Origin of the sequence: Brevibacillus migulae, from assembly GCF_004521915.1 — a bacterium.
GTDB classification, from domain to species: Bacteria; Bacillota; Bacilli; order Brevibacillales; family Brevibacillaceae; genus Brevibacillus_F; species Brevibacillus_F migulae.
Window position 1 is genome coordinate 113,977 of record NZ_SDKD01000001.1, and the last position, 57,671, is coordinate 171,647.

Below are 57,671 nucleotides of genomic sequence, written 5' to 3' on the forward strand. Positions count from 1 at the left end.
GTATTTTGATGTGGGCAACGTGCTCCAGTTCGGATATCCGGAGCAATGGATCCGCATTCTGGGCAAGCGGATTCGCAAGGTGCACGTCAAAGATTTTCGGACGAATGTGGGCAACATCACGGGCTTTGTGCCCTTGCTGGCGGGTGACGTGAATTGGCGGGAGGTCCGTACGGCATTGGCGGAAATCGGATACCAAGACACCGTCACAGCCGAAATCAGCCCGTACGCGGCATCGCCCGTACAATTGGCCTATGACACCGCTGCTCATCTTGCAGTCATTCTTGATCAGGAAACGGCGGAGTAACGCTGCTAAAAAGGAGAGAACGCCCATGAAGGTACGGGTTGGTTTTGTCGGAGCAGGTGGCATCGCCAAGGTCCACATGAAGCTTTTGGCGGAAAATGAGAACGTGCGATTAACGGCAGTCACGGATGTGGCGAGCTCTGCGGCAGATCATGCTGCCAGCCTATATGGGATGAAGCCGTATGCGGATTACCGTGAAATGCTGGAGCAAGAATCCATCGATGCGTTGTTCATCTGCGTCCCCCCATTTGCCCATGGCCAGCTTGAGCTGGACGCCTTGGAGCGAGGGATCCATCTGTTTGTCGAGAAGCCTGTCGGATTGGACATGGATACGGTTAATCGCATCGCCGAAAAGATCAGTGAATCGCAGGTTATCACAAGCACGGGATACTGCTTGCGGTATCAAGAGGGGATTGCACAAGCGAAGGAATATTTGCAAGACAAAACGATCGCGATGGTGCGTGGACATTATCTCACCAGATTTGTGGAGACGCCCTGGTGGAGAGAGCAAGAAAAATCCGGGGGCCAATTGGTGGAACAGGCGACCCATACGCTGGATCTCATCCGATATCTCGCAGGCGACATTCGCAACGTGTATGCCCATATGGCGCTGCGCGTGTTCCACGATGTACCGGGACTCGATATTCCGGACGTAGGCTCGATCAATCTGCTGATGGAATCCGGCGCGGTTGGTCATCTTGATACCAGCTTTACACAACTGGATCACCGCACAGGCATTGAAATACTTGGGCGCGACTTTCGGGTAGAGATTTCCGGCGGGACGGTGGCGATCGTGGAGAAAGAGCGGACGATCATCTACAAGAGCACCACAGACATGTACAAGGCGCAGGATGATGCTTTTATTCAGGCCGTGCTGACGGGGAATCGCGGTCTGGTCCTTGCTCCTTATGAGGAGGCGGCCAAGACATTGCAAGTCACATTGGCAGCGAATGAATCCGCCCTTTCAGACCGGGTGGTGCACGTATAATTGGCTGGCAGGCATCGGGGAATCCGATGCCTTCTTTTTTTGCTTTTTGCTCAGCAGACGTCTTACGCAATAGTAATTTTTGGGAAATTTATGATGAAATCCAGCTCGCATTCCCGGGAATGTTCCTGAGGGTAACTAAGGATGATTTCCCAAAAAATAGGGTGTGGATTCCATTGTGACGGGAATGGTGGGTTTGATAAAGTTTGAAGCGTGAAGAGGAGGTGATACATATGAAAATCGAAATCCGTGAAGTAGAAAACCTTACCCCAACAGCTATCCACCTGGATCCAGATCCAGAGGCAGCTTACCAGGCGTAAGATTCTACAACTGCCAGGAGGCCGCACTGTGATGGTGCGGCCTTTCTCCGTCGATATGCTCCGCCAAAGACTTGGCGTAGCCAAGTTTTTTCTAAATGGTGACGAAAAGGAGGGTGTAATTACAGTGAGACCAAAACTAAAACCGTATTTTAAGCATGTAACGTCTTCCGAGAACGGGATCATCCGTGTCAAAATGGAGCGAACCAGCTTGGAAATCAACGATCCCGAAGGAAAAGTGATGGCATTCATCGATTACCTGGATGGTGAACGTACGCTTGAGGAGATCGCCCAGAAATGCCAGATGTCCACAGAGGACGCTTGGAATGGCGTGCAAATGCTCAACCAATACAACATGCTGGAAGCGTTGGATCAGGAGCCCATGGGGTTGACCGAACGCGAACAGCTTCGCTATAAAAACAATCTCACGTACTTTTCCCATTATGAGACGCTTGAGGAAAGCAAGTACGTGTTCCAGCAGAGATTGAAGAACTCCAAGGTGGCAGTCCTGGGGCTAGGCTCCGGAAGCGTGATTGCGGCTTGGCTCGCCTCCATGGGAGTCGGAAAAATCATAGGCGTTGATTTTGACCGCGTGGAACTGAATAATCTGAATCGGCAATTCTTTTACACGGAAGATGACGTCGGGGAGTTGAAAACGCAGGCGACAAAACGCCGCTTGGAAAAGCTGAACAGCGACATCCAGGTAGAGGTGCATGAGAAAGAAATCGACAGTGCGGCTTTCTTGATCGATATTTTGGATGGTGTTGATTTCGTGGTGAACGCGATCGATTCTCCGCCGGTCCAGGGTACGCGCTTTGTGAATGCGGCCTGCCTCCATCATCGCATCCCGGCCATCCATATCGCGATCGGGAATACCATCGGCTTCTTTTACCGGGTGACGCCCTTCGTCAATGGTTGTACAGATTGCCGGTTGCTCGAGACGATTCGCAATGACGCTTCTGCATTGGATCGGATGCGCCGAAGGGTCGATGGCACATTGCCAAAAGTGGACTTTGGCAATCCGGGATTCGCTCCCAATGTGGCCACTTTGACTGCGCTGGTAGCCTCCGAGGTATGCAAGCAACTGACAGGTTACCACAAAGGCCAGCAGCAAGCGTTTACGATATGGGATGTGCACAGTTTCCAGCTGCACGGAAAGGATTTCCCCCGTCTGCCTGAGTGTCCGTCCTGCGGTTCAGCGCGCGCTCAGCAATCCGTCGAACCTTGCAGCCTGGCGGAAATCGTCGATATCGTAGAAGGAATGCATGCGCGATGAGGGAAGAGGCAGCGATCGCTTTACACGAAGCGTCAAAGGTGGATCTTAGTCACCTGTCGATACAGCCAGAGGGAGACGAGTACACGATCGGTGACCCGACGATCCAAAGGTTCATTCGCGTTCCGGAAGCGGCGACATTCGTACTTGCACTCGCGAATGGGAGCCGGACGTTGACAGAAATCAAAGAGCAGATTCATCGGGAAAAGGGTTTGGATCTTGATGTACTGGACTTTGTCCAAACGCTGCACAGGCTTCGACTTGTCTACAGCATCGATGGCAAGGTGATGGGAGAACCTCGACAAAATCGGGAACAAGCGAAAATGAGGCGAGTCGGAGGGTGGCTGTTTAATCGATATACGGCTTGGCTGTATGCATTCAATGCCTGCCTTGCCTGTTACATGATGTTCGCAAATCCAGAAATGTTCCCCCACTACCGGGACATGTTTGTTTTCCAGCAAATTGGGCTTAATTCTCTCTATGTTTGTGTAATCGCTTGCCTCTTTGTCGCCTTGCATGAGTTTGCGCATTTTCTCGCAGCGAGCAGTGCAGGAGTAAGATCCACGTTTCGCCTGAATATGCGATTTATCTTTTTGGTTGCCGAAACGGATATGACGGGTTTATGGGGGCAACCGCGGAGCAAACGGTATCTTCCCTATTTGGCAGGTATGGCATGGGATTCCACTTGGATCGTGGGCATGTTGTTCATCCAAAGCAACGTCCCGGTCGATTCACTCCTGCATGCTACCGCGAAGCTGGTCACACTGCTGCTCGTATTAGGCACCTTGTCGCAATTCATGTTTTTTCTTCGTACAGATATGTACTTCGTCATCGGGAATCTGACCCATTCTGCCGATTTGGCACAAAGCGGGAGGCTGTTTCTCAAAAAAATCTGGAAAAGGAAAGAGGAAACATTGGCTGCGCAATGGAATCGGCTGCCGGAAACGGAGAAAAAGGCTGGACGCGTGTTTGGTTTTTTCTACGCCATTGGAATTGTATGTGTGACTTATTTATTCCTCTTTTTCACGATTCCCGGACTTTTCACCTCTCTTTCATGGGCGATTCGGGAAGTGTCGCAGTATCGGATCGACCAGATGCTGTTTTGGGATGGCGCGATTATCTTGGGACTTTTCGTCGTACGTATGCTGCTGAAACTGATTGGTGCGAGAAATGCTTTCAAAGATTGGCTGCAAAAAAGAGCGCAGCAGCAAGGGCAAGGATAGGGCTGTCACCGGTGAATCTGCAAGATTCCCACCGGATGGCAGCCGTTTTTTTTTTTTTTTTGTTCCCCAGATCCTGTGAATTTGAATATGCGCCTAATTATCGAGCTAATCTTTTCTTGAATCTCGCTATTAGCTTCACGAAATTTTTGATGATCAATTCCATGATTAATATATCTTTTCAAGTGAAGTAACAACTGTCCCATATCTCTTGCTATCTCAAGCAAATCCGCTTCAGTTTGTTGTATCTTGTCTATTTGGATATTTGTCTTAATTAGCAACTTTTCAGATATCATGCCAAGTTTAAAAGTAATAAATCCACCAATTATTACCCCAAAAACACAAATTACCCCTGAGACAATCCCACCAACAACTTCTTTTACCATCTGAACTCATCCCTTTGTTTAATTTTTACGAAAAAGAGTTGCCCTTGTTTCAAAATTCCACATTTATCAGAGAAAATTATGGAATACAAGAAAATCCCAACTGGTTTCCGAGGCGGTAATTACGGGGGATATAAATGGAAAACAAGCAAACAGTGCCTATCGAGCAGGGGGCGAGGTGCGCAGCATGCAGCCGTTTGGACCTCACTCTCGTTATTTCGGGTCCGGATCAACTCCCCTGTTCGCCGGGAGCCTTTACTTGTGCAGAATCCGTTTCAACCTTACACACGGCATGCGAACGCAAACAACTTTGTTGTCGTGGACATTTGCCCAAACCACCTGTGGCATTTATGGCTCTTCGGTAAAGACAACGGTCCCTCCGTCGCATGTTTCTTGGAATAGTTTTTCATGGCATCAACTCAAATAGAAAAGCCACCCAGCTGTTGGCCGGATGGCTTGTTTCTCTTTTGATTAATTCGCTTGACTCAAGTATAACCGAAATCGTGAAAATCCGTGTAAAACGTACGGTTGTGTAAAGTTCTGTAAAGAAGTGTCAATCTACCGTGCAAACCCGGATCGTACTATTGAAAAAGTTAACCATGCAACCATTAAAGCAATAGCGAAAACCTTTCCACTCGAAACTTCATCGTTATTCTTAATTTGCTTTAGCAATGAAACAACTTGATAAACAAGGATGAAAGCAATAATTGGACTTCCATATACCATTAAGAATATCATCAGCATCCCTCCCGATTGATTCGCAATTCAATATTACCCAAAAAATACAAAAAAAACAATTTACAACCATTTACCATTTTTATACAATAAGAACCATTAATAGGAAAGGTAGTGGTTATATTGAAGAAAATACTTTCTTTGTTATTGCTCAGTAGCTTAATTCTCGTTTCGGCAAATACATCGGTGGTTAGCGCAAAAAAATCAGTAAAGGTTCAGGAATTTGAAGATTCTTTGGATTTAAGTAAAGAGGAAAAAGAGCGGTTAATGAATTTGGGATTTACTGAAGAACAGATTAAGTACATGACTGAAGATGAATATGAACATTTGAAGGGGCAAAAAGGTAAGGTAATTGAAACCGAAACCATCTATTTACAACTTGAACCTGGTAAGAAGCCGAAAAAAGTCTCGGAAGATGAAGCATTAAAGGGGGTTAAAGAATACAAAGAAAAGAAAGAAAAAGAAAAGAAAGAAAAAGAGAAGAAAGGCAAGAAATCCAAAGGAGAAGTCTCTGCAAAAGTAATAACCAGCGATACAGAGGAAACTAGTTGGATGAAGGTCAAGCTATACGTAACACAACGTGAAGATGAAGTTGGTGAGAGAACAGGTTCATACAAATTTAAATATGACTGGGAATGGTTAGTCGAACCTAATTTTGAATTAACAGATGCAATTGCAATAACGCATCCGGAATTCATAGATAACATAGTTGGTTCTGAATATAACAGTTACCGAGCCGTTTATAGTGCTGCCGGCACCCGTAAATCTGTTACATTTACTTCAAGAAGTGCTGATAAAAAAAATAGTAACGGTATGGCTTTTAAGGTTGATTTGATCACTAGTTACAATTCCTTTGATGTTTATGAGCATGAAGGATACATGTATTATGATGGAGAGTTGAACAATTGGAACTATAGTTCTGCAACAGCTTATGGTCACTACACCCATGTTGAAGGTGACATTTTGGGGATGACCTTAAACTTAGTTAATGGCAATCTCAGTGTTAGTGGTGTATTGAAAACAACCGAAATGACTGATGTAGGTGTGAACTTTAAAACTCATGATTAAAAGCAGCCGATTGGCTGCTTTTTTATGCAACTTGTTCCCCGTACATCGCCCAAGCCATCTTAACAATCACGTTACGCTTAATCTCATAATAACGCTGGCGTGACCCCCCAATCTCCTTGGCGATCATGTTGTTTTTCTCGCCATCCAACAGAGCTTCCAGCACCAATCGTTCTTGTTCATCTGTAATTGTCTCTGCAGCTGCATGGATTCGCTCGATTGTCTCCTGGAGGTTCTGAAGCCTCTTCCACTTCCGTTCGCGCCGGGCCACTTCGGCATGCGTTTTATCTCCAGTGACACCCTTTGCCTTCGGCTGGACAGCTTCGATTCCGTACTGTGCGACCATGCCTTCCCCGGCGTCGCGCATATATCGTTCAATGCGAATGATTTCAATCTGCATGTAGTTGTAGTCCCGAATCTCTTCCTCTGTCCGTTGCAGGATCTCCAGCGCTGGCTCCAGATCTGTGAAAGCCAGCTGGTTCCCGTGTTCTTTCAACCCTTGATTATCGACCAGGTACTTATCCCAAGACGGGCAGCTCTCGACGTGGCCGACGTGCATCTGGTGAAAGCTGCAGGTTGCGGATTTGCCGAAGTTGGTCGCAGGGCAATTCTCACAAACCTTTTCAATTAAATGTTCACGATCCAATCTGCCCCCCCTCAAAGGAAATGATATAATGATTTTGTGATGTGATATTACCGATCCCCTTGAGGGGGCTTTTTTTATATCGTCTCTTTCACGATGCTCCAAATGTCTTCGTGAACCATATTAGGATCATTCAGGCCGTTCACAAAGTTACTGCTGTAAAGAATCTTGTAGCAATCCCGGACTTTTCGAAGGAATTTCAGATCGGATTCATATTTGTCGTTGGCTCCAAACTTACCCTTCCGATCGACGCTAACCTCTGCCGGAATATCGATCAATATCTCCAAATGAGGCTGCAACGTGTGTTGGAACAAATTACCGAGCCATCTGAGATCAATGCCTTTCGCGTGCGCATAAGCCATATGGCTTCCGGTATATCGATCGAGGATCAGGAACTGGATGCCCTCGGTCTCGAGTTTTTTGAACCAGCGGGCTGTGCCTGCTTGTCCGCTGCCATAATCAATTCAATCGTGTGCTGATCCGCTTCCCATTCACCCCTCAACCATCTCTGGACCAGCTCACCGGTTGAAGTGTCGTACCGGTGAAACTCTGACGTGACAACCTTATAACTTCATTTCTCAAGCGTTCAGCGAGAAGTGCTGTTTGTGTATGCTTTCCAGCTTTATCGAGCCATTCCAAGACAATTATCTTCAAGCGCTATCCCCCACCTTCGAATTCTGCATAGTGAACATGTCATGTACTCGTCATCCCGGCCCCCACCGCACCGTATGCAAAGACCGTTTTCTCTCCAGATCTTGATTCTCGGCACTGTGTTCAACATCACCATCTTTTCCTTCGCTGCACATGGTTGGCACCGCGTTTTCCCGTTTGCTACATTTATCCCGCATTTAGTGCAAAGTCCTTGTTCTTTTCGCTTGGCGTTGATACCGTTTTGAATCCGCCTACGCTGTTGTCGGCACGGTTCGCAGTATATATGTGTCCGATTCCTACGACCCCTATCTGCTTTCTTGCCGCACTGCGGGGAACCATTCATCAAGGATCACCCCATTTTTCTCTTTATCCATTGAGTTAAATCCATATTTTTGAAAACTGATTACCTTTCTGTTCGTATGATAAGGCAATACGAATATGGAAGGTGAACAACATGTCAGGACTTCTTATCGCTGCATTAGGAATTGGGATCTTTTTGCTATTCGGTTATTTCATGACCAAGTGGGAAAGAGTCGTTTTTCCAGGTAATCAAGAAAAGACTGGTCAAAAACCTAAAGATTCTAATTGACGGTTTATCATAAGTATTGTTTTGATAGGCATTGACTTAACATAAGACGCGAACTGCCGAAGCTAGGTAGTACATGGTATAATTTGTCTGCCGGAGGTGAAAAGACATGGAACCAAAACTTGTTCCTTTAAGAATTCCGACAGGCTGGAGTGTAGCACTAAACAAGTTTAGAGAAGTCAACCCAGAGCAATTCAAGCATGAGGATTACGAATTTTGTTGGGAATTTGATGAAGATATTTTGCACCTTAAAAACGAATATCGAAATCGCATCTTGGATCTTGGGTGGTACCCTTCCTTTAATCCTAAAGGCATATACCGTTTATTACTCATAGAGTTGCACGACGACCATGACGAACAAACTGAATCTTGGGAAAAGCCATTAATAATATTTGAATCAAGAGATATTGAGGAAACCCAACGAACAATCGAACATATTTTAATTCAGGTAACCGAGGGGCTTTTATGAGCCCCATTTAACAATACGTGTGTTTTTTCAATTGTAGAATATCATGCAAATGGATCATTGACGGATGAGAGGAAACCGCATATCTTATTATTGACTGAATTAGTCAATCAAAAATATGGGAGGTCGATTGGGATGAAAAATGAACAGAAAATGGGAAATGCGCTGGTGATCGGCGGGGGAATGGCTGGCTTATTGGCGGCAAGAGTGCTGTCCGATTTTTTTGCAGAGGTGCTGATCGTGGAGAAGGATGACTTTCCCGAACAGCCTGCAAACCGTCCCGGCACGCCGCAAGCCTTTCATCCCCATCGGTTCACCTCGCGAGGCAAGTCCATCACTGAGCGACTCTTTCCCGATTACGAAGCTGATTTATTGGCATTGGGCGCCCCCTCTTCCCTGAATAAAACGGCCTATAACATGAATCAATATGGCAGCATGGAAGGGCTCTATCCGCGAAATGACATCAAATTCAGCAGGGCGGTGCTGGAATGGGTGATACGCAAACGTGTACAACGGATGGCGAACGTACGCTTTTTTTCGAAGCATGATGTGATTGGGCTAACCAGGAATGCCGATCAGACTGCGGTCACAGGGGTTCAGGTGCGGGAAGTCGAGGGAAGCGGGTTACAGATCCTTACAGCCGAACTCGTTGTTGATACGAGCGGACGCAATTCCAAGTTGAGCAAATGGCTGACGGACATGGGCTATGAGGTGCCGAAGCCAGACCTGCTCAAAGTAGACCTTGGATACAGCACTCGCCGTTACAAGCTGCCAGACCATCTTTCCCATTTGACAGATCAGTGGGATGTCATCAATATTGCAGGTCAGCCCGCAAATGGGACGTATACCGGGGTATTTTCCTTTATCGAAAACCAGGTCGCAGAGGTATTGCTCTACCGGCCAGGCGGAGTCTACCCTCCTACCAATCCTGACGATTTTGAACAGGAGATTGCCATGCTGCCGACTCCGATGATTGCGGATATTGTGCGGGAGCTGGAACCGATCACCTCTGTACGTGGCTTTCGCGTACCGGAACTGTACCGCCATCACTTTGAACAAATGAAGCGTTGGCCGTCGGGGCTGCTCGTCATGGGCGATGCATTTTGCATCTATGATCCGATCTTTGGGCAAGGAATGACGGTGGCTGCGATCGAAGCGGAGGTGCTGGAGGCCAGCTTGCAAGAGCAGAGCGAAGCGCCGCGGCCTCATTTTGAGCAGCGGGTACTAGAGCGCATGCAGCAGGTGATTGAACCTGCCTGGTGGCTGAATTGCGCGAATGATCTGCAGTGGGATGGGGTGACCTATGAAGCGGATGAACCGCTGCAAGGCATCGAGTTTGGCCAAAAGTACATGGCCTTGTTTCTCAAGCTGGCCACCAGTCAGCGCAATTGGGAACTGTATGGCCTTTACTGGGGTGTCAATACATTGTCGGTGTCACCTGAGAAAATGTTGAACCCGCAAAGGGCAGCGGCTGTGCTGACAGCAACGGAAGAAGGGAGGCAACTGCTTACTGTTCTCTCCGAGCGATGCGAGCTGCCAGTCGAAGAAGCCTTGCAAGCAGCATTGCCTGTGTTTACGGCTGCAACATCTCCTACCGAGAAACGCGGATAGCTGTCTCGCATAGCGCTCGAAGAAACGATCATGGTACACTCGAAGCAAAGGAGTGAGGATGCTGTGGCGCCATTAAATGATGAACAATTGAGTCAGATTCGCGATGAACGCAAAGAACAAATATTGCTGGCGGCGCTTCACGTCTTTTCCCGGCGCGGCATCAGCGGCACGAAAATGAGCATGATCGCTGCGGAAGCGGGCATTAGTCACGGATTGCTCTACCATTACTTCAAGTCAAAAGACGAATTGTTTACAGAGCTCGTCGACATGGCGATGGTCGGAGCGAAGTCGGCCATGACCCAGATTTATGACCTGCCTGGTTCACCACTTGAGAAAATCAGAGCATTGACCCGGGAAATTCTCGATGAAAGCGGAACACCTTTCTTTTTGCTGATCCATCAGGCGCGCACGGCGGATGGGGTGCCTGAAAAAGCCGTACAGCTGATTGAGCAGTACTCCATGGATTCATTCGTCGCTGCCTTGCTTCCCTTGTTTCAAGAGGGACAGCAAGCAGGAGAGATCGTGTCTGGAAATCTTGAGGAGCTAATCGCCTCGTATTTATCCATTCTTTCCGGACTGATGGTCCTGAATGCGCGGGAGGATGAAAATTACCGGCTTCCGGAGATTGATCTGCTGCTGCGGATGATTACGGTGCGATGATGGCATAAAACATGTTTCTTTGCCTACATTTGGGGGCAGGTTAATACGTGTTGGACTCATTGTTCCGTAAAGGAGAATGATCAAAGTGACGCGTAAAGCAACTGCCCCTAAGGCACCTTTGGATAAACAGACGTGGCTCTTGTTGGCCGTGAACGCTCTTTTTATCACGGCCAATGCGCTGTCCGGGACCTTCCTTGGCGTGTATATATGGAAAACGAGCAAAAATTTTGCCGTGCTGGGCTGGTTTACGCTCCTGTCGCACGTTTGCATGGCACTGACTTTCTGGATTGCCGGCTGGTGGCTGAAGCATGGGCATAAAATGATCTGCTTGCGGCTAGGCATTGGCTTGTCAGCCACTTTTTATATACTCGTGCTCCTCTTCGGGAAACAGGCCGTCCATTACATATGGCTGCTTGGCATCGTGCAAGGCATGGCAGTGGGCTTTTTCTGGCTGGCTTTTAACGTGATTTATTTCGAGGTGACCAATGCCAATAACCGGGACCGCTTCAACGGTTTGGCCGGGGTAATCGGCGCTACCGCGGGTATCATCGCACCGTGGTGCTCCGGCTTTGTCATCTCCCGTATGGCAGCAGAACGCGGGTATCGGATCATTTTCATGATTTCCTTGGCGATCTTCGTGACAGGCGTCATCGTCAGCTTCTTTTTACGGAACCGAAAGACCGAGGGGAAGTACGAGTGGCTCCTGCCCTTCCGCATCCTGCACAAGGAGCACACCCCGTGGCGTCCGGTGTTTGGCGCCCTGGCAGCCCAAGGTTTTCGGGAGAGCGTCTTTGGCGTGTTGATTGGCTTGCTCGTCTATATTCAGACCGGAAGCGAAATGCAGCTCGGCAATTATACGCTCATCACCTCGTTTGTCGCCTTCCTCAGCTTTTATGCGGTGGGGAAATGGCTAAAGCCGACATTCCGGGAGCGCGGGATGCTGATCGGGACGCTGGTGATGACTGCGGTGATCATCCCGTTCTTTTTTGGCATGAGCTTTACGACCATGCTGATCTTCGGCATCGGTACCTCCTTGTTTATCCCGCTCTTTTCGATCCCGATGACATCAGCTGTCTTTGACTTGATTGGCAGGAATGAAGAGAGTGCCAGGCAGCGGGTAGAGTATGTGGTTATGCGCGAGCTGGCTCTCAATGTCGGCAGGATTGCCGGGATGGCGATTTTCATTACCACGATTCAGATCAGCAAGGACCCGGTGGTAATCAATATCATGATGCTGATCGTTGGGTGCGCGCCGATTCTCAGCTGGTTTTTCATGCGGGAGAGACTGCGGGTGAGGAAGGCGATTGGCTGAGCCACAAGCCTGTGTTTTATTCAAGCACAGGCTTTTTTGCCGTTGAGAAGACGATATCCGATCTTCATTCCGGATTGAAAGGCGAATAGCTGATGAGCTGCCACTCCGCGGGGCGGTCATTTTTAATTTGGATCACTTCTTCCACTTCAAAGGACACGAGGCGTTCTGCTCCCGGGAATTTGGCCTTTTCGACGGGGTCCCAAATGATTTGCGCTCGCCCTGTTATTTGCAGGGTGTCGGTCGTTTGAAAATCGATAAACAATAGGCCGGATCGCGGGTTGGCATGGATATTCCCCAACGTATTAAACATGGAATTGCCGAAATAATCGGGGAAAACCAAATGAGTCGGGGAATCGACCCGAATGAAGCCGGGGGATCCGCCACGGTGAGAAGCATCTACCTTATCTTCGGCGCTGGCACTTGCGATAAAAAAGGTGTCGGCACACCGAACCCATTCCATCTGGTTCATGGTTAACGCACGTCCTCGTTCCACCAAAGCGGAAGTGCTGCCTCCCAGCTCTTGGGAAAGCGGAACTCTTGCCTGAATATACTTCGGACAGTTGGCGTAGACCTGCTCGGGTGAAATGCGTAGACCTTCGTCCGTCAGCTGTGCCGTCCCGTTCACTCTCATCCGTCGTCGGTTTTTCAGCTCGATGGCCAGCATGCCCACTTCTCGGTGATGCCGCACATTGCGATAGAGAGGGTCGGGGGAATTGTGGCCCGGAGACTGCTGAATCAGTACGGTATGCTCATCAGGCACCTGGATAAAGCCGAGTGGACCGGTTACGAGTGAGCACCATACGCTGCGCTGCTCATCCAGCGAACCGACAATGGCCATCGACTGGTTTTGCAGAAAGCTGGCAGCCACTGCCGGGATCGAGTCACGGATGATTTTCCCGTTCACTTCGGCGGCTCTGGCTTCACCGGCCAACTGCTGTACGGCTAATTCTCCAGAATGGTAGACAGAACTCATGGGGTGTCCTCCTTGTAGAATAGTGGTTTCATAAAAACATAGTCAACTAGGTATTTCCTTTCTCCGCTCATTATAGTTAAAATCATGAAGGAGTCAATGGGCAAAAAAAAAGAACCGGTCATCAAAAGGACCAGTTCACGGTTGGGTCAGTTTTGTATGAGATCTTTAAGAAGAGTCTCGCTGCTTTTTTCCAAAATAAGCGGATAAAGGGTTACTTTTTCCGGTGCCATTGCTTTTACTTCCTCAAAGACTGCCGAAGAGGCATATACATGGTCCGCCTTTTTGATGGCTGCTTCCAAAGCCTTAGGCTGATCGACTCCGACGTGCAAGCTCTCAATCTGCTCAATGCCTGCCTCTTTGACGCGTTGGGCCATCCACTGTCCCCCCTGGTTTCCCAGACAGACGAAGGCGACTTTGCTTCCAGCTTCCAGCCTGGCGATTTGGAGCAGCAGCGCCATGTCGGCGGATGCTCCGATAGTCAGCACTGGGATCTGCTTTGCGGTAAGCAGAGATTTCACTTCAGCTGCATGATTCAAAGTGGTGACGACAGCGTCCGCTTGACTGAGGGCCTCGTTCCGCTTTTGCGGCTGCTGCTCCCAGTCCTCCAAAAAGAACGAGGTGACGTGCGCCTTTGTAATGCGTTCCACTTCCCCTCGATAAAAAGGATGATCGTGGCCGCGGCATTCAATAAAGAGAATGCGGGGCTTCCCGACATTTCCCTGATTGAACAATTGCACGAAAGCACAGCTCGCGGTGACCAGCTCGTACAGGTCAAAGCCCTGCTCGCGGGCTTCTTCCACGGTGCGCTCCAGCAGTTCGAACATTGGCTTTCTTTTTTTCGTTAATTCATCATAGACCGGACCGGCCACAACTTCGGTCCCGCGGCCCCGCTGAATGGAGACAAGCCCTTCATCGCGGAGCTGTGTATAGACAAGGTTCACCGTGTTGCGGTTTACCTTCAGATGGTCAGCGAGTTGGCTGGCTGGAGGAAGCAGCTCACCAGGCTGGATGACACCAATGCCGATTAGCCACTTCAATTGCTCCTTGATTTGTGTATTGATGCAAAACGTAAAATTCGGATCTGTGCGAAGAACGATACCTTTATCCATAGTAACTCGCCTCTTCTAATAGTGATCTAGGTTTCTCAACCATTATACACCGAAAGCTTCGGTTTTACATGGGATTGGCTTCAAATCATTCAAGTGCTGGGAAAAAGGGGATTGACAGTGAGGATGAGAAGTGAGATATTGAACTCACAAATACCTAGATTACTATGTATTTATTAATTTGAAACACTGGAGGGATTTTATTATGTCGAACAAATATCTCATCATTATCCAAGCTGGACAGCAAGATGTAGGAAAAGCGGTGCATGGTTTGCTGTACGGTCAAGAATTGCACGAAGCGGGTTTTACCGTAGAGATTGTGTTTGACGGTGCGGGAACCATGTGGGTGAAAGAATTGGAGAAACCGGATCATCCGTTCCATGCTGTTTTCAAGGACGTCATGAAGACAGGAATTGTCAAAGGGGGATGCCAAGCTTGCGCAGGCTTCTTCGATGTAGCGGAAGAGACACAGGAAGCGGGAGTGTCCTTGATCGGAGAAGCGCAATCCGGTGGTCACCTGCCGTTTGGTCAATATGTAAAAGACGGTTACTTCCCGATCATTTTGTAAGTGCAGGGCATCGAGATGGTTCGCGTTTATCTGGAGAAGATGCGGGGGACTGGCAAAAACCCTTTGAAAGTCGTGCCGCAAACAGCTTTCCTCGGCTTGCTCGGAGGGTTCATCGCCATCGGGATATTGGCCTATTTGACGGAAAAGACCTCCTCGGTTTGGCTGATGGCTCCATTCGGAGCTAGCTGCGTGCTGGCCTTTGGATTATGGGATGCACCTTTGTCTCAGCCGAGAAATATTATCGGGGGGCATCTGGTGTCAACCGCAGTTGGGTTGATCCTGTTTCACATATGGGGGAATGCCGGCTGGGTGATTGCCCTGGGTGTCGGCCTGGCGATTGGTCTGATGCATCTGACTCGCACCACGCATCCTCCTGCTGGTGCCGACCCGATCGTGGTGATTCTGGCCGGAAGCTCTTGGGCGTTTCTGTTGACGCCGGTGCTTATCGGTTCTGCCGTAATTGTGCTGACGGCATTGCTTATCAATAACCTCGACAAGGGGCGGCGGTATCCGACCTTTTGGATCTAAGGCAAATGTGGAAAACGACAAGGTTATCAATGGATGGTCGCTCCTTCGATCATACACGGGTAGCCTTTTTTGCGCTTTCCATGTTCAGACGAGAATTTCACAAAAACACGGTAATAAGTGTGATCTTCATGGTGAAAAAATGGTATTGTACATACAAGGATATTTTCATTTTCATATTCATGAGGGAGGCAACAAGCATGAGTGGCTTCAAAGCTTTATCTGAAGGCGAGCTAAACGCGCTGCATTCGCAATTGCAGGATAAATATGACGCGTACAAACAGCAAAAGCTCTCCCTGGATATGTCCAGAGGAAAGCCTTCGCCGGAGCAGCTGGATTTGTCCATGGGAATGCTGGATGTCGTGAACTCGGCAGACAGTGTGAAGTCTGAGGATGGTACGGATCTGCGAAATTACGGGGGGCTTGATGGAATCCCTGAGGCGAAGCAGTTCTTTGCCGATATGCTGGAGGTATCTCCGAAAGAAATCATTGTTGGCGGAAATGCCAGCCTTTCGATCATGTACGATACGATTGCACGGGCGATGTTTCATGGGGTGTATGGCAGCGAAACACCATGGGGCAAACTTCCCAAAGTGAAATTTTTGGCGCCAAGCCCGGGCTATGACCGCCATTTTGCGATTTGCGAGCACTTTGGGATCGAAATGATCACCATCGACATGCTGGATGACGGACCAGATATGGATGCGGTTGAGCAGCTCGTAGCCGAAGACGAATCCATCAAAGGGATCTGGTGCGTTCCGAAATACAGCAATCCCGACGGCATTACATACTCCGATGAGGTAGTCGACAGACTGGCGAAGATGAATACAAAGGCCAAAGACTTCCGCATTTTCTGGGATAACGCCTATGTGGTTCACCATCTGACGGACAAACCGGACGAGCTGAAAAATATCATGACCGCCTGCAAAGAAGCGGGACATCCGGATCGTGTCTTCATTTTCAGCTCTACTTCCAAAGTCAGCTTTGCAGGAGCAGGTGTAGGCGTGATGGCAGCCAGCGAAGCGAACCTGCAGTTCATCCGGAAGTCGCTTTCCGTACAGACGATTGGTGCGGACAAGATCAATCAGCTGCGCCATGTCCGCTTCTTTAAGGATATGGATACGCTCAAAGCGCATATGGAAAAGCATGCGGCTATCTTGAAGCCAAAATTTGATATCGTCCTGGATATTCTCGAAGCCGAACTGGGCGACAAGCAGATCGCCACCTGGAAGAAGCCGAATGGCGGATATTTCATCAGCTTGAACACCTTGGACGGCTGCGCCAAGGAAGTTGTCAAAATGGCGAAGGAAGCAGGAGTGACCTTGACCGGTGCAGGTGCAACCTTCCCATACGGCGTGGATCCTCGCGATCGCAATATCCGGATTGCGCCTTCTTACCCGCCCATTGCAGAGCTGAAGAAGGCAATCGAAGTTTTATGTGTCTGCGTGCAGCTGGTCAGTGTGAAAAAGCTGCTGGGGGAAAAGGCTGCGAGTCAAGTATAGAAGATGCGTTAAGAGCGGAAACGTACCGAATGTATTTCGGTGCGTTTTTTTTACGGGGATAGGAAAAAATGGAAACATTTCTGGATTCGCTAACGAAATGAAAAAGCGGGTGGAAGGAGGATCGCCATCGGCGAAAGAACTGTTAACCCGTAATTTGGCCTATTCACCGCGGCGTTGGGATATCGATGGTAAACAATTGTCATGAGCACAATCTTCTGGTGGGCTAATGCCAGAAGATTTTTTTATGGAGTGAAAGTAGGGTTTTTCTTTCTGCATCACAGAAAGCGGCGGAAATCAAAATTAGCTGCTGAATTACAAGCCTTTAAAAGATTGCGCTGAAGTCACCAAATAAGTATGGCAGGACATGTACGAACAAGTATATAATTATCTTAACTTGTACGTACAATTATGGAGTAAGGGAGAGGGGAACCTTGCTGGAGCAATTAAAAAGGGAAGTGCTTGAAGCGAATCTTGATTTACCGAAGCATAAAATGGTGACGTTTACATGGGGGAACGTCAGCGGGATCGATCGGGAGCGGGGATTGATCGTGATTAAACCGAGTGGAGTCCCGTATGAGAAGCTGAAGCTCGAGGATCTGGTCGTGTTGGACTTGGACGGCAATAAAGTCGAAGGAGAGCTGAAGCCATCTTCAGACACCCCGACACATCTTTGTCTGTACAAAGCGTTTCCGCACATTGGCGGGATCGTGCATACGCATTCGCCTTGGGCGACAGCGTGGGCGCAGGCGGGGAGAGGGATCCCGGCTTGGGGCACGACTCATGCCGACTATTTTTACGGAGAGGTACCGTGCACGCGACCGATGCGAGATGAGGAGATTAACGGAGCCTATGAGTTGAATACGGGGCATGTCATTGTCGAAACCTTCAAGCAGCTGGATCCGATGCAAATGCCTGGGGTGCTGGTGCACAGTCATGCGCCGTTTACCTGGGGAAAAAGCGCCCACGATGCGGTCCACAATGCGGTCGTCCTGGAGGAGGTTGCCAAGATTGCTTCCTGCACATACGCGCTTCGTCCAGGGTTGGAAGCGATCAATCAGACCTTGCTGGATCGCCATTTCTTGAGAAAGCACGGTGCCAATGCCTATTACGGGCAATAAAAAAACGAGAGGCTGTGGCCGTCACGCGTAAGCAAACTGCGAGCGGCACAGCCTCTTTCGATTTTAGTGAAGAATTTTGTGCTTGTCGGAGATTTCGGTTACTCCGGTGTCCATGAAGAGAGGGAGGTTTGTACCGGCGGAGGCTTTTACCAGGCTGTCGATGATCATGCTGCCCCATTCCTTCTCATTTTGCGAAATGACGGTGGTCAGCTGTCCATTCACCATCGCTTCCTGCATTTCCGGGGTCATGCCAAAGGCAATGGCGTATCGGCTCAACCCCTTTGCCTTCCAGACGAGGACTGAGGCAGAGCCGGAGACAAAATCCATAGCCACAAAAGCGTCAAAATGAGGATGCTGATCGATCATGTCCTCCAGCGCGGCAAGCGCCCGGCTGTCCTTTCCTTCGTTGTACCGAACCTCCAGCACTTGCACCTGTGTGTGCTCCTCCAAGTACTTCAGCATTCCGTCGAGACGCTCTTGAACACTCAGCATGCTGCTGAGTCCTGATTCGACCAGGACCATCCCCCTGCCTCCCAGCTGCTTTTCAATGGATGTACCGATCAGTTCGCCAGCCTTGCGATTATCTGTCCCGATGAAGGAGAGGCGATTGCTTTCAGGCGAGTCCGATTCAAAGCAAATGACCGGAATGCCGTTATCCATGGCTTTATTAATGACCGGAGCCAATGCTTTCGGATCGATGGGATCAATCGCAATGCCGTCTACTTTTTGCTTGATCATCGTCTCCATCATCCAGATTTGCTGCTCAATGTTGGCTTCATCAGGGGCCTTGACGATCAAGCGAATCTGCCGAGAGCGGGCGGATGCTTCCGCGACTTGCGTAATCGTCTCATAAAACGGATGGGCCATCGGATAAATGATTCCAAACGTATGGGAGATCTGATCAGCATGCTTGCCTGGCTGAGCCGCAGGGCCGGACGAAGGCGGAAGTCTGACCGGACTTCCGCAAGCGACCGTGACCAAGGAGATCAGTAAGAAGAGAAGGAAAAGCGTGTGTTGGAAATTGGGACGGTGCGGGTACAATTACATTCGCTCTCCTTCCGTTTTGCCGGTGAGTGCTTGGCTGCCCATACGGCGAAATTCCTTCGGGGTCATGCCCGTCATCTTTTTGAACAGGTTAGAAAAATAATGGGCATCGTTGTATCCGACTTGAAACGCGATTTCATAGGATTTCGCCCGGGTGGTCTGCAAAAGCTCCATGGCTTTGCGGATGCGGGTCTGCGTCAAGCATTCGATAAAGGTGTGCCCGGTCTCCTGACTGAATATCTTGCTCAGATGGCTGGGACTCACGCGGACATGCTCCGCTGCATCCTGGAGGGACAATCGGTCGTTGGCATAGTTCTCCTGGATGAATCGTTTTACCTTGTCAATCAGATCCCCGTATTTCCCGGTGGCTTCTGTGCGCCACAGCCAAAAGCGCTCCAGCAGATTCTTCAAATAGTGCTGGCTTTGCTCCGTGCTGTGGATGCTCTGGATCTGTTTTTGCAGCTCCTCTGTAAGCTCTTTTGTTTGGAGAGGTAACCGCAGCGTTTCCTTTGCCATGCGCAAGGTTTCCAGCGTCAATTCGTTCAGCAGGTAATAGCCGTAAAAAGAAGCCGACCAGTTCAAAGTCTTCAGGCCAGCGCAAAACTCTTGAAGAAAGACGTCAGTCTGGGCAGGGGTGCCGATTTTTAAAAACTCAACGAATTTGCTGCGATCGACGATGATCTGGCTTTCCTGTGCGCCGTCAACCGGTTCCCACCATAGCCGACGGTTTTGCGCGGAAAGCTTGCGAATGTTGTTGTCCTCCTCGGCTTCGACAAAAGAGGTGTGGATATTCTGCAACCGTTCCTGAACACGGCCCACTCCTGCTGTCAATGCGCAGGGCAGCTCTTTTTCGAGCGCGGGCAGCAATGACTGCTTCAGCAGAACCAATTTTTCCTGCAGCTGATCAGGTGAGTCACTCTTGAAAATGTAGACGATTTGGGTGCGGCTTCGCTTGAAGGAATAGTGGTCGGCAAGCTGTGACAGCTTCTCGTCAAGCATCACTTCCGCTTTGGCGAAGAGGGACGGCTCTGTTTTCAACGACGGATCCAGGGAACTCATCTCGAAAATAGCGACAGCATAGCAGCGGGCGGTCAGCTGCAATGAGAATGCAGCGGAATAGGAGATGGCATCCGCCGTCGACAGCAAGCCGCTGCATAAATCGCTAAACAGCTTCTCACGCGTGTAATGGCTGCGGTGGCGCTGCCGCTTTTCCTGATCGATTTTATCGCTGACAGAACGCAGCAGCTCGATGAGATCGGAAGCGCTGACAGGTTTGAGGCAATATTCGGTGACACCCAAGCGCAACGCTGTGCGGGCATAGGAAAATTCGTCATGGCCGCTCAAAATGATGATTTTGGTCTCCGGCCAGCGTTCACGCACGATCGCGGATAGCTCCAACCCGTTCATAAACGGCATTTTAATATCGGTGATCAGGATATCGGGCAGCCATTCCTCGAGCAGCGGCAGGGCCATTTCTCCATCAGAGGCGTCTCCGCAATACAAAAAGCCTTCCTTTTTCCAGTCTACACAGTCCCGGATGTTTTCCCGGATAATGATTTCGTCGTCGACCAGCATCACTTTCTTCATGATCACGTGCTACCTCCTATCGCTTTGGAATGCGGATCGTCACGCGGGTCCCGACCTGCTCCTCACTGTCGACCTCCAGGCCATATTGCGGGCCAAAATACAGACGGAGGCGGTGATGAACGTTGGACAGTCCGAAGCCGAAGTCGGTGTCATCGGCGAGGTGGTGGTTCTCCCGCATGATGTCCAGATACGATCGTACCTCTGCCAATCGGGCCTCGCTCATCCCGATGCCGTTATCCTCGACGGTCAATATCAGTGAATCCGCAGTGTCCTCATATCCGCTGATTTGGATCAGGCCTTTGCCGCGTTTGTTTTTGATTCCGTGATACAAAGCATTTTCGACCAGAGGCTGGAGCGTCATTTTCAGGATCGGGTAGGATTGAATGGCATCTGCTACCTCGATGCGGTAATCGAGGATGTCGCGATAGCGCATCTGCTGGATGACCAAATAGCTTTGCACATGCTCCAATTCGGTTTTAATCGAAATCCAGTCGCGGCCTTTATTCAAGCTGATGCGGAAAAACTGGGACAGGGCTTTGACGAGCTGTATGACCGGCTCCTTTTTGCCGGCCTCCGCCATCCAGACAATCGATTCCAAGGTGTTATACAGGAAGTGAGGGTTGATCTGGGCTTGCAGTGTCCGCAGCTCGGCTTTTTGAATCTGTTCTTGCTCCCGGATGCTTTGCTCCAGCAGCGCCTTGATCTTTGCCAGCATGATGTTGAAGCTGATGCCGAGATCCGCGATTTCATCGTTGCCGCTCGGCTTGACCTTTGCTTCGAGGTTGCCGGCTGCGGCCAGTCGCATCTTGTTTTTCAGCAGGCGAATCGGACGCGTTAACCGGGCGGTAATAAAAAAGTACAGGGTGATGGTAAAGATAATGCTGAGCGCCACGCTGAAAATGATCAGCTGGCGGATTTTATTGGCATCCTCCACGATTTCCTGCAGCGGGGCGATACCGATGATTTTCCATCCGGTCGCCTGGGAGGTGGTATAGACGACAAATTGCGGTTTGCCTACGGATGTGTGAACGAAACTGCCATGCTGCGCGCTTTGTTCGATGATGCTCTTGAAGGCTGGAACGGCTTTACTCTGTTGCGCCGTGGGCCGGAAAATCGGGCTGCCATTTTGATCCACTACATAAAAGTAGCCGGTCTTGCCAATCGCGACATTGTCGATAAAATGCTCCACGACGGAATCGTCCAGATCAATCGTCATGAAGCCGATGACCTCATGGGTGATGCGCTGCTTGACAGCGGCGATAATCGTGATCACATTCTGCTGCGGGTAGGAAAAGCCGTCGAGCCGATCCCAGACGGAGGCATCGGTCGGCGGAACATTCAGAATGGCGTCCGGATGATCCATCAAATAGAGAAAATGCGGATTGCGCAGCGGGTTATGCTCCAGCTGGAAGACCCCTTTGCGCTCACTGATCCCTTTTCCATACAAATTGGTCATGGAGATGTTCAGGACGCTGTCGTACTTGTACGTCTGCCGGTACAAATCAAACGTCCGCAAAATTTCTTTCGCATCCCCGTAGGTTTCACTCTGGGAGTACAAAAAGTGCAGGACTTGCGGATTCTTTCCGAGTTCGAGCAATTTTCCCGTATCCTGAAACAAGATATCGACGTTTCGCGCCAACTGATCGGCCACCAGCAGCGTGGCCGCTTTATTGTGTCCGGAAATGGTATTGTAGGACTTTTGATAGGAGACGAGCCCTACCGCGATCAACGGGATCGAGGTCAGGATGACAAACATCGTCAGAAGCTTGGTGCGCAAGCTAGAGGATATCCATTGGAACAGCTTCATGGTCGTGCGCCCTTTCCTTACAGCGTAGGAATCTTCTGTAAACGAAAATATTCTCCTTCAATATAGCAAAAAGTTGCGAAGCGTAGCGAAAGAATTGAAAGCGCATTCAAAAATCTGCAACTTTTGCACAAAAAATTATAAAAACCGGATGGGAAAGTAGCGAAATACATAAAAATTCCAACTTAATCCACAAGGGACTCTGTATGAACCAAAATGTAAGCGCTTTATAATTGGCTACACCAAGAGATATTGGTAAATAAGGGGAGGGAATTCATTGATGAAAAAGGCAGGAAAATGGGGGGCATTGCTTGCGTTGACGGGAATGATGCTGGTAGCGGCAGGCTGTGGCAATTCTGCTAGTCCGGCTGCGAATTCGAGCCAACCGGCAGCGTCGACGCCAGCGCCAGCAGCCAACAACAGCTCGGGCGGTTCCGGGGCGGCAGAGAAAAAAATCACGCTCGGCTTTGCACAGGTAGGGGCAGAAAGCGGCTGGCGGACGGCTAACACCAAATCCGTCCAGGAATCCGCGGCAGCAGCCGGGATTGATCTGAAGTTCTCAGACGCGCAGCAAAAACAGGAAAACCAGATTAAAGCTATCCGCTCGTATATTCAGCAAAAAGTAGATGTGATTGCGTTCTCGCCGGTGGTGGAATCCGGTTGGGATACGGTGCTCAAAGAAGCGAAGGACGCGGGCATTCCCGTCATTTTGACCGACCGCGCTGTCGATTCCAAAGATACGTCGCTGTATGTGACCTTCCTTGGCTCCGACTTTGTGGAGGAAGGACGCAAAGCGGGGCAATGGATGCTTGATCAGTTCAAGGATGCCACGGAGGACGTGAATATCGTCGAGCTCCAGGGAACAACCGGTTCCGCTCCGGCTAACGACCGCAAAGCTGGCTTCCAGGAAGTCATCCAGAGCAATCCGAAGCTGAAAATCATCGCTTCGCAAACAGGCGACTTTACGCGGGCGAAAGGAAAAGAAGTCATGCAAGCCTTTTTGAAGGCGCATAAAGACATCGATGTGCTGTACGCGCACAACGACGACATGGCGCTCGGCGCGATCCAGGCGATTGAAGCAGCAGGTCTGAAACCAGGAGTGGACATCAAAATCATCTCCGTCGATGCTGTGAAGGATGGGATGCAGGCTGCCAGCGAAGGCAAGATCAACTTCATCGTGGAATGCAATCCGCTGCTTGGGCCACAGCTGATGGAGATTGTCAAAAACGTGGTCGATGGCAAGCAAGTGGAGAAGCGGATTGTAACAAAAGAGGGAACGTTTACTTCTGAGCAAGCGAAAGAAGCGCTTCCGACCCGTCAATATTAGACCAGCATTTTCCAGGAAATAAGCCACTCCAATCGGGAGCTAGCAAAGGAGTGGCTTTTTCCTCATGGTCAATTAGAAAGGAGAGCGGATCATGTTGAACGAGCGCCAGCCGATTCTGCAAATGCGCAGGATTCATAAGCATTTTCCCGGAGTCAAAGCGTTAAGCGGTGTCGATTTTCGCCTGTTCCCGGGGGAGGTTCACGCTTTGATGGGGGAAAACGGTGCGGGCAAATCCACACTGATCAAGGTACTGACCGGCGTGTATTCGATTGATGAAGGTCATGTCGAGCTGGAGGGACAAGAGCTGATCGTGCGCAGCCCGCTCGAGGCGCAGGCGGCAGGGATCAGCACGGTATACCAGGAGGTCAACCTGTGCCCCAATCTGAGCGTGGCGGAAAACATTTTTATCGGGCGTGAACCGCGCAGACTGGGCAGGATCCTGTGGAAGGAAATGAATCAAAAGGCAGCGGATTTGCTGCAGGAGCGATTGCAGCTGCATATCGACGTCACACAGCCATTGGACACCTATTCGGTGGCTGTTCAGCAATTGGTGGCAATTGCCAGAGCGCTGAATATTTCCGCCAAAGTGCTCATCCTCGACGAACCGACCTCCAGCCTGGATCGCAACGAGGTAGAGCAGCTTTTTCGGATCATGAACAACCTGAAAAAAGAAGGGCTGTCCATATTATTCGTCACGCATTTCTTGGATCAGGTCTATGAAATTTCGGATCGGATCACCATCCTGCGCAACGGAGAGTTTGTCGGAGAGTACATGGCCCAGGAGCTTCCGCGGATCGAGCTGGTGGCGAAGATGATCGGCAAGGACCTTCGCTTGCTCGAGGAACTGCCCACACTGGCGGAAGGAGAAGGCAGCGCAGCGAAAGAGGTCATGCTCGAAGCATCGGGGCTTGGGAAAAAGGGAGCCATCGAGCCGTTCGATTTGTCCATTCATCGCGGGGAGGTTGTAGGTCTGGCGGGGCTGCTCGGTTCCGGCAGGACTGAGATCGCGCGTTTGCTGTTTGCCGCGGACCGTCCCGATCAAGGCACGCTGCTCGCTGAAGGCGAAGGGGTTGCCACGCCAAGACAGGCTATCACGCAGGGGATTGCGTTTTGTTCGGAAAACCGCAAGACAGAGGGCATTATCGGGGATCTGTCGGTCAGGGAAAACATCATATTGGCATTGCAGGCGACACGCGGCTGGTACCAGACCATCTCCCGCAAGCGGCAGGAAGAGATTGCCGACGAGTACATCCGCATGCTGAACATCCATCCCAATGATCCGGAGCAGCTCATTAAAAATCTGAGCGGAGGCAATCAGCAGAAGGTCCTATTGGCACGCTGGCTGTTGACTGAGCCGAAGCTGCTGATCCTGGATGAACCGACCCGGGGTATCGACATCGGGGCCAAGGCCGAGATTCAGAAGCTGGTGCTGACGTTGTCCCAAAAGGGCATGTCGGTCCTGTTCATCTCCTCCGAGCTCGAGGAAGTGCTTCGCGTCAGCAATCGCGTGGCCGTACTGCGCGACAGGCGCAAGGTGACGGAGATCGCCGACAAAGAGCTGAATCAGCAGAACGTCATGCAAGCGATCGCGGGAGGGTGAGGACATGAATGGCTTGATGAAGCACCATCTATTCTGGCCGCTAGTCGTATTGGCGGCGCTTTTGTTATTCAATTTGCTCTATTCGCCGGATTTCTTTCAGCTGGTGATGAGGGACGGACATCTGTACGGCAGCTTGATCGACATCCTCAACTTTGGCTCGCCGCTTATCTTGGTGGCCATCGGCATGACACTGGTCATCGCGACAAAGGGCATTGATTTGTCCGTCGGTTCGGTGGTCGCCATCTCGGGAGCCATGGCTTGCCTGACGATCAGCGAGGGGGCGGATCAGCAAGCGGGGGGATTGGTGCTGACCGCTGTCGGGATGTCTCTTGGCTTGTCCCTTGTGCTCGGTCTGTGGAACGGCTTTCTTGTAGCAGGAGCCGGAATCCAGCCGATCATTGCCACCTTGATCCTGATGGTGGCGGGGAGGGGAATCGCCCAGCTGATTACGGGCGGACAAATTATTACGGTAACGAGTCCAGCGTATGAGTATATTGGTGCGGGATCGTTGTTTGCCTTGCCTTTTTCCATCTTTATTGTCATAGCGATGTACATCGCAGCGCTGCTTCTGACGAGAAAGACAGCGCTTGGCCTGTTCATCGAGTCGGTAGGCTGCAATCCGAAGGCCAGCCGCCTGGCGGGGATTCGCTCCGGTCTGGTCACCGTCGCAGTATACATGTTTTGCGGCCTGTGTGCCGGGATTGCCGGCCTTATCCTCAGCTCGAATGTGTCCAGTGCCGACGGGAACAACGCAGGTCTCTGGTATGAGCTTGATGCGATTCTCGCTGTGGTGATCGGCGGGACCTCGCTGAATGGCGGACGGTTTTATCTGACCGGAACGTTAGTAGGTGCACTCATCATTCAGACGCTGACGACGACCATTTACATGATCGGCGTATCTCCGGAAATCACGCTGGTGGTCAAAGCGTTTGTCGTCCTGGCTGTCTGCCTGATCCAATCGGAATCGTTCCGCAAAAAGCTGGTGCACCGTTGGAAGACGCGGCGTTATCCGGCTGAACGGGAGGTGACGCGACATGTTTAGCCGCAAATATTTCTCGATTTTGGTTACTTGCGCATTATTTGCTTTGATGTTCGCGGTCGGATCGTATCTGTACACGGGATTTTTCTCGCTGCAGGTTATCTTGAACCTGTTGATCGACAATGCCTTTTTGCTGATTACGGCTGTAGGCATGACGTTTGTGATCATCTCCGGCGGCATTGATTTGTCAGTAGGCTCGGTGATCGCGCTGACGACGATGATTTCCGCGACGCTTGTCCAGGAGCATGGCTGGTCGCCGATGGCTGTGATTCCGCTTGTGCTCCTCATGGGGGCGGCATTTGGCTGGGGAATGGGTGCGATCATTCATTACTTTCAGATCCAGCCGTTTATTGTGACGCTGGCAGGGATGTTTCTGGCACGCGGACTCTGCTATGTCATCAGCATCGATACCATCACGATCGACAATGCCTTCTACACGGCGGTTGCTCAGACCAAGATCGACTTGCCCGGCGGAAGCTATGTGTCCATTAACGTTGTGATTGCCCTGATCGTGGTCGCCCTGGCAGTTTATCTGGCCCATTACACACGTTTTGGCCGAAACGTTTACGCGATCGGGGGAAGTGAGCAATCGGCGCTCCTGATGGGGCTGCCTGTTGCCCAGACAAAAATCGGCGTGTACACGCTGAGCGGATTCTGCTCGGCCCTGGCCGGCGTGGTGTTCACGTTTTACATGCTGTCGGGGTACGGACTGCATGCGGTCGGCATGGAGCTGGATACGATTGCGGCGGTGGTGATCGGCGGCACCTTGCTGACAGGCGGCGTCGGATATGTAATGGGCACCTTTTTTGGCGTATTGATCCAAGGGGTCATCCAAACTATAATTAGCTTCGAAGGAACGCTGAGCTCATGGTGGACAAAGATCGTCATTGGTTTGCTCCTGTTCATGTTCATCCTGCTGCAAAGAGTGCTGAGTACAAGACGTTCCATGCAACCATGACGTTGCATTGCGGAGGGAAAGATGGATACCCACAACGTTCGAAAATGGTTTCTGTGTGTCTATATACCGCTTTTGCTACTCGTATTGACGGGCTGCAGCGAGGCGAGTCCGCCCCCATCCATCTCCACCTTGCAGGCTCAGCCACCTGAAACGACCGTCACTCAGGCACCCGCCGCAGCTGAAGCGGAACCGGGGGAGCCCCATGCGCGGAAAATCGTTCTCGGCTTTTCCCAGCTGGGCTCGGAAAGCGATTGGCGGATTGCGAATACGCGCTCGATTCAGGAAGCGGCACAGGTGGCGGGAATCACGCTGCTGTTTTCCAATGCCGAGCAGTCACAGGAAAAACAATTTGAAGCCATACGCTCGTTCGTCCGGCAAAAGGTAGACGTCATCGCGATTGCCCCGGTGATTCAGTCCGGATGGGAGCCGATTTTAAAAGAAGTGAAGCAGGCGGGGATACCCGTGATCATCATGGATCGGTCCATCGACGTGAAAGACACCTCCTTATATGTCAGCTTCATCGGTTCTGACTTTTATGAAGAAGGAGTCAAAGCCGCGAAATACTTGTTGGATAAAATGCGTGAGACCTCGGGCCCTATCGCGATTGCCGAGCTGCAGGGAACCGTCGGATCGGCCCCATCAGTCGATCGGGGCAAGGGCTTCCGGGAGACGATCAAGGCACGGGAGGATTTGCAGATCGTCTACAGTGCCCCTGCGGATTTTACAGTGGAGAAGGGCAAGGCGGTCATGAAAACCTTTTTGCAAGATCCGGGCAAGCGTCCCCAGGTGCTCTTCGCTCACAATGACGACATGGCCTTGGGCGCGATCGAGGTGATCGAGGAGGCGGGCCTCTCCCCTGGCAAAGATATCATCATCATTTCGGTCGATGGTACGCGCAAGGCATTTGAAAAGATGGTGGAGGGCAAAATTAATTGTGTCGTGGAATGCAACCCTTTGCTGGGACCGTTACTGATGCAAGCCACAAAAGAGATTATGGAGGGGCGGACCTTGCCCAAGCGGATCATGTCGCCGGAGAGTGTGTATACGCAGGTGATGGCGGCAAAAGAAGTGGAAAACCGAAAATATTGAGTGCTAAAAAGCTGTTTATGGTTGATCGATGCGCGATCAATGATGAACAGCTTTTTTCATGGTTGGAACATATTTCGGCTGAAGGGGGGAAACTATTGTAATAAGAAGGTAAGCAGGGGGAAATCATGGTTATTACGGTCATTTGGGGTGCAGCTCTCTTTTTACTCTTATCTTTTGCCGTCACCAAGCGGGGGCTACATCTATTTGAAGGAATCATCATATGGGTGTTTCTCCTTTTTATTGAAAACAACGTATTATGGCTGGTCTGTATGAATGCCAAGCTTATTGAAATGACCAAACAAGAATTGGATTTTGTTGCCCTGGATGCGCTGCGCAGTGTGATCGTTCCGCTGTTGACCATCCTGTTTCTTGAAAAGGTATCGATCCGCGAGAGGAAAAGCGGGCAAGTACGCGATTGGATCGGAATTGTTTTCCTGCTCTTCGGGATTGAATACGCTGCGGATTTTTTGGGCCTGCTTCAGCATATTAGCACATGGCAATGGTGGTGGTCTTTCTCGTGGTGGGCAGCTTTTGTCCTGCTTTCCTATGCCATGCATCGATTAATCAGGCGGATCGCGAAAAAGGATGTGAGAATTTGAAGCTGTATCTGCCCCAGCAATTCGACGGGAATGAATCGTTTTGTCTGATCTTGCTAGGCATCACTGCGGTAATAACCTTTATGCTGCCGCCACGCTTTCCCATGATCGTAGCCACTGCCTTTTTTTCTATCGGGCTTGGAATAGCCATGTATGTGGATTTCCATTTGGGAATCCCCCCCATTGATCTCTATCGGATCAATGATAGGGACCAATATGAGTTGTTTGACCTCATCCTTTTCATCACCTACAGTGCTTATTCGTATATCTATGTTTATTTTTTGGATAAATGGAAGCTGCGAGGGATGTCCATTTCTCTGTATGTATTGGCATGGACTTTTGCGGGAATTGTTTTGGAAGCATTTGCTGTGCACTTTCATGTCTACACGTACAAAGGGTGGAGCCTCGCGTATTCTTTTCTTTTTTACATTGCTGCACTGATGGTAACGCTTTACATTTACTTTCTGATGAAAAGAACTTATCAACAGACCAAACGAGATTCAAGCAAGGACTGGACGTGATGCAACTGCGGACGCGTCTTGATCGTGCGCATACATGATTGAAGTCACTGGATGCCAAGGCATGAAGTGGCTTTTTTGGTGCTTTTCCCGTATTACAGGTATGTAATAAGATAGAAACAGAAGATTGCCGAAGGAGGCGCATGCATGCGCAAAATAGTTGGAGGTATAATTGCCCTTTTCCTGATGATCACGGTTTCGCTGGGGGCACCGGCGTGGTCGGGAGCACAGGCAGCATCGTCAGAAGATTTATATCCTTTCGTCCAGACAGATGGCGCTGGGAACTTGACATGGGGGTATCTCGATGAAACCGGCAACACCGTGATTTCGCCCATCTATCAGTCTGTCGAAAAGTTTGACGAACAAGGCTTGGCGGTTGTGTCCATCAAAGGGAACAGCGAGTATGTATACGGACTGATCAATCGGTCAGGTGCTTACGTCGTGAAACCGGAGTACGACTCGATCCGTCCATACACCAAGAAGCTTTATCTGGCGAGCCAGGGAGAAAATGCGGTCCTGCTCAATTCGCAAGGAAACATCGTCCATCGATTCGCAAACAGTTCCATACATGAACCTGCGGAAGGGCTGGCCGTCTTTTCCCAAAACGATCGCTACGGCTATCTGGATGAAACGGGAAGCATCGTGGTTCAGCCGCAGTACCGATATGCAGAAGCGTTTTCGGAAGGCATCGGTGTCGTGACGCTCACCAATGGAAGCTATGCACTCATTGACAGCAAGGGCAAGCTGATCCGAGAGCTGCCCTTTACAGACGAGGCTATCTCATTGGGGGCCTATCACGAGGGATTGGCTGCTTTCTATGATAAGAAGTCATCGTTATACGGGTATATCGACAAGCAAGGAAAGGTTGTCATCCCGGCCAAGTATCGTTATGCTTCTTCGTTTGAGCATGGGCTCGCCAGCGTCAATGTCGACCCGGAAGGCTATCAGGAGCAGCTTGGTTTGATTACGCCTAAAGGCGAGTATGTCGTAAAGCCAGACTATGCGGTCATCAGCTATGTGAACAATGGTCTGTGGGCGGTTGGCAAAGGCGACGAGGCGATTGACATTCCGCTCCACTATACGGCGAAATACGCGCTCGTCAACCAGCAAGGACAATTTCTCACTGATTTTATCTATGACGAAATCGCCCCTTTTGAGGGACAGTATGCATCTGTGCAGGAGGGACTGCACACCTATTTGATTGATCAGAGTGGAAAAAAGGCAGCGAATCTGCCGGTACTGGACGGCGTTGGAACGATCGCGTTGCAAGGAGAACTGCTTGAGGCCACGATCGATAACCGCCTGCGCTATGTAAAGCGGGATGGAACGAACGTCTGGCAAGAGAAACGCGACAAAGAGCTGCAGCCGGGATTGTTCGTACGCGAGAAAAAAGTAAGGCCGCATCCCAACTATTTGGCGTACTATGCGGTGGTAGAGGGGCTTGCCAATAAACAGGTCGAGCAGTCGATTAACAATCGCCTGACTCATGAAGTGTCATCGGCTGAGTCCTTCCCTGTGGAAGTGAGCGAGTATGATTTTAACGTGGCCAGCTACCAACAGAATCTTCTTGTCATTCACAATAGCGGCTATATTTACCCGCTTGGTGCAGCACATGGGATGCCGTCCTCGGAATATGCGCATATCGATCTGAAAACCGGGCAGTTTTATCAATTAAAGGATCTGTTTAAACCGGGAAGCGGCTATGAGCAGAAGCTGAATGAGCTAATCCTGTCACAAATGCGCAAGGATGCGGAAGAGCTGGGCATTTTTCCGGATGCCGCAGAGCAATTTACCGGGATTCGTGCGGATCAAGATTTCTATATCGAAAACGATGCGTTGAACATTTATTTTTATCCGTATGACATCGGGCCCTATGCGGCAGGTTTTATCACTTTCCAGATTCCATTTACGGATATACAAGAATTGATTGATCAGAACGGAGCATTTTGGAAGGCGTTTCATGAATAGAGCGAATTACGTATGCGATTGCCCGATGGCTGAAACACAGTCATTGGGTTTTTCTTTTGTAGAGGTGGTTGTTATCGATCAGGGAAATTTAAAACAGTCCGACGGGGAAGTCGATTTGTAGCAATTATCCAAGCAAACCAAATTTTGCAAATGTCCAGCATTTGAGATAAAATCAAAATTGGCAAAAATTGGGGGAGGTAACCTATGAACAAACAAATGAGACTTACACTTAGTACCGTTTTGATCACATCCTGCATAGTGCCAATGGGAGCGGCTGCAGCGGATAGTCAATCACCTGCTTCCTCAGCGGTTCAGACACAGCCTAGCAGCAAGCAGTCCCTTCGTATTAATCTGCATTCGGAAGTTCCTACTGTCGATCCTGCTATTACGGAAGATCAATTATCTGCGGCGATCGTACGAGCAACATTTGACGGCCTGATGCGGACAGGAACGGATGGGAAGTTGAAGCAGTCCGTCGCGGAAAAGGTGCAGGTGTCCAGCGACTTGAAGACCTATACCTTTACTTTGCGTAATTCCCAGTGGAGCAACGGAGAACCTGTAACGGCCCATGATTTTGAATATGCCTGGAAGCGCGCACTCGATCCGCGAACCGCATCAAACTATGCCTTTATGCTCTATTATGTGAAAAATGCGGAAAAGGCGAATAAAGGGGAAGCAAAGCTGGATGAAGTCGGGGTAAAAGCGCTCAGCGACAAAGTGCTGCAGGTTACTCTGGAGGGACCCACTCCATTTTTTCTGGAACTGACGACGTTTCCGATCTATTATCCTGTCAATAAAAAAGTGGCTGAGTCCAATCCGAAATGGGCAGCCGAAGCCGATACGCATGTTGGAAACGGTCCTTTTCAACTAAAAGAGTGGAAGCACAAGGAAAGTCTTGTGCTGGAAAAGACTCAAGGATATTGGGACAAGGATGCAGTGAAGCTGGAACGCATAGAAGCCACCATGTATGAGGATGAGAATGAAGAGCTTGCCTTATTTCAAAAAGGGGAGCTTGACTGGGCAGGACAGCCACTGTCCGATCTACCTGAAAATCAGATCTCAACGTTAAAACAGCAAGGCATCTTGCATACACAGCCAATTGCCGGCGTCTATTGGTATAAATTCAACACCGAGCAAGCTCCTTTCCAAAATGTGAAAATCCGCAAAGCATTTGCCTATGCGCTGGATCGAAAAGCACTGCTGAAAGAGACCAGCCGCGAACAAATGCTTCCGGCTTATGGGGTCATCTCACCGTCAATGGCACCAGATGCCAAGTCATACTTGCCCGAAGAAGGGAAAGAGTCCGCCAAGAAACTGCTGGCTGAAGGGATGAAAGAACTTGGCATCACCGAACTTCCTCGCATAACGCTCTATTACAATACCAGTGAAGCCCACAAAGCGATGGCCAAGGCAGTTCAAAAACAGTGGAAAGAAGTGCTAGGGGTACGCGTAAAACTGGAAAACGTCGAATGGAAAGTTTTTCTCGACAAGATGCATAACGGTGATTACCAGGTTGCGCGGATGGGGTGGTTAAGTGATTTCAACGATCCGATTAATACACTGGAATTGTTTCAAACAAAGGAAGCCAGCAACAACGATACCAATTGGGAAAATGCCGAGTACCGCAAGCTGTTGGAGCAATCGTTTCAGGAAAGCAGTCCAGAGAAACGGAAGCAGCTACTGGCTAAAGCAGAGAGCATCCTGATGGACGAGATGCCCGTGATGCCCCTCTACTTTTATACCAGTGCGTACCTGAAAAAGGAAAACGTCAAGGGCGTTGTCATCGACGGTCTGGGCTATGTCGATTGGAAATGGACAAGCAAAGAGTAGTCAATCAAACGCCATCTTTTTTTCATGCTCCAGCAGCCATTCTTTACGCCAAAGCCCCCACGCATATCCATGGAGCGATTCGTCGCTGCCGATCACGCGGTGGCAGGGGATGAAGAGGGCGAAACGGTTTTTGCCGGTGGCGGTGCCGGCTGCGCGGATCGCCCGATCATTGCCGATGGATGCCGCCAATGATCGATACGTGATGGTTTGACCAAAAGGGATATCCGCAATGGCTTGCCATACTCCTTGTTGAAAGGGTGTGCCGGAGAAGGCGAGCGGGATCGCAAACGCCTTTCGCTCTCCGCGAAAATATTCGTCGAGCTGTTGGATGCAAGCGGTGCTCACATGGTCAGGGGGGAGGACAGCGGTGTCGGGCGCTGGAGTCCTCCCCATCTCCTCATCCAGGAAACGAACAGAAGTCACCGCATCTCCTGTACCGCACAGTTCGATCCGCCCAATCGGGGATTCATAATACGCCAACCAATCATTCATACGTGTTCGACTCCATGTTCATGAGGATGCTTTTTCATCTGCCTGTATGCAGAGGGGGAGCATCCGATTTCTTTTTGAAAGACGCTGGAAAAATAAGCGCTGTTGCGAAAGCCGATGCGGAAGGCGATCGCGGTGATGCTTTCATCCGTCTGCCTTAGCATGCTTTTGGCTTTCTCTAAACGCAGCAGGGTAAGATACCTGTTTGGGGAAACCTTTTTGATTCTCGTAAAGCATTTTTGCAAGTAGAAGGGACTGACGAACAGTTTTTCCGCCATCTCCGTCAGGGTAAGTGACTCATGGGCATGTTCATGAATCAGCTGAGTCACGCCTTCTACCAGCTCTTCCTCGGGAGAACGGAAAGCGATTTCTTCCGGCCGACATCGTTTGCAAGGACGAAGGCCCGTTGCTTTTGCTTCGGCAGGGCTGGCAAAGATCCTGACATTTTCCTGTTTGGGTGTTTTGGACTTGCAGGAAGGCTTGCAAAAGATGCCCGTGGTGATCAGCCCATAGTAAAACAATCCATCATACGCAGCATCACAGTCTACAATCGCTTGCCACATTTCTTCATTCATGTGCAGCCCTCCTTCTCCTATCTGTAGTATACTCACTCTTTGCAAACAGCGAAACAGGTTGGGAATGGGAGAGCAAGATTCCAAAAGTCTATTGGATCGGAATGTAGATTTTCATGCGCATGTCGTGGGGGAAGCGGGAACCCAGCACATCGGTCACTTCGAAATCAGGGCCTTCTCTTCTCTCGTAATTCGACTGCGGCAGCCACGTTCCATAGATATACTTCCAGATATTCTGGGTCCCATCTGCTTGCCCGTTGACCGTAAATATGGCGTATTTTCCCGCTGGCAATTCCATCTGGACGAATCCTTCCTCCAATTGCTCAACATGCTGATGCACTTCCTCGCCCACCACAAAAGAAAAGTCACCGTTGTCCTGAAAGTTGCAGCTGATGCCGTACGAGAAAGCCGGCTTTGCCTTATGGGGAATGCGCAGAAAAAACTCGTTGCTTCCAAAATGGTGATAGAAGCCGGGAATTTCTTGAAAGTACTTGTCGTTGTTCAGGTTGGTCTTGTACTCGTAGCCGATGATCAGCAGCTTTTCCAATTCGGCAATAACAGGTTTGTCCATAGTCATCTCTCCTGTCTTCCATGTTTCATGATCCAAGAAATCGATCTTGGACTGGGGATGAATCGTTGCATGGGTCTTGCGGTATTTCGCTGGTGTCAGCCCAAAGCAGCTGGTGAAGGCGCGGGTAAAGGCTTCTTGGGAGCCATACTGAAAAGCCAGGGCGATCTCGAGGATGTTGCCGTCGCTTTCTTTTAACAGCTTCGCAGCCTCCGTGAGTCTTCGTTTGCGGATATATTCGTGGACGGAAAAGCCGGAAATCAGCTGGAACAGCCGCTGAAAGTGGAAAGCGGAAAAGCATGCTTCTGCAGCAATGTCGGTAATGAGCAGCTCCTCCTGCAGATGCGCCTCGATGAACTCAATCGCCTGTTGAATCCGTTTGTAATGGTTCATGGTCGTTGCTTCCTTTTTTTGGCTTATGGTTTCTACTATTCATACTACTCGATTTGGAATCGGTTTTTTTGATTTTCTGTGCGATTTTGGAAAAAAAGGAAAAGAAAAAAGACAACCCCTTACATCAGAGAGCTGTCTCTATGGAATCAATCATGTGGCCCTAGCCCAGATCGAGATGGAAATATTGCGGCTGGGATTGATGAAACGGTGCGGCTTAGTACTGACGAAGCCGAGGCTGTCACCTTCATACAGATGGTATTCGCGGTCATCGAGCAGCACTTTCAATTCGCCTTGGAGAATGTAGCCGCATTCTTCACCTGAATGGGATACCAGCTCCGGCTCGAGTGTTTCGCCGGGCTCAATCTCAACGAGCAGAAACTCGATCTTGCCCTGCTGCAGCGGAGTCAGGACGTGGTATTTGACGTGCGAATCCGGCAGATGGATCACTTTGTGCTGATCTCGCCGAATCACCGGGTCCTCGTCCACGCTTTTGCGGAAGAAATGATTGATCGGCACATCGAGGGCGTTGCAAATCTTCCAGAACGTTCCGACCGTCGGATCGACGAGGCCGCGTTCGATTTGGGAAAGCAGGCTGGTGCTTAGGCCCGTTTTCACCGCCAAGGTTTGCAGCGTCAATTGCTTTTGTTTTCGAATCTCACGGATTTCAGCTCCGTTAAACATGCGGTTCCACCTTCTTCTGATGAAGACTCGGCAGCGAGGAGAGCAAGGTCTTGGTGTAGGCCTGTGCGGGATTGTCGAAAATATCGCTCACGGTCCCCATCTCAACGATTTTTCCCTTGTACATGACAGCCATCCGGTCACACATATAACGGATGACGGACATGTTGTGCGAGATAAACAGATAGGTCAGCTTTCGCTCACGCTTCAGCTCCTTCAACAGATTCAGCACATGCGCCTGGACGGACACATCCAGCGCCGAAGTCGGCTCGTCGAGAATGACGAATGCAGGGTCGGTAATCAAGGCGCGGGCGATGGCGATGCGCTGCCGCTGTCCGCCGCTGAACTCGTGAGGGAAGCGGGACAGATGGTCCGGTTTCAAGCCGACACGGGCGATCAGGGCGTGCAAGCGTTCCTCGGAGCCTTTTTCTTTGCGGGCTTGCGAAGGCAAGGCATGCAGCGGCTCGAGAATAATGTCCTTGACTCTCATCCGCGGATCAAGGGAGGATTGCGGATCCTGAAAGACGATCTGCATGTCGCCCGGCTGGATACGGTTGAACTGCTTGCCGGTCCACAGCGGCTTCCCGTCATAGAGGATCGAGCCTGCAGTCGGATGCTCCAGCCCTGTCACGATTTTCGCCAAAGTACTTTTTCCGGAGCCCGACTCGCCGATCAGCCCGAAGGTTTCTCCCTGCCGGATGGAAAAGCTGGCCTGAGAGACCGCCTGGATCCGTCCGGTTCCGCTGCCGTATTCTTTCTGTACTTCGATTAGCTCAATGATTGGTTTCACACGGATCACCTCACCCAGCATGCGGCATAATGGCTTTCGTTTTGTTGCTGTACCGGCTCCAATCCGGGCCTCTCTTCCTGACAGAGGGGAAGCGCCTGCGCACAGCGTGAGGCAAAGACGCAGCCTGCAGGTCTCCTCCGCAGATCAGGCGATTCGCCAGGGATCGCCAATAGTGGCTCATCAGGATCAGCCAGATCGGGAAGCGCTCCGATCAGCGCGCGGGTATACGGATGTACCGGATGCTGCAGTACTTGGTGTGTTTCACCTTGCTCCACGATTTCTCCTGCATACATCACGATGACGCGTTTGCACATTTGCGCAACGACGCCAAGATCATGGGTGATAAACATGATCGAGGTGCCGCGATTGGCCGACAATTCCTCCATCAGCTTCAAGATTTCATATTGAATCGTGACGTCTAGGGCCGTCGTAGGCTCATCGGCGATCAGCAAATCCGGCGGAGCAGCCATGGCTAAGGCGATGACGACCCGCTGCCGCATGCCGCCGCTCAGCTCAAACGGATATTTGCGGGCGACCAGCTCGGGATCGTGGATATGTACTTCCGCGAGGCTTTTGATGCCGGCCTGATACGCTTCTTTATGGGGAAGCTTGCGGTGACGCTTGATCACCTCTGCCAGCTGATCGCCAATTTTCATGGTCGGATGCAGCGCAGTCATCGGCTCCTGGAACACCATCCCGATTTCCTTTCCCCGCAGCGCCTGTTGTTCTCTTTTATCCATCACCAGCACATCTCGTCCCTTGTACAGGATCGAGCCGCTTGTGATCGAGGCGTTCTTTTCCAGCAGACCCAATATCGTAAGCGCGGTCACGGACTTGCCAGAGCCGGATTCTCCGACGATGCCGACAATCTCGCCTTTTTCGATCGAGAAAGAGATGTTTTGCAATGCTTTCACGTTGCCTTGCATAGAGGCAAATTCAACCGAGAGCTCCTTGATGTCGAGCAGCATGACAACTTTCCCCCTATCTACCGGTTGGCTTTCGGATCGAGAATATCCCGAACCCCGTCGCCGATCAGATTGAATGCGCATGACGCCAAAAAGAGGGCAAAGCCCGGAAACGTCGGATACCACCAGTAATCGAGCAGATGCTTCCAGCCCACGCTGATCATGGCGCCCCATTCCGGCGTCGGAGGCTGTGCCCCGAGTCCGAGGAAGCCCAGCGTGGCCACGAGCAGGATGGCATCCCCGATGTCCAGCGTGACCTGGATAATGACAGGCGATATCGCGTTAGGGATGATGTGGCGGGTGATGATCCGCCATGGTTTGATGCCAAAGGTCACGGCTGCTTTCACATACAGCTTTTCGCGCAGGGACAGGGTTTCCGCACGCGCAAGCCGGACATACACCGGAATTTTGATGATGGCGATCGCCAGCATGGCATTTTGCAAGTTGGGTCCGAGTGTGGCGGCTACGGCCATGGCCAGCACGAGAGAGGGGAAGGCCAGGATCATGTCCATCAGGCGCATGATGATCTGGTCGATCCGTCCGCCGAAATAGCCGGAGATGGAGCCGATGACGGTACCGATCAGGCCAGCGCCCAGGACGACGGCAACCCCTACCCCGAGGGAAAGCCTTGCTCCGTACAGGATGCGGGTAAAAATGTCGCGTCCGACCTCATCCGTGCCAAACCAATGCTCGGCAGAAGGCGGGGCGAAACGATCCTTAATATTGATTTTGGTCGGTTCATAGGAGCTGATCAGCGGTGCGAAAAGGGACAGCAGCAGGATGATGACGAGCACGACAATGCCTGCGAGCATCAGCGGATTTTTCCTGCATGTATACCAAAAGGGGTTGACCGTGCGTGTGACGGTGCTTGTATGAACTTCTGCGGACATGTCTGTTCCCCCTTACTCTTTCATCTCTGGGTTCAACGCGTAGTAGGTCAAATCGACAAGCAGGTTGATCAGGACATAACCGATGGAGATGACAAAGGTAAAGCCCATGATCGCTGGAAAATCGAGAAAAGCGATGGAATCCACCACATATTTGCCCATGCCTGGCCAGCTGAAAATGGTCTCGGTCACAACCGCACCGCCGAGCAGGGAACCGAAAGACAGTCCGACTACCGTAATCGTGGGGATGAGCGCATTGCGCAGGGCGTAGCGGAAAAGCAAGACGGGACCGCTGATGCCGTTGGCCAATGCCGTGCGGATGTACTCCTGACCCAGCACTTCCAGCATGCTCGCCCGCACCTGTCTGGTCACGATTGCCAGCTGGGCGAAAGCGAGGGTAAAGGATGGCAGGAGCAGATGCAGCAGACTGTTTTTGAACGCTGCCCAGTTGCCGGTCAAGAGGCTGTCCAGCAAATAAAGCCCGGTTATCTTCAGCGGGGGAGGAACGGACAGATCAAGCCTGCCGCTGGATGGGAGCCAGTCGAGAAACTTGTAAAAGATCAGGATGCCGACCAGGCCGCTCCAGAACACAGGGGTGGAAACACCCGCGATAGAGAACAGTCTGCCTGCATGATCCCAGGCCGTATCTTTTTTCACCGCGGACAGGATCCCGATGGGGACGCCGAAAAGGATGGCAATCACAAAAGCGAGCAAAGCCAGCTCCAGCGTCGCAGGGAAAAACGTCAATAGATCGTCGCTGACCGGCTGTTGGGTCCGGATTGATGTGCCCAGATCGCCTGCAAAAAGTCCTTGGATGTACGTGAAATATTGGACCCAGACCGGTTGGTCCAGGCCCAATTGACGACGAACTTCTTGCAGTGTTTCCTCCGTTGCGCGCTGTCCTACCATCATCCGCGCGGGATCGCCGGGAATGACATGGGAGAGGAAAAAGGTAAGCATCGTGACTCCCACCAGCACCAGCACGAGCATGGATAGGCGCTTCAAGATGATCTGCTTCATGAGGGAAACACTCCTTTACGTGCCTATTTCGACATTTCAGCCAGGTTGTAAATGCCCTCCAGCATTGGATTGTAGACGAAGCCTTTCACCCGTTTGCTGACCGGGAGCAGGAAATCCTTTTGATACAGATAAATGTAAGGAGCTTCGTCGATCACGATTTTTTGCGCTTCCTGATACAGCTTTTCGCGTTCCGCCTGATCATTGGTCGTAGCTGCCTTGCGCACCAGCTCGTCCACCTTGTCGTTTTTGTAGAAGGCGCGGTTTCCGGCAAGACCGAAGTTGTTGGAATCAAACCAGTAGTTCATGAACATGAACGGATCGCCGAAGTCCGGGCTCCAGACGCCCAGGGCCAGATCGAATTCGCCTTTGTCGATCATCTCACGTGAAGTCGCATTGGCAATCTTGTTCAGTTTCAGCTCAACCCCGATATCGGCGAGGAAGGCTTGCAGCGTGAGCGCCTCGGTTTCCCACCAGGTTCTGGCGTCCGAGTAGAGCAGGGTGAGAGAAAGATTGGAGACGCCTGCCTCAGCCAGGAGCGCTTTTGCCTTTTCTACGTCCTGTGTATATTGGAAAGCCGCTTCGTCATGTCCCCACAGTCCTTTTGGAATCGGGCCGCGCATCTGGGTGGCGTAGCCTTCCTGTACGGAGTCGGTCAGGGCTTTGTAGTCGATTGCGTAGCTCAGCGCCTGACGCACTTTCGGGTTTTGCAAAGCTGGATTGCCTTTGGAGGAGTTAATGTAGACGTAATCCACAAACAGGCTTGGCTGCTGGAGCACTTCCACATTGCTCAGTTCTTTGATCGCTCCTAGCTGTTCGGTCGGGATGCCTTCCGCGATATCGATTTCGCCGGATTCGAGCTGGAGTCGCTGTGCTGTCGCGTCGGGTGTGATCTTGAAGTAGACTTCCTTGAAGGTAGATTTCACAGTGGAGTTGGGGTTCTGGGTGAGTTTGAAGTATTCGCCTTTTTTCCATTCAGCCAGCTGGTAGGGACCGCTTCCCATGGTGTTGTTGGCGAGGAAGTTTTGGCCGAGGTCGCCGTTCTGCTCTTTTTCTTTTACTTTTGGATTGACGATGCTGCCGTAGTTTGCTGCGAGAGTGGAAAGGAAGGGCGGGAAGTTTTTGGCGAGAACGAAGGTGACTGACGTGGGAGAATCGACTTTCACTTCCTTGATCACGCTGTACACGTCGTACGGACCTTTTTTGATTTGCAGGATCCGGTCGAAGGAGAACTTGACCGCTTCGGCCGTAACGGGTGTCCCGTCTGCGAACTTGTTGCCCTCCTGCAGGGTGAACGTCCATTGCATGCCATCCGGGCTGACTTTCCATTCTTTCGCCAGACCGGGCTTCACCTCGGTGCTTGCGCCATCATACTCGACCAGCCGCTGGTAAGCGTGGTACGTTATTTTCCAGGCGCTGTTGTCCATGGTGACGGCCGGGTCGAGCGTACCCTGGTCAGCGGAGATCGAGACAAACAGCGTATCGGCAGGTGTTTCGTTCGCCGTTTTGGCGGGCTCCGTTTTCGGTGCGGCTGGGTCCGCGGGCTTGTCCTGTGTCTGGTTCGTAGGTGAGCTGCAGGCGGATAAAGCCAAGGAGAGAGAAAATAAGAGAGTAAGTAAAGCGAGTAGCCATCTTCGACTCAATCGAATCAACCCCCAAGTATTTAGTAAATTGAATATGTTTTAAATATATTGCAATACTTTGTAATATTCAATCTATTTTTGTCGCAAGGATGTAAATATAGCTCACATTTCCATCCTCTTTATAATGTTGCGATTCCGCCGTAAATAGCAGATGTCCGATTTTTGCGTGCCCACGATATCGTGCCGTACTCAAAGTGCCACCATTCGCGCGGATAATTGGTGAAGCCTGCCTTGTTCATCACATGATAAAGCAGACGTCGGTTGTCACGGATGCGCAGGGTTCGCTCATCATAAGCGGAGAGTTCCTCAAAATAACGAGTAGCAGCGACTTCACTGAAATCATCAAACTCCGTACCCATTTCCAGCCATCCGTCTGGGCCGCTAATCGTCAAGTCGATGGCTGCACCGGTTAGATGCGGCGAGGGGCGTGACAGGTCTCGGGTCGGTCGGGCGACAAATTTGGTTAATTCCCGGTCGAGCTCTTCGCCTTCTTGCCAGCCTTGGGCGAGCAGGGATTCCTTGAAGCGATTGTACAAGGATTGCTGTACCTCGTAGGAACGCCAGCCGTCGAAAACGACGAAAAAGAAACCCTCTGGCAGCATTTCCGCGGCTTGCTGCAACCGATTCGCAACGCCTGAGCGCAGATACGCTTCCTCTGTAGTGCCATCATAATCCTGCAAATAATAGCTGGGGTAAATGAAGATTCGCTCAGAGAATGTCGAGAGAGGAATCAACGGTTCTTCGCATTCCATGATCGGCGGTTGGTGAGACAGCTCGTCCGCGGGTTCTGCAGGGATCGGTGTATGATACATAAGTGCCACCTCCTTTGGTAAATTTGGAAATATCGTAACGCAGTTTGCCTTTTTAGTAAACTGCAATTTATTTTGATTTATTGCAAATGTCACATCATCGTACCTCATTTCGCCTTATGTTACGAACGATGAAATTTACGGAGGATGATGAGTGTGAAGACGTATGATGCAGCCGTAATCGGCGGAGGGCTGGCTGGGCTCATTGCCGCAATCGATTTGGCAAAGGGAGGAGTTTCGACGGTTCTGTTGGAAAAGTCCAGCCGTGTGGGGGGCCGTGCGATGACCAGCAACAAAAACGGTGTCTTCCTCAATCTGGGGGCGCATGCGTTATACCGCACTGGGAAGGCTTTTGCCATCCTGCAGGAGCTTGGCGTCAGAGTGGAGGGAGGAAGGCCGGCTTCGCAAGTCAGTGTGCTTGCTCAGAACAGGCTGCTGCCTCTGCCGACAAGTCCGTGGGGGTTGTTTTCCTCACGTCTTCTGTCCTGGTCGGGAAAACGGCAGCTCATGAAGATGATGATGACGCTAACCAAGCTGGAGCCCGACTCGCTTCCTATCATCCCGATAAAGGAGTGGGTCGAAGGAGAAATCGATGATCCTCTCGTGCGAAAGGTGTTTTATGCGCTTTGCAGAACGGCGACGTATACGGTGGAACCGGAGCATCTGTTGGCCGGACCTGCTCTTTCCCAGATCCAGCGTTCCCTGAAAGGCGGGGTTCTTTACTTGCATGGCGGCTGGCAAACGATCGTGGACCAGTTGAGGGAGAAAGCGGCCGAGGCAGGAGTGCATATCATCAGCAATAAACGTGTGGCGGAGATTCAGCAAGAGAATGGAAGAGTCAAAAGATTGCACTTTGCAGACGGGGAACAGATGGATGTAACCTATGTGATCAGCACAGCACCACCCGCCGAAACGGAGAGGCTTCTCCAGGGAGGAGAGCATACCGTCCTAAAACGGTGGAAGGAAGCAGCTAGGCCATCGATGGCGGCCTGCCTAGATCTCGGCCTTACGAAGCTTTCAGCCCAGGGACCCCATTTCGTTCTCGATCTGGATCGGCCCATCTATTTTTCCAATCACAGCCTCCATGCCCAGTTAAGCGCAAATGGCACGGTAGTCACGCATCTGTTGAAATATAATGGTCCACACGAGAGTGATCCGAAAGAAGATGAACGGATTCTGGAAGAAACGATGAATCTGCTGCATCCCGGCTGGGAAAAGGATGTGGTGGCACGGCAATTTCTTCCCAATATCGCCGTCAGTCATGACTTTCCCCATATCGGGAGGGAAATGGCGAGAGGACCGGAAGTACCCGAGGTGCAAGGATTTTATGTGGCGGGGGACTGGGCTGGCCACGGAGAATTTCTCGCGGACGCATCGGCCGCAAGCGCCAGACGGGCAGCGCAATCGATCCTGAAAAAGTGCAGGCAGGCTGCAGTGATTGGCTGACGAACAGGGCATGACCGACAATAGGCAAGAGGGACCGGTCCAACCGACCAGCCCCTCTAATGTATGATGGTTAAGGCAAGAGCAATTGCCAATACAAGGCCCATGGAATAAAGAGCAGTCCGGCTGCTAGGAGAATGGATGAATCGGCTCGCAGTCGGTCTGCTCCTGTCCCTCTGGATCTCCACCAGGATCGCGCATGCAAGAGAGCAAGCACGCTTGTGATCACTGCAAGCACCTGCAGGATGAGCCAAGGCAGCGGGCGGCCGAAAAGAATCGGAGCGACGTCCTTTGCCCCGGTCATCATGAGAAAGCCAAAGAATCCAAGCATTCCGAGGAGCGTCAAAAGACTCGTGCAAGCGAAGAGAATCGGGAAGAGACGAGCGCTCTTTTGAGCCGATGTATTTCGCTTGCCAGTCACGATCAGACCGGTTATAAACAAGCCCAGCAACAGGATGAACAACCCGCCTTGGAGCCAATGGGAATCGTACCAGGACAAACGAGAGATTCCGGGATTGGAAGGCAGATCATGTCCAGGCCGCTCACCTTTTACCTGCGGACCCGGTGGCTTTCCTTGGACAACCTCATGAAGCCAGGCAAGCATGGCTTCTGTATAACCAGGGGCAAAGGCTTCCGACTGAGTAAATCCATCTAAAGAAGTGCGCAGCAGATGACTGGCGTCCGGGATGAACTGGATCGTATAGTGCTCATTTCCTTTTCGTTTCAGTGCATCCTCCAGCTGCTGTGCGCTTTCGACCTTGGGTTGAATCCGATCATAGCTTCCCCAGATAGCCAGCACAGGCTGGTGCAATTGTTCAAATACGGGCATGGGATCAAAGGTTGCTTCCGGAAAAAGTCCAGCCGATACGGCAAAGCGAATGCCGTTTTGGGAAGCAAAGCGGATCATGGAGGGAGAGGTGACTCCCTGATGCTGAAGCCTGTTTTCCAAATGCCACGACTGCTGCTGAGCGGGCTGCACCCCAGATAAACCAACAGTAATCAGAAAGGATACCTGCGGGGACTGCGAGGCAGCAAGCGCCGCGACCATCCCGCCTTCACTGATTCCCCACAAGCCGATTTTGGCTGGATCAACAGCCGGATCTTCCCCTAGAGCAGCGACGGCTGCCAATACATCGCTGGCTAATACCGAGTACGAACGCCCGCCTACACGGGATTGGGAGAATCCGTCGGCACGTTTGTCATAGATGAGCGTAACCAAGCCCGCTTTGGCAAACATCTCTGCCTCCTGCCGATACTTTTCCCGGCTGTTGGAGCTGGAGCCATGAACGAGGACGATGGCCGGATGCCTCCCGGGTTGATCCGGGGTGAAAAGCGTCCCGTTCAACATGACATCGCCGCTTTGAAAGTGGACTTGCTCCTCATGGAAGCTGATTGACTCTGCCCGAACGATTGCCGCAGTCGGTTGGATAAAAAGAATAAAAGCGAAAAGCATGAAGATCATACGTACAAACAATTTCATACACATCCTTTCCATGGAACTTTTTGCATATAGTGCTGATTGTAACGACGCCAGAGATGGTGCAGAACGTACGTGAGGATGAATCCAAGTCAGTCTTGCGGATGAATCCTGGCAGAGAGGAAGATTTTCCTAGAAAAGAGTGGCAGAAAAGCAGATAGGATCAGACCTTGGAAGTAATTATGAAATAAAATTTCAGAAGTTTTGTCGAATCTATTGACGCAAAGTTTCAAATATTTATACTCTTCCTTAAGTAATTCAAGTATAGGAAGGGGAAGTAAAATGCGCAGGAAGCCTTTCAGTAAGCTGCTTCTTTTCTCGATGGCCATCATGTTGGGGACTTCCATCATGACGCTGCCCACACATGCGGATGCGGCTGCGAAAAAACAGCAGAGCAAACGGTCACATGCCGCAAACGTGGACATCCCGGAAGAGACCCCGTATGTCAAAAGACAGCTGCGTGCGGCGTGGGTTGCAAGCGTTACCAATATCGACTGGCCTTCCAAAAAGGGGCTGAGCGAAGAGAAGCAAAGGCAAGAGTTCATCAAGATTTTAGATGAATCCAAAGAGATGGGCATGAACGCGGTCATCGTCCAGATCCGCCCAACCTCGGACTCCTTTTATCCCTCGAAATACATGCCATGGTCGGAATATTTGACCGGTACGCAAGGAAAATCCCCAGGATACGACCCGCTCGAATTTATGATCAAGGAAGCACACAGGCGCAATCTGGAGTTCCATGCCTGGTTCAACCCATATCGCATCAGCATGAAGGCGGATCTGAATGCGCTCGTGGAGGACCACCCGGCGAGACAGCATCCGGAGTGGGTGGTCAGCTATGGCGGCAAGCTGTATTACAATCCGGGCATACCAGAAGCAAAGGATTTCGTGATCAAGGCCATCATGGAAGCGGTGGAAGAATACGATATCGATGCTGTGCATCTGGACGATTATTTTTATCCGTATAAGGTAGCGGGCGAAGAGTTCCAGGACGAAGAGACGTACCAGCGCTATGGAGCCGATAAGTTTGCCGACAAAAATGATTGGCGCCGCAACAATATCGATACCTTCGTCAAGGAGCTGTCGGAAGCGATCAAAAAGGAAAAGAAGCACGTCAAATTCGGGATCAGTCCATTCGCGGTATGGAGAAACAAAGCGGTTGATGATTCCGGATCGGACACGAAAGCGGGACAAACCACCTATGACGATCTGTACGCCGACACGCGAAAATGGGTGAGAGAGGAATGGGTCGACTACATTACGCCGCAAATCTATTGGAACTTCGGCTTCGAGCCTGCCGCCTATGAAAAAGTGCTGGACTGGTGGGTGGACGAGACCGAAGGAAAAGACCTGCATCTCTATGTGGGACAAGCGGTATACAAAATCAACAAAAACAACGAAGCCTGGGAAAACCCCGAAGAAATGCCCAACCAGCTGAAATACAATGCCACGATTGACCGGGTGAACGGCAGCATGTTCTTCAGCGCCAAGGATCTGCGCAATAATGAACTGGGCTTTACCGATCGCCTGAAAGAGGATCTCTACAAGCATCCGGCGCTTGTCCCGGCTTCACCGTGGATCGACGACGATGCGCCGAAAAAACCGAAGCTGAAAGAAGCTGAGTGGGAGGACGACGGCATCGCTCTGGAGTGGGAAGACCACAAGCAAAACGATGATACCACCTACTATGTAATCTACCGCTTCGCCGGGGACAAAGAGGGAGATCTGGAGGACGCTGCGAATATCCTGACGACGGTAAGGAAGACAGGCAAAACCAAGCAAACCTTCGTAGATGAAACCGCCGAAGCCGGAGAAGTATATACGTATGTGATCACCTCGGTGAGCAGACTGCATAATGAAAGCGCGGGAAGCAACAGCATCACCGTAAAGAAGGATAAGTAGAAAGGCTTGCAAAGGAGCAGGGTGCCGCCCTCTGCTCCTTTTGCGTTTTCAGGAAGCAAAGATTGGTATAATGGTGAAAGATTGCAGGAGAAGAGGAGAGAGATTTGATATGCGCTATCCCTATGTGCTTTTTGACCTGGATGGAACCCTGCTGGATACGAATGAGCTCATCTTCCGTTCGTTCGAGCATGTGTTTCAGATTCATTGCCCGAATACATATACACGCGAGGACGTACTGGCGAAGTTTGGCCGACCATTGGCAGAGCAGATGGAAGAGTTCGTCCCGGGAAAAGGGGCAGAGCTCGTAAAGACCTATCGGGAATATAACTTTCAGCAGCATGATGCGTTGGTGCGGTCCTTTCCCGATGTGGAAGAGGAGATCCGCAAGCTGTACGAGGCGGGTGTCAGGCTGGGGGTCGTCACCAGCAAAATCCGCAAAACGACGCTAATGGGACTGGAGCTTTGCCGCTTGCTGCCGTATTTTGAGACCATCGTAACCGCAGATGATACGGCGAAGCACAAGCCGCATCCGGAGCCTGTGCGCAAAGCGATGGAAGCCTTGGGCGCAGATCCTGCCCGGACGCTGATGGTAGGAGACAGCCCGTATGATATCCAGGCGGGACAGGCTGCCGGGACAGCCGCGGCTATCGTGAAATGGAGCTTGCGGAGCGAAGAGGAGCTGCGATCCTATCAAGCTGACTATCTGGTAACCAGCATGAAGGAGCTTCGTTCGGTCATTTTGGCGAAAAACGAATAGAATTGGAAAAATAGGTGTTTCCCCCTTGCTAAAAAGTGGAATATACTAGAATCAGATATTTTTACCTATTTTAAAAAAATCTATACCGACGAAAGACTCAGAAGCAAGGGGGCTTCTTTATGAGAGAATCATTGCTGCGCAAGCTCAACCGCCTTTCACCTCGTAGGCCATTGTCTTTTTCGTTGAGCCGGAAGATCATTGCCGCCTTTATCATCGTTTCTTTATTGGTAGCGGTTACAAGCGGATTATCCTTCGTTTTTATCAAAAAAATTGATTCTACCTACTTAAGCGTTTTGAATGAGAACGCTGTCATGCTGAATCAGGCGGCGGACGTTCAATCGTACACCCAGCTGCAGAACAGCATGCTGTTCAGCTATTTGGTCGATCCGGCCAAGGAAAAAGAGGAGCAGCTGCTTGCGGCCAATAAACAGCTGGCTGCCATCTTGAAAGAGCTGCAGGGGCAAAACAGCGGGAGCGAAATGGAAAGCGATATCAATCAGATGATCGAATCCAACGAAACGTTTGCCCGCCTGGTGACGAAGGTGACGGATTACATGAATCGCAATCAGCCGGATCTGGCGAAGTCGGAGGCCATGCTCTGGTCGGTTCCTGCGACGGAAACGCTGACCAAGACGTCCGCAAAGATTCAGGAGCTCCAGAAAAAGATCATGGCGGATAAAATGGCTGACAGTCAGACACTTGTCTTGACCATTTTAACGACATTGATCGCCGTAAGCCTGGTTGCATTGGCTTTGGCGATCGGGATCGGCATCGTGCTGTCGCGCATGATCGTGAAGCCGATGCGGACGATGGTGCAGGCGGCGGGGCGGATTGCCGACTGTGACCTTACCTTTGCCGATGTCCATGTGGCGAATCGGGATGAGCTGCGGGATTTGGCGACAGCGTTTAACCGGATGAAAGCGAATTTGCATCAGATGATCAGCGAAGTGGGCGCGCATTCGGATCAAGTAGCGGCATCGGCCGTGCAGCTGAGCGCCAGCTCCGGGCAAGTCAGCGAATCATTGGAGCAAGTCACCGCGATCATCCAGGATATCTCGATCGGTACACAGGAGCAAGTGCGCAGTGTGCATCAAGGCGTATCGATCATTGAAGAAATGTCTTCAGCCGTAGGAGAGATCGCTACCGTTACCCAATCGGCAGATATGAAATCGGTTCACGCGTTGGAAGCTGCCGCGGCGGGGAATGAAGCCATCAGGGTCGCAGTCGGGCAGATGAATTCCATCCAGAAGAAAATGAGTGAGCTGTCCGAATCCGTTCAGCGCCTGGGCAGCAGCTCCGACCAGATCGTCAAGACGGTTGATGTGATCACCAATATCGCCAAACAGACCAACCTGCTGGCGCTGAATGCATCGATCGAAGCGGCGAGAGCAGGGGAATCGGGGAAAGGATTTGCCGTGGTGGCAGATGAGGTGCGCAAGCTTTCCCAGTTGACCTCGGAAGCGGCCGATGAAGTGGGTAGATTAATCTCCGGCATAAGAGCAGAGACGGCGGATGTGGTGATTTCTACGGAAGATGGCAAAAAGGAAGTAAGCACCGGGATCAGCGTTGTCGGACAAGCCGGCGAGGCCTTCCAGCGAATCCAGTCTGCTGTCAATGAAGTCGCGGATCAGATACGGAAGGTGTCGGCCCAATCCAAGGAAATCGCCAGCGAATCGAAAACGGCGGTTGCGGCGATTCGCTCCATTGACACGGTGGCACTGGAAATGGCGTCGTCCACCCAGCATGTGTCACGGAATGTGGAAACGCAAAATGCCAGCATGGAGGAAATTGTGGCTTCCTCCGCCGTATTGAGCACGATGGCGGAAGAATTGCAAGGATTGATCGGCAGGTTTAAGGTGTAACAGAGCGTCGGCTCCGTCGGTACAGACGGGGCTGTTTTTTTCTTTCATGCACTCCACAAGCTTGGTGTATGATGAAGCCATGAAGGGAGAGAAATGTACGGATGGAAAAAGAGCAGCTTTCTTCCCAAAGCAGGCCGGCTAGCAAGCTGCGTGCTTTAGCGGAAGTTTTGGGCGTATCCACCAGACTGGGCTTGACCTCTTTTGGCGGGCCGACCGCCCATCTGGGATACTTTTTCGAAGAATATGTGCGGCGGAGAAAATGGCTGGATGAGCGCAGCTATGCCGATCTGGTCGCGTTATGCCAGTTTTTGCCGGGGCCCGCGAGCAGCCAGGTAGGGATTGGCATCGGGGTCATCCGGGCTGGACTGCTGGGAGGGCTTGTCGCATGGGCAGGCTTTACGCTCCCGTCTGTCATCGCCCTCATCTGCTTTGCGTTCTTTCTGCAAGATATGGATGTGGCTGGAGCTGGCTGGGTTCATGGCTTGAAAATCGTAGCGGTTGCGATCGTCGCCCAAGCGATTTTGGGGATGGGAAAAACGCTGACGCCAGATCGAAAGCGCCTGGCGATCGCTTTGGTCGCAGCAACCTTTACTCTGCTATGGCAATCGGCCATCAGCCAGATCGTGATTGTACTGCTTGCGGGAGCCGCTGGCATGATACTGTATCGTCGGGAATCGATACCTGAGGCACCGAACCTGTCTGTACCGGTGGGCAGGGGAGTTGCGATCGGGGCATTTGGCCTGTTTGTCGCTTTGCTGATCGCTCTGCCGCTGTTGCGGGAAATGACAGCTGTAGCCTGGATTCCGCTGATTGACAGCCTGTACCGGGCGGGATCTCTGGTATTCGGTGGGGGGCATGTGCTGCTGCCGATGCTGGAGCGAGAAGTCGTGCCGCTCGGATGGATCAGCCGCGAAGATTTTCTGGCGGGCTACGGAGCGGCGCAAGCTGTACCAGGACCGTTGTTTACCTTCACCGCTTATTTGGGAGCCATGTCAGGCGGGATCGCGGGTGGAGTCATCGCGACTGTTGCCATCTTTTTGCCTGCCTTTTTGTTGATTATCGGGGCCTTGCCGTTTTGGAATCAGCTGCGCAGGAACAAGTTCATCCAAGGTGCTTTGATGGGCATCAACGCGGCAGTGGTGGGAATCCTGCTGGCGGCATGGTATAACCCGCTCTGGACGACAGCGATCCTGAGCCCTGGTGACTTCGCGTTGGCCGCGATCCTGGTTTCAATGCTGGTGTTTTGGAAGCTGCCGCCTTGGGTTGTGGTGATCGCAGGAGCCTTGGGTGGGAGTGTTCTGAATTTTGTGAGTTAGCGGTTGCGGCGGAGAGAACATGTGTCCAAAACTCCGCTTCATCCTCCGCTAGGCTTGGCTGCGCAGGTGCTCCGGCTGCCGATTTAGAAATTTAAAAAGCTTCGAATAACAATAACAGATCAGGGGGAAAATTGTTGAAAGTCATTCGCGTCCAATTTTCGGTCAGTGGACAAAACCTACGCTCTCAAAAAGCTGTGGAACGATTAGGGGCAGTCAAGGAAGGAACGTTTCGCAAGCACAGGATCAAGCCGGATGGGACCATTCACGACAATGTGTTTTTTAGCATTGTCGATACCGAGTGGGATATGGTGAAGCAGAACCTGGTTGCTCTCTTAGAAAAGCAATATTGAAAATTTCACTATCAAAACGAAAGTCAAATGGATGATTCCGATAGCCTGGTTAAGCTCCGCCCAAAAGATGTGGCGGAGCTTCGTTTGTTTACAATGACAGGGTGGAAGCATCCGTAGGAGAGGCGGCCATTCCAAGGATATATCGACTTACGCATATGGCAACAATAGGACTGGGTTTTCAAGTGAAGCCCATGCTTGCTATGAAACGCGTTTGATATTTTATTCTATTTTGAACCAGGTTGACCCACAATTCACCAAGGAGGGAAATGAGATGCTGCATCGACAATTACGTCCCTTTCAACCGGGCTTTCTATGGGGCTCAGCCTCGGCTGCCTACCAGATCGAAGGCGCTTGGAACGAAGACGGCAAGGGCCCGTCCGTATGGGATGTATTTACGAAAATAGAAGGCAAAACCTATCAGGGAAGCAATGGCGATGTCGCCATGGATCATTACCACCGCTACCAAGAGGACGTCGCCCTGATGGCGGAAATGGGATTGAAAGCATACCGCTTCTCGGTGAGCTGGCCGCGGATATATCCGGCTGGTCATGGCGAAGTGAATGAGGCGGGCCTGCAATTCTACGACAATCTGATCAATGAGCTGGTTTCCCATGGTATCGAACCAGTGCTGACCCTGTATCATTGGGATGTCCCGCAGGCGCTCATGGATGAGTATGGAGCATGGGAATCGCGAAGGATCATCGAGGATTTCGACCGCTACTGCGTGACCCTGTTCAAACGTTATGGCGATCGGGTGAAATATTGGGTCTCGCTGAACGAGCAAAACTACAATACCCACCACGGCTTCATCACAGCAATGCATCCCCCGGGCGTCAAGGACCGCAAACGCTTTTATCAGGCGAACCACCATGCGTTTCTGGCCAATGCCAAGGTCATCGATTCCTTCCGCACTCATGTGCCCGACGGAAAGATCGGACCCAGCTTTGCGTATTCTCCCGCCTATCCGGCTTCGAGCAGCCCGGAGGATACGCTGGCATTTGAGAATGCGGAGGAGTTCACCAACTACTGGTGGCTGGATGTATACTGCCGGGGCGAATATCCGCAGATCCCGCTGAAGTACCTGGAAGAACAGAGGCTGGCCCCCATCATGGAAGAGGGTGATCTGGAGCTGCTGCGAAAGGGCATCCCCGATTTCGTCGGCGTCAATTATTATCAGACCATCACGTATACGCACAACCCGCTTGACGGCGTAGCGGAAGGCAGGATGAATACAACCGGCAAGAAGGGCACCAATGAATCGACGGGGATACCCGGACTGTACAAGACGACAGCCAACCTTCATCTGGAGACATCCAACTGGGACTGGGCGATTGATCCGATCGGTCTGCGGATTGGCCTGCGCCGGATTACGAGCCGTTACGGGCTGCCGGTGTTCATTACGGAGAACGGATTGGGCGAATTCGATAAGCTGGAGGCCGATGATCGCATCCATGATGATTACCGGATTGCGTACCTGAAATCCCATCTGCAGCAATGCCTGCAGGCGATCAACGACGGAGTTGAGTTAATCGGCTACTGCAGCTGGTCGTTTACCGATGTGCTCAGCTGGTTGAACGGCTACCAAAAGCGTTATGGATTCGTCTATGTGGACCGTGATGAAACGAATGAAAGAACGCTGCGGAGGATCAAAAAAGACAGCTTTACCTGGTATCAGGAGGTCATCCGCACAAACGGTGGGAACTTATTTCCGTAAGTGTACGTCCAGCAGTCTTATTTCCCCAACCGCCACATCTTCCGAAACTGGTGTGGCGTCATATCCACACGCTGCTTGAACAGATTGATAAAATGGCTGACATTGTCGATCCCTACCGCGGATGCAATCTGCGCAGTCGTAAGCTCGGAATACATCAGCAGTTCCTTGGCGGCCGTGATCCTGCGTGTGATCAGATATTCGTTCGGTGTGAAGCCTGTATATTTCTTGAATTCCCTGGCAAAGTGAAACTTGCTGATGGCGGAATTCCGAGCCAGCTGGTCCAGGGAGATTTTTTCCGGGAATCGTTTATCCAGATCGCGCAGCACCGCCTCCAGATAAGGAGGAATCGGTGCGCCTGCAGGGGTGTGGTGGGCACTGGCAGCAAGCAGGATTTCGGTGAGCAGCTGGACCAACAGCTGGGAGGATATGGCTTCCGTACGGATATCTGGCTGGCGGTGGACTTCGATCAGCTGGCGGATCAGCGGAACAATCGTCTCGTCCCCGTTCTCCATCGTAAGAACGGGGCTTTCGTATTTGCCGAATTGCTCAAAATAGCCGCGGCTGCTGCTGCCGTTAAAGTGAACCCAGGCCATCTCCCACAGCTCTTGTTCATCTGTCTTGTAATATTGATACTCCATGCAATCGATGAAAAAGAGCTGGCCGGGGCGGAGGTCATGCCACTTACCCCGGTAGTGCAATGAGCCTCTGCCTGAAATCGTATAGACCACGAGATAAGAGTGGAGATGCTCGCGCTCGGTGTAATACTCCGCTTGTGTCCGAAAATAACCGACCTCCTGCACATAGTAGAAGACCGACTTGGCGGGCAGGCTCGGGGTCGCAATGATCCGAATGGAATCCGCGCTCCAGGCGTGCGATGCTCTCTCGGTATAGGCTTTCATCGACTTCACCTCTCAGCAAGATCCTGTGATGAATCAACAAGATCCTTGGATGATCCCTTTATTGTAAGCGATTACAATAGGATCATAAAGTTATGATTTTTGTGAAAAAGGGGTGGATACCTATGAGGCAATTGGCGGCAATCAAACCAGCGAAAAAGGCGCGGATCGGTCTGTATACGATCGGTCTGCAGGTGTATTGGAACCAGTTTCCCGGCTTGCGCGAGCGGCTCCTGGAATACGGACGTTTTCTGGAAAAGCAGATGTCCGCTTTTGGCGAAGTGTTTTTTTATGGACTGGTCGATTCGGAAACCGCGGGGAGACATGCGGGTCAATGGTTCAATGCCCAGGATGTCGACTTGATCTTCTGCCACTCCGGGACATACTGTACGAGCTCTGCAGTACTTCCGGTCCACCAAATCTGCAAGGCTCCGGTCGTCGTGCTGAATCTGCAGCCCACCGCCCGCATTGATTATGACCGGACGACGACAGGGGAATGGCTGGCCCACTGCGGAGCTTGTCCAGTGCCGGAGATATCCAATGCCTTCAACCGGGCGAACATACCGTTTCGCGTAGTCAATGGGCTGTTAGGACTCGACTATACCCCGGCCATTTCGCTGACCGATGAACATACGAAAGGGCGAAAAGAAGCGGTGCAAGCATGGAGCAGCATCGAGGAGTGGATTCGTGCGGCCTCAGTGCCAAGAATGTTGCGGCATAGTCGTTTTGGCTTTCTCGGCAATACGTACAGCGGCATGCTCGACATGTACAGCGACTTTACGATGATTCAGGCACAGACCGGGCTTCATGTCGAGGTATTGGAGATGTGTGATCTTGCCCGGCTGTTGCGGGATGTGACCGAGAGCGAAGTGAAGGCAAAGCTGGAGGAAATTGAGGAAATGTTCCTCATCAGTGACGATTCCCCAGCAGATCCGATCGCGCGAAAACCGACCCCGGAGCAGCTCGCGTGGTCCTGCAAGGTAGCGGCAGCACAAGAAAAAATGGTGCGTGAATACGATCTCGACGCCTTGACCTACTATTATCACGGGGCGCCGGGAAGCGAGTATGAAAACATTCAGAGCGGCTTTATTGTCGGACATTCCTTGCTGACCGCCCGCGGCATTCCATGCTCCGGAGAAGGAGATCTGAAAACGGCTGTTGCCATGAAAATCTGCGACACATTGGGGATCGGCGGCAGCTTTTCGGAGATCGTCGTGGTTGATTACGACGATGAAACGATTCTGCTTGGTCATGATGGTCCTTTCCATATCGCCATTGCGGAAGGCAAGCCTATCCTGCGAGGTATGGGGCTGTACCACGGAAAGCAAGGCACAGGCGTATCGGTGGAGGCAAAAGTGAAAACAGGTCCGGTCACGACGGTGAATGTCACCCAGACTGTTGAGGGCAAGCTGAAGCTGATCATCAGCGAGGGCGAATCAACAGGTGGGCCAATCATGAAAATCGGCAACACCCAGACCCCTGTCAAATTCAAAAAGCATCCCGATGACTATATGGAGCAGTGGTTCAGGGAAGCACCGACCCATCATTGTGCCATGGCGATCGGACATCAGGCTGGTCTGCTGCAAAAGGTAAGCGATTTGCTGAATGTTCATCAAGTAACTTTGTAAAAAACACAGAAAAACAAAAAAACAATAACAAAAACAAAAATAGATACTGTACAAAATAAAAATAACCAAATATAATCAAAACTATAAAAAGACTGAATTGAGGGAATATTCAGGAGGTAAACCATGGTGCAAAGTTTATGGGATCGGTCGAAGGCGGCACAAATCCAACCGGGACTTGATGAATTGGTCTACCGATCCAATCTGCTCGGGTCCGATCGGCGTGTGTGCAATTGGGGCGGAGGCAATACCTCCATGAAGACGATCGAAAAAGACTTCCGCGGACGTGACGTCGAAGTGATGTGGGTGAAAGGGAGCGGCTCGGATCTGGCAACAATGAAGGCGGCCCATTTTACTGGATTGCGTCTGGAAGACATCCGCCCTTTGATCGAAAGAGAGGAAATGTCGGATGAAGAAATGGTCGCCTATTTGGCCCATTGCATGATCGATGCCAAGCATCCGCGCGCATCGATTGAAACCCTGCTGCATGCCTTCCTGCCATTTCCGCATGTGGATCACACGCATCCGGATGCCATCATCAGCATCTGCTGTGCGGACAACGGTGTGGAAATCGCGAAGGAGATTTTCGGCAGCCGCTTTGTCTGGGTGCCTTACGTACGTCCGGGCTTTACCTTGTCAAAAATGATCGCAGAAGCTGTCGCCCAAAACCCGCAAGCCGATCTAGTGCTCATGGAAAAGCACGGCCTGGTCACCTGGGGAGAGAACGCAGAAGCATGCTACGAAAAAACCATCGCCATGATCCAGGAAGCGGAAAGCTATATCGAAGCGCGCGTAAAAGAAGAAACGTTATTCGGCGGTCAAAAATACGAGACGCTTCCAAGTGAAGAACGAAAACGGATCGTGGCGCAGGTCATGCCCGCCATCCGCGGGGCAGTCGGGGAAAACAGCCGGATGCTGCTCAGCTATGATGATGAAGCCGATGTTCTGCAATTCGTAAACAGCAAGGATGCGCCAGTATTGTCACAGATAGGAGCGGCTTGCCCGGATCATCTGGTTCATACAAAAATGAAACCGCTTTATGTTGAGTGGGACCTAGAGTCCGGTGATGCGAGTGGCTTGAAAGAAGCTCTGCTGGCAGGGATCGCCTCCTTCAAACAAGCATACAGCGAATACTTTGCCCGCAACCATCAAGAGGGCGACCGGATGTTTGAAGCATCACCGCGCGTCATTTTGATCCCGGGCATTGGAATGATCAATACAGGAAAAAGCGCAGCGCAGGCGAAGATCAGCGGAGCTTTGTACCATCGAGCGATTGCTGTCATGCGCGGAGCAAGCGCGCTCGGCAAATTCGTATCGCTCGGCGAAAGCGAATCGTTCCAGGTCGAATACTGGCCGCTCGAACTCTATAAGCTGACGCTCGCACCACCCGAAGCTGAATTTTCCCGCAAGGTCGCCTTTGTGACAGGGGGAGCCGGAGGGATCGGCAGTGAGACGTGCCGCCGGTTGACGGCGGAAGGGGCACATGTCGTCGTGGCGGACTTGAACGTCGAAGGGGCGCAGCGAGTCGCGCAGGAAATCAATGAACAGGCAGGGGAGTGCAGAGCAATCGCGGTCAAGCTGGATGTGACCAAGGAAGAAGAGGTAATCGGAGCATTTGAGCAGGCGGCTCTGACCTATGGTGGCGTTGACATCGTCGTCAACAATGCAGGCTTGGCTACCTCCAGTCCGTTTGAGGATACCTCCCTGCAAGAATGGAACCTGAACATGAATGTGCTTGGGACCGGCTACTTCCTGGTGGCGCGGGAAGCGTTCAAGCTAATGAAAGCGCAGGGGCTCGGCGGCAACATGGTCTTTGTCGGCTCGAAAAATTCCGTCTATGCCGGAAAGAATGCCGCTGCCTACAGCTCCGCGAAAGCGCTGGAAATCCATCTCGCTCGCTGCATTGCAGCAGAAGGAGGCGCGATTGGCATCCGGGTGAACTCCGTTTTGCCGGATGCCGTCTTGCAAGGGTCGGCCATCTGGAGCTCCAATTGGCGGCAGGAGCGGGCGGAAGCCTATGGGATCGAGCCGGATCAATTGGAGGAGTATTACCGGAACCGGACAACGCTCTTGACCAATGTGTACCCGAAGGATATCGCGGAAGGCATCGCATTCTTCGCCTCCTCGCGTTCGGAAAAGACGACAGGGTGCATGCTCA

At 51.3% G+C, this 57,671-nt stretch carries 52 protein-coding genes (2 of these 52 only partly in view); 32 read left to right on the forward strand and 20 right to left on the reverse strand.

The genetic code is table 11. From position 1 onward, the window contains the following. The 4 genes from EIZ37_RS00575 to EIZ37_RS00590 form a co-directional block, all read left to right on the forward strand. Positions 1-304, forward strand: partial view of a sugar phosphate isomerase/epimerase family protein gene (locus tag EIZ37_RS00575; protein WP_134682609.1) — the 3' portion only. It extends 530 nt beyond the left edge of the window; only the last 304 of its 834 coding nucleotides appear in the window; its start codon lies off the left edge, out of view; its stop codon occupies positions 302-304. Between the two features lie 25 nt (positions 305-329). Beyond that, a complete protein-coding gene (locus tag EIZ37_RS00580) occupies positions 330-1,289 on the forward strand; it encodes a Gfo/Idh/MocA family protein (RefSeq protein WP_134682610.1) in 960 nt (319 codons plus the stop codon). 348 nt (positions 1,290-1,637) lie between these two features. Continuing rightward, a complete protein-coding gene (locus EIZ37_RS00585) occupies positions 1,638-2,879 on the forward strand; it encodes a HesA/MoeB/ThiF family protein (protein ID WP_235827865.1) in 1,242 nt (413 codons plus the stop codon). Continuing rightward, on the forward strand, positions 2,876-4,099 hold the full coding sequence (locus tag EIZ37_RS00590) for a hypothetical protein (protein ID WP_134682612.1): 1,224 nt from the start codon (positions 2,876-2,878) through the stop codon (positions 4,097-4,099). Before EIZ37_RS00585 ends, EIZ37_RS00590 begins: the two co-directional genes overlap by 4 nt. 5 nt (positions 4,100-4,104) lie before the next feature. On the opposite strand, the gene EIZ37_RS00595 is transcribed toward EIZ37_RS00590, so the two are convergent. After that, on the reverse strand, positions 4,105-4,482 hold the full coding sequence (locus EIZ37_RS00595) for a hypothetical protein (protein ID WP_134682613.1): 378 nt from the start codon (positions 4,480-4,482) through the stop codon (positions 4,105-4,107). Positions 4,483-5,337: 855 nt separating this feature from the next. On the opposite strand from EIZ37_RS00595, the gene EIZ37_RS00600 reads away from it, so the two are divergent. After that, positions 5,338-6,282 carry a hypothetical protein gene (locus EIZ37_RS00600; protein ID WP_134682614.1) on the forward strand — a complete coding sequence of 315 codons (945 nt, stop codon included), beginning with the start codon at positions 5,338-5,340 and terminating at the stop codon, positions 6,280-6,282. A 22-nt stretch (positions 6,283-6,304) separates the two neighbouring features. Here EIZ37_RS00600 and EIZ37_RS00605 read toward each other — a convergent pair whose 3' ends face one another. Continuing rightward, positions 6,305-6,925 (reverse strand): hypothetical protein, encoded by a 621-nt coding sequence (locus EIZ37_RS00605; protein ID WP_134682615.1) that lies wholly within the window; start codon positions 6,923-6,925, stop codon positions 6,305-6,307. A gap of 74 nt (positions 6,926-6,999) precedes the next feature. Further along, complete coding sequence (locus EIZ37_RS26670; RefSeq protein WP_134682616.1) at positions 7,000-7,284, reverse strand: dTMP kinase; 285 nt, start codon at positions 7,282-7,284, stop codon at positions 7,000-7,002. On the opposite strand from EIZ37_RS26670, the gene EIZ37_RS25810 reads away from it, so the two are divergent. The 5 genes from EIZ37_RS25810 to EIZ37_RS00630 all read left to right on the forward strand — a co-directional run bounded on the left by EIZ37_RS25810 (position 7,225) and on the right by EIZ37_RS00630 (position 12,208). Beyond that, positions 7,225-7,401, forward strand: coding sequence for a hypothetical protein (locus EIZ37_RS25810; protein WP_167568536.1), 177 nt, complete (start codon positions 7,225-7,227; stop codon positions 7,399-7,401). The genes EIZ37_RS26670 and EIZ37_RS25810 overlap by 60 nt on opposite strands. Before the next feature lie 867 nt (positions 7,402-8,268). Further along, a complete protein-coding gene (locus EIZ37_RS00615; RefSeq protein ID WP_134682617.1) occupies positions 8,269-8,628 on the forward strand; it encodes a hypothetical protein in 360 nt (119 codons plus the stop codon). 132 nt (positions 8,629-8,760) lie between these two features. Continuing rightward, positions 8,761-10,236, forward strand: coding sequence for an NAD(P)/FAD-dependent oxidoreductase (locus EIZ37_RS00620; RefSeq protein ID WP_134682618.1), 1,476 nt, complete (start codon positions 8,761-8,763; stop codon positions 10,234-10,236). Positions 10,237-10,299: 63 nt separating this feature from the next. Continuing rightward, positions 10,300-10,896, forward strand: coding sequence for a TetR/AcrR family transcriptional regulator (locus EIZ37_RS00625; protein WP_134682619.1), 597 nt, complete (start codon positions 10,300-10,302; stop codon positions 10,894-10,896). A gap of 85 nt (positions 10,897-10,981) precedes the next feature. After that, positions 10,982-12,208, forward strand: a complete 1,227-nt coding sequence (locus EIZ37_RS00630; protein WP_235827840.1) for an MFS transporter — start codon at positions 10,982-10,984, stop codon at positions 12,206-12,208. Between the two features lie 64 nt (positions 12,209-12,272). Here the strand turns inward: EIZ37_RS00630 and EIZ37_RS00635 are convergent, their stop codons facing one another. Both EIZ37_RS00635 and EIZ37_RS00640 read right to left on the reverse strand, forming a co-directional pair. Then, positions 12,273-13,181, reverse strand: a complete 909-nt coding sequence (locus EIZ37_RS00635) for a pyridoxamine 5'-phosphate oxidase family protein (RefSeq protein WP_134682621.1) — start codon at positions 13,179-13,181, stop codon at positions 12,273-12,275. Between the two features lie 146 nt (positions 13,182-13,327). Then, positions 13,328-14,290, reverse strand: a complete 963-nt coding sequence (locus EIZ37_RS00640; protein WP_134682622.1) for a GntR family transcriptional regulator — start codon at positions 14,288-14,290, stop codon at positions 13,328-13,330. 202 nt (positions 14,291-14,492) lie between these two features. Between EIZ37_RS00640 and EIZ37_RS00645 the strand changes: the two genes are divergently transcribed. The 4 genes from EIZ37_RS00645 (at position 14,493) to araD (ending at position 18,000) form a co-directional block, all read left to right on the forward strand. Further along, positions 14,493-14,855 carry a DsrE family protein gene (locus EIZ37_RS00645; protein WP_235827841.1) on the forward strand — a complete coding sequence of 121 codons (363 nt, stop codon included), beginning with the start codon at positions 14,493-14,495 and terminating at the stop codon, positions 14,853-14,855. Positions 14,856-14,870: 15 nt separating this feature from the next. Next, entirely contained in the window at positions 14,871-15,383 is a 513-nt protein-coding gene (locus EIZ37_RS00650; protein WP_134682623.1) for an HPP family protein, read from the forward strand. A gap of 197 nt (positions 15,384-15,580) precedes the next feature. Beyond that, positions 15,581-16,882 carry an aminotransferase class I/II-fold pyridoxal phosphate-dependent enzyme gene (locus tag EIZ37_RS00655; protein ID WP_134682624.1) on the forward strand — a complete coding sequence of 434 codons (1,302 nt, stop codon included), beginning with the start codon at positions 15,581-15,583 and terminating at the stop codon, positions 16,880-16,882. 431 nt (positions 16,883-17,313) lie between these two features. Next, on the forward strand, positions 17,314-18,000 hold the full coding sequence (gene araD, locus EIZ37_RS00660) for an L-ribulose-5-phosphate 4-epimerase (protein WP_134682625.1): 687 nt from the start codon (positions 17,314-17,316) through the stop codon (positions 17,998-18,000). 63 nt (positions 18,001-18,063) lie between these two features. Here araD and EIZ37_RS00665 read toward each other — a convergent pair whose 3' ends face one another. The 3 genes from EIZ37_RS00665 to EIZ37_RS00675 are packed head-to-tail and all read right to left on the reverse strand — an operon-like array spanning position 18,064 to position 22,438. Continuing rightward, a complete protein-coding gene (locus EIZ37_RS00665) occupies positions 18,064-19,041 on the reverse strand; it encodes a sugar ABC transporter substrate-binding protein (RefSeq protein ID WP_235827842.1) in 978 nt (325 codons plus the stop codon). Further along, positions 19,042-20,631: a response regulator gene (locus tag EIZ37_RS00670; protein ID WP_134682626.1), complete on the reverse strand. Its 1,590-nt coding sequence runs from the start codon at positions 20,629-20,631 to the stop codon at positions 19,042-19,044. 16 nt (positions 20,632-20,647) lie between these two features. Beyond that, positions 20,648-22,438 carry a sensor histidine kinase gene (locus EIZ37_RS00675; protein WP_134682627.1) on the reverse strand — a complete coding sequence of 597 codons (1,791 nt, stop codon included), beginning with the start codon at positions 22,436-22,438 and terminating at the stop codon, positions 20,648-20,650. Positions 22,439-22,715: 277 nt separating this feature from the next. On the opposite strand from EIZ37_RS00675, the gene EIZ37_RS00680 reads away from it, so the two are divergent. The 9 genes from EIZ37_RS00680 to EIZ37_RS00720 all read left to right on the forward strand — a co-directional run bounded on the left by EIZ37_RS00680 (position 22,716) and on the right by EIZ37_RS00720 (position 33,360). Further along, the gene (locus EIZ37_RS00680; RefSeq protein WP_167568566.1) at positions 22,716-23,762 is read left to right on the forward strand and encodes an ABC transporter substrate-binding protein; all 1,047 of its coding nucleotides are present in this window, start codon (positions 22,716-22,718) and stop codon (positions 23,760-23,762) included. 91 nt (positions 23,763-23,853) lie between these two features. Further along, positions 23,854-25,362, forward strand: a complete 1,509-nt coding sequence (locus tag EIZ37_RS00685; protein WP_167568568.1) for a sugar ABC transporter ATP-binding protein — start codon at positions 23,854-23,856, stop codon at positions 25,360-25,362. 4 nt (positions 25,363-25,366) lie between these two features. After that, positions 25,367-26,404, forward strand: coding sequence for an ABC transporter permease (locus EIZ37_RS00690; RefSeq protein ID WP_235827843.1), 1,038 nt, complete (start codon positions 25,367-25,369; stop codon positions 26,402-26,404). Beyond that, positions 26,397-27,359, forward strand: a complete 963-nt coding sequence (yjfF, locus tag EIZ37_RS00695) for a galactofuranose ABC transporter, permease protein YjfF (protein WP_134682628.1) — start codon at positions 26,397-26,399, stop codon at positions 27,357-27,359. The genes EIZ37_RS00690 and yjfF overlap by 8 nt, the downstream gene beginning before the upstream one ends. A gap of 21 nt (positions 27,360-27,380) precedes the next feature. After that, positions 27,381-28,448, forward strand: coding sequence for an ABC transporter substrate-binding protein (locus EIZ37_RS00700; protein ID WP_134682629.1), 1,068 nt, complete (start codon positions 27,381-27,383; stop codon positions 28,446-28,448). A 125-nt stretch (positions 28,449-28,573) separates the two neighbouring features. Further along, positions 28,574-29,047 carry a hypothetical protein gene (locus tag EIZ37_RS00705; protein WP_134682630.1) on the forward strand — a complete coding sequence of 158 codons (474 nt, stop codon included), beginning with the start codon at positions 28,574-28,576 and terminating at the stop codon, positions 29,045-29,047. Then, positions 29,044-29,565 carry a hypothetical protein gene (locus EIZ37_RS00710; protein WP_134682631.1) on the forward strand — a complete coding sequence of 174 codons (522 nt, stop codon included), beginning with the start codon at positions 29,044-29,046 and terminating at the stop codon, positions 29,563-29,565. The genes EIZ37_RS00705 and EIZ37_RS00710 overlap by 4 nt, the downstream gene beginning before the upstream one ends. Before the next feature lie 144 nt (positions 29,566-29,709). Next, positions 29,710-31,530: a WG repeat-containing protein gene (locus EIZ37_RS00715; protein WP_134682632.1), complete on the forward strand. Its 1,821-nt coding sequence runs from the start codon at positions 29,710-29,712 to the stop codon at positions 31,528-31,530. 204 nt (positions 31,531-31,734) lie between these two features. Next, positions 31,735-33,360 (forward strand): peptide ABC transporter substrate-binding protein, encoded by a 1,626-nt coding sequence (locus tag EIZ37_RS00720; protein ID WP_134682633.1) that lies wholly within the window; start codon positions 31,735-31,737, stop codon positions 33,358-33,360. Here the strand turns inward: EIZ37_RS00720 and EIZ37_RS00725 are convergent, their stop codons facing one another. From EIZ37_RS00725 to EIZ37_RS00770, 10 genes are all read right to left on the reverse strand, one after another. Next, a complete protein-coding gene (locus EIZ37_RS00725) occupies positions 33,361-33,852 on the reverse strand; it encodes a methylated-DNA--[protein]-cysteine S-methyltransferase (protein WP_134682634.1) in 492 nt (163 codons plus the stop codon). Then, on the reverse strand, positions 33,849-34,424 hold the full coding sequence (locus EIZ37_RS00730; protein WP_134682635.1) for a bifunctional transcriptional activator/DNA repair enzyme AdaA: 576 nt from the start codon (positions 34,422-34,424) through the stop codon (positions 33,849-33,851). The genes EIZ37_RS00725 and EIZ37_RS00730 overlap by 4 nt, the downstream gene beginning before the upstream one ends. 88 nt (positions 34,425-34,512) lie before the next feature. Beyond that, positions 34,513-35,382 carry an effector binding domain-containing protein gene (locus tag EIZ37_RS00735; RefSeq protein WP_134682636.1) on the reverse strand — a complete coding sequence of 290 codons (870 nt, stop codon included), beginning with the start codon at positions 35,380-35,382 and terminating at the stop codon, positions 34,513-34,515. A gap of 150 nt (positions 35,383-35,532) precedes the next feature. After that, a complete protein-coding gene (locus EIZ37_RS00740) occupies positions 35,533-36,063 on the reverse strand; it encodes a cupin domain-containing protein (RefSeq protein WP_134682637.1) in 531 nt (176 codons plus the stop codon). After that, complete coding sequence (locus EIZ37_RS00745; RefSeq protein WP_134682638.1) at positions 36,056-36,850, reverse strand: ATP-binding cassette domain-containing protein; 795 nt, start codon at positions 36,848-36,850, stop codon at positions 36,056-36,058. The genes EIZ37_RS00740 and EIZ37_RS00745 overlap by 8 nt, the downstream gene beginning before the upstream one ends. Before the next feature lie 5 nt (positions 36,851-36,855). Next, positions 36,856-37,818: an ABC transporter ATP-binding protein gene (locus EIZ37_RS00750; RefSeq protein ID WP_134682639.1), complete on the reverse strand. Its 963-nt coding sequence runs from the start codon at positions 37,816-37,818 to the stop codon at positions 36,856-36,858. Positions 37,819-37,835: 17 nt separating this feature from the next. After that, positions 37,836-38,705: an ABC transporter permease subunit gene (locus tag EIZ37_RS00755; protein ID WP_134682640.1), complete on the reverse strand. Its 870-nt coding sequence runs from the start codon at positions 38,703-38,705 to the stop codon at positions 37,836-37,838. Between the two features lie 12 nt (positions 38,706-38,717). Next, the gene (locus EIZ37_RS00760; protein WP_134682641.1) at positions 38,718-39,722 is read right to left on the reverse strand and encodes an ABC transporter permease; all 1,005 of its coding nucleotides are present in this window, start codon (positions 39,720-39,722) and stop codon (positions 38,718-38,720) included. 23 nt (positions 39,723-39,745) lie between these two features. Beyond that, positions 39,746-41,362, reverse strand: a complete 1,617-nt coding sequence (locus EIZ37_RS00765; protein ID WP_205683761.1) for an ABC transporter substrate-binding protein — start codon at positions 41,360-41,362, stop codon at positions 39,746-39,748. Positions 41,363-41,481: 119 nt separating this feature from the next. Next, a complete protein-coding gene (locus tag EIZ37_RS00770; protein ID WP_134682642.1) occupies positions 41,482-42,174 on the reverse strand; it encodes a M15 family metallopeptidase in 693 nt (230 codons plus the stop codon). A 147-nt stretch (positions 42,175-42,321) separates the two neighbouring features. Between EIZ37_RS00770 and EIZ37_RS00775 the strand changes: the two genes are divergently transcribed. After that, positions 42,322-43,617 carry a phytoene desaturase family protein gene (locus tag EIZ37_RS00775; RefSeq protein WP_134682643.1) on the forward strand — a complete coding sequence of 432 codons (1,296 nt, stop codon included), beginning with the start codon at positions 42,322-42,324 and terminating at the stop codon, positions 43,615-43,617. 70 nt (positions 43,618-43,687) lie between these two features. On the opposite strand, the gene EIZ37_RS00780 is transcribed toward EIZ37_RS00775, so the two are convergent. After that, positions 43,688-45,088, reverse strand: a complete 1,401-nt coding sequence (locus EIZ37_RS00780; RefSeq protein ID WP_167568570.1) for an alpha/beta hydrolase family protein — start codon at positions 45,086-45,088, stop codon at positions 43,688-43,690. A 285-nt stretch (positions 45,089-45,373) separates the two neighbouring features. Between EIZ37_RS00780 and EIZ37_RS00785 the strand changes: the two genes are divergently transcribed. From EIZ37_RS00785 to EIZ37_RS00810, 6 genes are all read left to right on the forward strand, one after another. After that, positions 45,374-46,993, forward strand: a complete 1,620-nt coding sequence (locus tag EIZ37_RS00785; RefSeq protein ID WP_235827844.1) for a glycoside hydrolase family 10 protein — start codon at positions 45,374-45,376, stop codon at positions 46,991-46,993. Between the two features lie 109 nt (positions 46,994-47,102). Beyond that, entirely contained in the window at positions 47,103-47,750 is a 648-nt protein-coding gene (gene ppaX, locus EIZ37_RS00790) for a pyrophosphatase PpaX (RefSeq protein WP_134682645.1), read from the forward strand. Between the two features lie 119 nt (positions 47,751-47,869). Beyond that, positions 47,870-49,612, forward strand: a complete 1,743-nt coding sequence (locus EIZ37_RS00795) for a methyl-accepting chemotaxis protein (protein WP_235827845.1) — start codon at positions 47,870-47,872, stop codon at positions 49,610-49,612. A gap of 101 nt (positions 49,613-49,713) precedes the next feature. Next, positions 49,714-50,928, forward strand: a complete 1,215-nt coding sequence (locus EIZ37_RS00800) for a chromate transporter (protein WP_134682646.1) — start codon at positions 49,714-49,716, stop codon at positions 50,926-50,928. A 134-nt stretch (positions 50,929-51,062) separates the two neighbouring features. Continuing rightward, positions 51,063-51,278 carry a GNAT family N-acetyltransferase gene (locus EIZ37_RS00805; RefSeq protein WP_235827846.1) on the forward strand — a complete coding sequence of 72 codons (216 nt, stop codon included), beginning with the start codon at positions 51,063-51,065 and terminating at the stop codon, positions 51,276-51,278. Between the two features lie 271 nt (positions 51,279-51,549). Further along, a complete protein-coding gene (locus EIZ37_RS00810) occupies positions 51,550-52,992 on the forward strand; it encodes a glycoside hydrolase family 1 protein (protein ID WP_134682647.1) in 1,443 nt (480 codons plus the stop codon). 17 nt (positions 52,993-53,009) lie between these two features. On the opposite strand, the gene EIZ37_RS00815 is transcribed toward EIZ37_RS00810, so the two are convergent. Beyond that, entirely contained in the window at positions 53,010-53,891 is an 882-nt protein-coding gene (locus tag EIZ37_RS00815) for a helix-turn-helix transcriptional regulator (protein ID WP_134682648.1), read from the reverse strand. Positions 53,892-54,013: 122 nt separating this feature from the next. Between EIZ37_RS00815 and EIZ37_RS00820 the strand changes: the two genes are divergently transcribed. Continuing rightward, positions 54,014-55,516: an L-fucose/L-arabinose isomerase family protein gene (locus tag EIZ37_RS00820; protein WP_134682649.1), complete on the forward strand. Its 1,503-nt coding sequence runs from the start codon at positions 54,014-54,016 to the stop codon at positions 55,514-55,516. Between the two features lie 123 nt (positions 55,517-55,639). Further along, positions 55,640-57,671 carry the 5' portion of a bifunctional aldolase/short-chain dehydrogenase gene (locus EIZ37_RS00825; RefSeq protein WP_134682650.1) on the forward strand. The gene runs 38 nt beyond the window's last position, so only the first 2,032 of its 2,070 coding nucleotides appear in the window; its start codon is at positions 55,640-55,642; the stop codon falls past the right edge of the window.

What these genes read in the sequence shown, in the direction of transcription:
- EIZ37_RS00580 (WP_134682610.1), top strand. Translation starts at nt 330, where the DNA reads ATGAAGGTACGGGTTGGTTTTGTCGGAGCAGGTGGCATCGCCAAGGTC.
- EIZ37_RS00585 (WP_235827865.1), top strand. Translation starts at nt 1,638, where the DNA reads ATGGTGCGGCCTTTCTCCGTCGATATGCTCCGCCAAAGACTTGGCGTA.
- EIZ37_RS00590 (WP_134682612.1), top strand. Translation starts at nt 2,876, where the DNA reads ATGAGGGAAGAGGCAGCGATCGCTTTACACGAAGCGTCAAAGGTGGAT.
- EIZ37_RS00595 (WP_134682613.1), bottom strand. Translation starts at nt 4,482, where the DNA reads ATGGTAAAAGAAGTTGTTGGTGGGATTGTCTCAGGGGTAATTTGTGTT.
- EIZ37_RS26670 (WP_134682616.1), bottom strand. Translation starts at nt 7,284, where the DNA reads ATGGCTTATGCGCACGCGAAAGGCATTGATCTCAGATGGCTCGGTAAT.
- EIZ37_RS00615 (WP_134682617.1), top strand. Translation starts at nt 8,269, where the DNA reads ATGGAACCAAAACTTGTTCCTTTAAGAATTCCGACAGGCTGGAGTGTA.
- EIZ37_RS00620 (WP_134682618.1), top strand. Translation starts at nt 8,761, where the DNA reads ATGAAAAATGAACAGAAAATGGGAAATGCGCTGGTGATCGGCGGGGGA.
- EIZ37_RS00635 (WP_134682621.1), bottom strand. Translation starts at nt 13,181, where the DNA reads ATGAGTTCTGTCTACCATTCTGGAGAATTAGCCGTACAGCAGTTGGCC.
- EIZ37_RS00640 (WP_134682622.1), bottom strand. Translation starts at nt 14,290, where the DNA reads ATGGATAAAGGTATCGTTCTTCGCACAGATCCGAATTTTACGTTTTGC.
- EIZ37_RS00645 (WP_235827841.1), top strand. Translation starts at nt 14,493, where the DNA reads ATGTCGAACAAATATCTCATCATTATCCAAGCTGGACAGCAAGATGTA.
- EIZ37_RS00650 (WP_134682623.1), top strand. Translation starts at nt 14,871, where the DNA reads ATGGTTCGCGTTTATCTGGAGAAGATGCGGGGGACTGGCAAAAACCCT.
- EIZ37_RS00655 (WP_134682624.1), top strand. Translation starts at nt 15,581, where the DNA reads ATGAGTGGCTTCAAAGCTTTATCTGAAGGCGAGCTAAACGCGCTGCAT.
- EIZ37_RS00670 (WP_134682626.1), bottom strand. Translation starts at nt 20,631, where the DNA reads ATGAAGAAAGTGATGCTGGTCGACGACGAAATCATTATCCGGGAAAAC.
- EIZ37_RS00675 (WP_134682627.1), bottom strand. Translation starts at nt 22,438, where the DNA reads ATGAAGCTGTTCCAATGGATATCCTCTAGCTTGCGCACCAAGCTTCTG.
- EIZ37_RS00680 (WP_167568566.1), top strand. Translation starts at nt 22,716, where the DNA reads ATGAAAAAGGCAGGAAAATGGGGGGCATTGCTTGCGTTGACGGGAATG.
- EIZ37_RS00685 (WP_167568568.1), top strand. Translation starts at nt 23,854, where the DNA reads ATGTTGAACGAGCGCCAGCCGATTCTGCAAATGCGCAGGATTCATAAG.
- EIZ37_RS00690 (WP_235827843.1), top strand. Translation starts at nt 25,367, where the DNA reads ATGAATGGCTTGATGAAGCACCATCTATTCTGGCCGCTAGTCGTATTG.
- yjfF (WP_134682628.1), top strand. Translation starts at nt 26,397, where the DNA reads ATGTTTAGCCGCAAATATTTCTCGATTTTGGTTACTTGCGCATTATTT.
- EIZ37_RS00700 (WP_134682629.1), top strand. Translation starts at nt 27,381, where the DNA reads ATGGATACCCACAACGTTCGAAAATGGTTTCTGTGTGTCTATATACCG.
- EIZ37_RS00705 (WP_134682630.1), top strand. Translation starts at nt 28,574, where the DNA reads ATGGTTATTACGGTCATTTGGGGTGCAGCTCTCTTTTTACTCTTATCT.
- EIZ37_RS00715 (WP_134682632.1), top strand. Translation starts at nt 29,710, where the DNA reads ATGCGCAAAATAGTTGGAGGTATAATTGCCCTTTTCCTGATGATCACG.
- EIZ37_RS00720 (WP_134682633.1), top strand. Translation starts at nt 31,735, where the DNA reads ATGAACAAACAAATGAGACTTACACTTAGTACCGTTTTGATCACATCC.
- EIZ37_RS00725 (WP_134682634.1), bottom strand. Translation starts at nt 33,852, where the DNA reads ATGAATGATTGGTTGGCGTATTATGAATCCCCGATTGGGCGGATCGAA.
- EIZ37_RS00730 (WP_134682635.1), bottom strand. Translation starts at nt 34,424, where the DNA reads ATGAATGAAGAAATGTGGCAAGCGATTGTAGACTGTGATGCTGCGTAT.
- EIZ37_RS00735 (WP_134682636.1), bottom strand. Translation starts at nt 35,382, where the DNA reads ATGAACCATTACAAACGGATTCAACAGGCGATTGAGTTCATCGAGGCG.
- EIZ37_RS00740 (WP_134682637.1), bottom strand. Translation starts at nt 36,063, where the DNA reads ATGTTTAACGGAGCTGAAATCCGTGAGATTCGAAAACAAAAGCAATTG.
- EIZ37_RS00750 (WP_134682639.1), bottom strand. Translation starts at nt 37,818, where the DNA reads ATGCTGCTCGACATCAAGGAGCTCTCGGTTGAATTTGCCTCTATGCAA.
- EIZ37_RS00755 (WP_134682640.1), bottom strand. Translation starts at nt 38,705, where the DNA reads ATGTCCGCAGAAGTTCATACAAGCACCGTCACACGCACGGTCAACCCC.
- EIZ37_RS00760 (WP_134682641.1), bottom strand. Translation starts at nt 39,722, where the DNA reads ATGAAGCAGATCATCTTGAAGCGCCTATCCATGCTCGTGCTGGTGCTG.
- EIZ37_RS00770 (WP_134682642.1), bottom strand. Translation starts at nt 42,174, where the DNA reads ATGTATCATACACCGATCCCTGCAGAACCCGCGGACGAGCTGTCTCAC.
- EIZ37_RS00775 (WP_134682643.1), top strand. Translation starts at nt 42,322, where the DNA reads ATGAGTGTGAAGACGTATGATGCAGCCGTAATCGGCGGAGGGCTGGCT.
- EIZ37_RS00785 (WP_235827844.1), top strand. Translation starts at nt 45,374, where the DNA reads ATGCGCAGGAAGCCTTTCAGTAAGCTGCTTCTTTTCTCGATGGCCATC.
- ppaX (WP_134682645.1), top strand. Translation starts at nt 47,103, where the DNA reads ATGCGCTATCCCTATGTGCTTTTTGACCTGGATGGAACCCTGCTGGAT.
- EIZ37_RS00795 (WP_235827845.1), top strand. Translation starts at nt 47,870, where the DNA reads ATGAGAGAATCATTGCTGCGCAAGCTCAACCGCCTTTCACCTCGTAGG.
- EIZ37_RS00800 (WP_134682646.1), top strand. Translation starts at nt 49,714, where the DNA reads ATGGAAAAAGAGCAGCTTTCTTCCCAAAGCAGGCCGGCTAGCAAGCTG.
- EIZ37_RS00810 (WP_134682647.1), top strand. Translation starts at nt 51,550, where the DNA reads ATGCTGCATCGACAATTACGTCCCTTTCAACCGGGCTTTCTATGGGGC.
- EIZ37_RS00815 (WP_134682648.1), bottom strand. Translation starts at nt 53,891, where the DNA reads ATGAAAGCCTATACCGAGAGAGCATCGCACGCCTGGAGCGCGGATTCC.
- EIZ37_RS00820 (WP_134682649.1), top strand. Translation starts at nt 54,014, where the DNA reads ATGAGGCAATTGGCGGCAATCAAACCAGCGAAAAAGGCGCGGATCGGT.